At 55.3% G+C, this 55,284-nt stretch carries 65 protein-coding genes and 5 tRNA genes; 67 read left to right on the top strand and 3 right to left on the bottom strand.

What is annotated here, in order from left to right:
• Nucleotides 1-66: 66 nt before the first annotated feature.
• Together lptG and lptF are read right to left on the bottom strand one after the other, a co-directional pair.
• On the bottom strand, nt 67-1,179 hold the full coding sequence (lptG, locus tag EXR70_03290; protein MSP37503.1) for an LPS export ABC transporter permease LptG: 1,113 nt from the start codon (nt 1,177-1,179) through the stop codon (nt 67-69).
• A complete protein-coding gene (gene lptF / locus EXR70_03285) occupies nt 1,176-2,384 on the bottom strand; it encodes an LPS export ABC transporter permease LptF (GenBank protein MSP37502.1) in 1,209 nt (402 codons plus the stop codon). The genes lptG and lptF overlap by 4 nt, the downstream gene beginning before the upstream one ends.
• 58 nt (nt 2,385-2,442) lie before the next feature.
• On the opposite strand from lptF, the gene rlmB reads away from it, so the two are divergent.
• The 67 genes from rlmB to EXR70_02950 all read left to right on the top strand — a co-directional run bounded on the left by rlmB (nt 2,443) and on the right by EXR70_02950 (nt 53,583).
• Nucleotides 2,443-3,228: a 23S rRNA (guanosine(2251)-2'-O)-methyltransferase RlmB gene (gene rlmB, locus EXR70_03280; GenBank protein MSP37501.1), complete on the top strand. Its 786-nt coding sequence runs from the start codon at nt 2,443-2,445 to the stop codon at nt 3,226-3,228.
• Nucleotides 3,229-3,487: 259 nt separating this feature from the next.
• Nucleotides 3,488-3,562 (top strand) — tRNA-Thr (locus EXR70_03275).
• Between the two features lie 66 nt (nt 3,563-3,628).
• A tRNA-Tyr gene (locus tag EXR70_03270) sits at nt 3,629-3,713 on the top strand.
• Nucleotides 3,714-3,718: 5 nt separating this feature from the next.
• Nucleotides 3,719-3,794: transfer RNA gene (locus tag EXR70_03265), tRNA-Gly, on the top strand.
• A gap of 91 nt (nt 3,795-3,885) precedes the next feature.
• A tRNA-Thr gene (locus EXR70_03260) sits at nt 3,886-3,958 on the top strand.
• 77 nt (nt 3,959-4,035) lie between these two features.
• Entirely contained in the window at nt 4,036-5,226 is a 1,191-nt protein-coding gene (tuf, locus tag EXR70_03255) for an elongation factor Tu (GenBank protein MSP37500.1), read from the top strand.
• Between the two features lie 29 nt (nt 5,227-5,255).
• The gene (gene rpmG / locus EXR70_03250) at nt 5,256-5,408 is read left to right on the top strand and encodes a 50S ribosomal protein L33 (protein ID MSP37499.1); all 153 of its coding nucleotides are present in this window, start codon (nt 5,256-5,258) and stop codon (nt 5,406-5,408) included.
• 10 nt (nt 5,409-5,418) lie between these two features.
• Nucleotides 5,419-5,495, top strand: a tRNA-Trp gene (locus EXR70_03245).
• Between the two features lie 21 nt (nt 5,496-5,516).
• Nucleotides 5,517-5,732, top strand: a complete 216-nt coding sequence (gene secE / locus EXR70_03240) for a preprotein translocase subunit SecE (GenBank protein ID MSP37498.1) — start codon at nt 5,517-5,519, stop codon at nt 5,730-5,732.
• A 20-nt stretch (nt 5,733-5,752) separates the two neighbouring features.
• Complete coding sequence (gene nusG, locus EXR70_03235) at nt 5,753-6,283, top strand: transcription termination/antitermination protein NusG (GenBank protein MSP37497.1); 531 nt, start codon at nt 5,753-5,755, stop codon at nt 6,281-6,283.
• Between the two features lie 18 nt (nt 6,284-6,301).
• Complete coding sequence (gene rplK, locus EXR70_03230) at nt 6,302-6,727, top strand: 50S ribosomal protein L11 (protein ID MSP37496.1); 426 nt, start codon at nt 6,302-6,304, stop codon at nt 6,725-6,727.
• A gap of 36 nt (nt 6,728-6,763) precedes the next feature.
• Nucleotides 6,764-7,468 carry a 50S ribosomal protein L1 gene (locus EXR70_03225; protein ID MSP37495.1) on the top strand — a complete coding sequence of 235 codons (705 nt, stop codon included), beginning with the start codon at nt 6,764-6,766 and terminating at the stop codon, nt 7,466-7,468.
• A 52-nt stretch (nt 7,469-7,520) separates the two neighbouring features.
• The gene (locus EXR70_03220) at nt 7,521-8,063 is read left to right on the top strand and encodes a 50S ribosomal protein L10 (GenBank protein ID MSP37494.1); all 543 of its coding nucleotides are present in this window, start codon (nt 7,521-7,523) and stop codon (nt 8,061-8,063) included.
• A gap of 38 nt (nt 8,064-8,101) precedes the next feature.
• A complete protein-coding gene (locus EXR70_03215) occupies nt 8,102-8,479 on the top strand; it encodes a 50S ribosomal protein L7/L12 (GenBank protein ID MSP37493.1) in 378 nt (125 codons plus the stop codon).
• Nucleotides 8,480-8,553: 74 nt separating this feature from the next.
• Nucleotides 8,554-12,657, top strand: coding sequence for a DNA-directed RNA polymerase subunit beta (gene rpoB / locus EXR70_03210; protein MSP37492.1), 4,104 nt, complete (start codon nt 8,554-8,556; stop codon nt 12,655-12,657).
• A 47-nt stretch (nt 12,658-12,704) separates the two neighbouring features.
• Entirely contained in the window at nt 12,705-16,832 is a 4,128-nt protein-coding gene (gene rpoC / locus EXR70_03205) for a DNA-directed RNA polymerase subunit beta' (protein MSP37491.1), read from the top strand.
• Between the two features lie 105 nt (nt 16,833-16,937).
• Nucleotides 16,938-17,309, top strand: a complete 372-nt coding sequence (locus EXR70_03200; GenBank protein ID MSP37490.1) for a 30S ribosomal protein S12 — start codon at nt 16,938-16,940, stop codon at nt 17,307-17,309.
• Nucleotides 17,310-17,315: 6 nt separating this feature from the next.
• Nucleotides 17,316-17,786 (top strand): 30S ribosomal protein S7, encoded by a 471-nt coding sequence (locus tag EXR70_03195; protein ID MSP37489.1) that lies wholly within the window; start codon nt 17,316-17,318, stop codon nt 17,784-17,786.
• Between the two features lie 72 nt (nt 17,787-17,858).
• On the top strand, nt 17,859-19,955 hold the full coding sequence (fusA, locus tag EXR70_03190; GenBank protein MSP37488.1) for an elongation factor G: 2,097 nt from the start codon (nt 17,859-17,861) through the stop codon (nt 19,953-19,955).
• A complete protein-coding gene (locus EXR70_03185) occupies nt 19,952-20,260 on the top strand; it encodes a 30S ribosomal protein S10 (GenBank protein MSP37487.1) in 309 nt (102 codons plus the stop codon). Before fusA ends, EXR70_03185 begins: the two co-directional genes overlap by 4 nt.
• A 42-nt stretch (nt 20,261-20,302) precedes the next feature.
• Complete coding sequence (locus EXR70_03180; protein MSP37486.1) at nt 20,303-20,935, top strand: 50S ribosomal protein L3; 633 nt, start codon at nt 20,303-20,305, stop codon at nt 20,933-20,935.
• A 17-nt stretch (nt 20,936-20,952) separates the two neighbouring features.
• On the top strand, nt 20,953-21,549 hold the full coding sequence (locus EXR70_03175; GenBank protein MSP37485.1) for a 50S ribosomal protein L4: 597 nt from the start codon (nt 20,953-20,955) through the stop codon (nt 21,547-21,549).
• Entirely contained in the window at nt 21,546-21,836 is a 291-nt protein-coding gene (locus tag EXR70_03170) for a 50S ribosomal protein L23 (protein MSP37484.1), read from the top strand. Before EXR70_03175 ends, EXR70_03170 begins: the two co-directional genes overlap by 4 nt.
• A gap of 25 nt (nt 21,837-21,861) precedes the next feature.
• Nucleotides 21,862-22,689, top strand: coding sequence for a 50S ribosomal protein L2 (locus EXR70_03165; GenBank protein MSP37483.1), 828 nt, complete (start codon nt 21,862-21,864; stop codon nt 22,687-22,689).
• A 2-nt stretch (nt 22,690-22,691) separates the two neighbouring features.
• Nucleotides 22,692-23,018 (top strand): 30S ribosomal protein S19, encoded by a 327-nt coding sequence (locus EXR70_03160; GenBank protein ID MSP37482.1) that lies wholly within the window; start codon nt 22,692-22,694, stop codon nt 23,016-23,018.
• Between the two features lie 38 nt (nt 23,019-23,056).
• Complete coding sequence (locus EXR70_03155) at nt 23,057-23,401, top strand: 50S ribosomal protein L22 (protein MSP37481.1); 345 nt, start codon at nt 23,057-23,059, stop codon at nt 23,399-23,401.
• A 6-nt stretch (nt 23,402-23,407) separates the two neighbouring features.
• Nucleotides 23,408-24,070, top strand: coding sequence for a 30S ribosomal protein S3 (locus EXR70_03150; GenBank protein MSP37480.1), 663 nt, complete (start codon nt 23,408-23,410; stop codon nt 24,068-24,070).
• A 45-nt stretch (nt 24,071-24,115) separates the two neighbouring features.
• Nucleotides 24,116-24,541: a 50S ribosomal protein L16 gene (locus EXR70_03145; GenBank protein MSP37479.1), complete on the top strand. Its 426-nt coding sequence runs from the start codon at nt 24,116-24,118 to the stop codon at nt 24,539-24,541.
• The gene (gene rpmC / locus EXR70_03140) at nt 24,531-24,734 is read left to right on the top strand and encodes a 50S ribosomal protein L29 (protein MSP37478.1); all 204 of its coding nucleotides are present in this window, start codon (nt 24,531-24,533) and stop codon (nt 24,732-24,734) included. Before EXR70_03145 ends, rpmC begins: the two co-directional genes overlap by 11 nt.
• 2 nt (nt 24,735-24,736) lie before the next feature.
• Nucleotides 24,737-25,024 carry a 30S ribosomal protein S17 gene (locus tag EXR70_03135; protein ID MSP37477.1) on the top strand — a complete coding sequence of 96 codons (288 nt, stop codon included), beginning with the start codon at nt 24,737-24,739 and terminating at the stop codon, nt 25,022-25,024.
• 31 nt (nt 25,025-25,055) lie between these two features.
• Nucleotides 25,056-25,424 carry a 50S ribosomal protein L14 gene (locus tag EXR70_03130; protein ID MSP37476.1) on the top strand — a complete coding sequence of 123 codons (369 nt, stop codon included), beginning with the start codon at nt 25,056-25,058 and terminating at the stop codon, nt 25,422-25,424.
• 53 nt (nt 25,425-25,477) lie between these two features.
• Nucleotides 25,478-25,762: a 50S ribosomal protein L24 gene (locus EXR70_03125; GenBank protein MSP37475.1), complete on the top strand. Its 285-nt coding sequence runs from the start codon at nt 25,478-25,480 to the stop codon at nt 25,760-25,762.
• 25 nt (nt 25,763-25,787) lie between these two features.
• Entirely contained in the window at nt 25,788-26,330 is a 543-nt protein-coding gene (locus EXR70_03120) for a 50S ribosomal protein L5 (protein ID MSP37474.1), read from the top strand.
• Between the two features lie 15 nt (nt 26,331-26,345).
• Nucleotides 26,346-26,531, top strand: coding sequence for a type Z 30S ribosomal protein S14 (locus EXR70_03115; GenBank protein ID MSP37473.1), 186 nt, complete (start codon nt 26,346-26,348; stop codon nt 26,529-26,531).
• Nucleotides 26,532-26,545: 14 nt separating this feature from the next.
• On the top strand, nt 26,546-26,950 hold the full coding sequence (locus EXR70_03110; protein MSP37472.1) for a 30S ribosomal protein S8: 405 nt from the start codon (nt 26,546-26,548) through the stop codon (nt 26,948-26,950).
• Between the two features lie 18 nt (nt 26,951-26,968).
• Complete coding sequence (locus tag EXR70_03105; protein MSP37471.1) at nt 26,969-27,520, top strand: 50S ribosomal protein L6; 552 nt, start codon at nt 26,969-26,971, stop codon at nt 27,518-27,520.
• Between the two features lie 17 nt (nt 27,521-27,537).
• Nucleotides 27,538-27,903 carry a 50S ribosomal protein L18 gene (locus EXR70_03100; protein MSP37470.1) on the top strand — a complete coding sequence of 122 codons (366 nt, stop codon included), beginning with the start codon at nt 27,538-27,540 and terminating at the stop codon, nt 27,901-27,903.
• A 25-nt stretch (nt 27,904-27,928) separates the two neighbouring features.
• Nucleotides 27,929-28,426 (top strand): 30S ribosomal protein S5, encoded by a 498-nt coding sequence (locus tag EXR70_03095; protein MSP37469.1) that lies wholly within the window; start codon nt 27,929-27,931, stop codon nt 28,424-28,426.
• Nucleotides 28,427-28,428: 2 nt separating this feature from the next.
• Nucleotides 28,429-28,881 carry a 50S ribosomal protein L15 gene (locus EXR70_03090; protein ID MSP37468.1) on the top strand — a complete coding sequence of 151 codons (453 nt, stop codon included), beginning with the start codon at nt 28,429-28,431 and terminating at the stop codon, nt 28,879-28,881.
• Complete coding sequence (gene secY / locus EXR70_03085) at nt 28,874-30,184, top strand: preprotein translocase subunit SecY (protein MSP37467.1); 1,311 nt, start codon at nt 28,874-28,876, stop codon at nt 30,182-30,184. Before EXR70_03090 ends, secY begins: the two co-directional genes overlap by 8 nt.
• A gap of 3 nt (nt 30,185-30,187) precedes the next feature.
• Nucleotides 30,188-30,853: an adenylate kinase gene (locus tag EXR70_03080; protein MSP37466.1), complete on the top strand. Its 666-nt coding sequence runs from the start codon at nt 30,188-30,190 to the stop codon at nt 30,851-30,853.
• The gene (gene map / locus EXR70_03075) at nt 30,850-31,608 is read left to right on the top strand and encodes a type I methionyl aminopeptidase (GenBank protein MSP37465.1); all 759 of its coding nucleotides are present in this window, start codon (nt 30,850-30,852) and stop codon (nt 31,606-31,608) included. Before EXR70_03080 ends, map begins: the two co-directional genes overlap by 4 nt.
• Nucleotides 31,609-31,638: 30 nt before the next feature.
• Nucleotides 31,639-31,857, top strand: coding sequence for a translation initiation factor IF-1 (locus tag EXR70_03070; protein MSP37464.1), 219 nt, complete (start codon nt 31,639-31,641; stop codon nt 31,855-31,857).
• Nucleotides 31,858-31,871: 14 nt separating this feature from the next.
• Complete coding sequence (locus EXR70_03065; protein MSP37463.1) at nt 31,872-31,985, top strand: 50S ribosomal protein L36; 114 nt, start codon at nt 31,872-31,874, stop codon at nt 31,983-31,985.
• 66 nt (nt 31,986-32,051) lie between these two features.
• Nucleotides 32,052-32,432 carry a 30S ribosomal protein S13 gene (locus EXR70_03060; protein ID MSP37462.1) on the top strand — a complete coding sequence of 127 codons (381 nt, stop codon included), beginning with the start codon at nt 32,052-32,054 and terminating at the stop codon, nt 32,430-32,432.
• A gap of 32 nt (nt 32,433-32,464) precedes the next feature.
• A complete protein-coding gene (locus EXR70_03055) occupies nt 32,465-32,893 on the top strand; it encodes a 30S ribosomal protein S11 (GenBank protein ID MSP37461.1) in 429 nt (142 codons plus the stop codon).
• 21 nt (nt 32,894-32,914) lie between these two features.
• Nucleotides 32,915-33,541, top strand: a complete 627-nt coding sequence (locus EXR70_03050) for a 30S ribosomal protein S4 (GenBank protein MSP37460.1) — start codon at nt 32,915-32,917, stop codon at nt 33,539-33,541.
• Between the two features lie 31 nt (nt 33,542-33,572).
• The gene (locus tag EXR70_03045) at nt 33,573-34,586 is read left to right on the top strand and encodes a DNA-directed RNA polymerase subunit alpha (GenBank protein MSP37459.1); all 1,014 of its coding nucleotides are present in this window, start codon (nt 33,573-33,575) and stop codon (nt 34,584-34,586) included.
• 9 nt (nt 34,587-34,595) lie between these two features.
• Nucleotides 34,596-35,045, top strand: coding sequence for a 50S ribosomal protein L17 (locus EXR70_03040; GenBank protein MSP37458.1), 450 nt, complete (start codon nt 34,596-34,598; stop codon nt 35,043-35,045).
• Between the two features lie 366 nt (nt 35,046-35,411).
• Nucleotides 35,412-35,798, top strand: coding sequence for a prepilin-type N-terminal cleavage/methylation domain-containing protein (locus EXR70_03035; GenBank protein MSP37457.1), 387 nt, complete (start codon nt 35,412-35,414; stop codon nt 35,796-35,798).
• A 150-nt stretch (nt 35,799-35,948) separates the two neighbouring features.
• Nucleotides 35,949-36,332 (top strand): hypothetical protein, encoded by a 384-nt coding sequence (locus EXR70_03030; protein ID MSP37456.1) that lies wholly within the window; start codon nt 35,949-35,951, stop codon nt 36,330-36,332.
• Between the two features lie 33 nt (nt 36,333-36,365).
• Nucleotides 36,366-37,244: an NAD(P)-dependent oxidoreductase gene (locus EXR70_03025; GenBank protein ID MSP37455.1), complete on the top strand. Its 879-nt coding sequence runs from the start codon at nt 36,366-36,368 to the stop codon at nt 37,242-37,244.
• Nucleotides 37,245-37,254: 10 nt separating this feature from the next.
• The gene (locus EXR70_03020; protein ID MSP37454.1) at nt 37,255-37,791 is read left to right on the top strand and encodes an RNA 2'-phosphotransferase; all 537 of its coding nucleotides are present in this window, start codon (nt 37,255-37,257) and stop codon (nt 37,789-37,791) included.
• Nucleotides 37,792-37,849: 58 nt separating this feature from the next.
• Nucleotides 37,850-38,584 (top strand): hypothetical protein, encoded by a 735-nt coding sequence (locus EXR70_03015; protein MSP37453.1) that lies wholly within the window; start codon nt 37,850-37,852, stop codon nt 38,582-38,584.
• 137 nt (nt 38,585-38,721) lie between these two features.
• On the top strand, nt 38,722-40,413 hold the full coding sequence (locus EXR70_03010; protein MSP37452.1) for an arginine--tRNA ligase: 1,692 nt from the start codon (nt 38,722-38,724) through the stop codon (nt 40,411-40,413).
• Between the two features lie 24 nt (nt 40,414-40,437).
• Nucleotides 40,438-41,106, top strand: a complete 669-nt coding sequence (locus EXR70_03005; protein ID MSP37451.1) for an SPOR domain-containing protein — start codon at nt 40,438-40,440, stop codon at nt 41,104-41,106.
• Between the two features lie 16 nt (nt 41,107-41,122).
• Nucleotides 41,123-42,139 carry an anthranilate phosphoribosyltransferase gene (gene trpD, locus EXR70_03000; protein ID MSP37450.1) on the top strand — a complete coding sequence of 339 codons (1,017 nt, stop codon included), beginning with the start codon at nt 41,123-41,125 and terminating at the stop codon, nt 42,137-42,139.
• Nucleotides 42,140-42,145: 6 nt separating this feature from the next.
• On the top strand, nt 42,146-42,925 hold the full coding sequence (gene trpC, locus EXR70_02995) for an indole-3-glycerol phosphate synthase TrpC (GenBank protein MSP37449.1): 780 nt from the start codon (nt 42,146-42,148) through the stop codon (nt 42,923-42,925).
• A 177-nt stretch (nt 42,926-43,102) separates the two neighbouring features.
• Nucleotides 43,103-43,735, top strand: coding sequence for a phosphoribosylanthranilate isomerase (locus EXR70_02990; protein MSP37448.1), 633 nt, complete (start codon nt 43,103-43,105; stop codon nt 43,733-43,735).
• Nucleotides 43,692-44,912: a tryptophan synthase subunit beta gene (gene trpB / locus EXR70_02985; GenBank protein MSP37447.1), complete on the top strand. Its 1,221-nt coding sequence runs from the start codon at nt 43,692-43,694 to the stop codon at nt 44,910-44,912. Before EXR70_02990 ends, trpB begins: the two co-directional genes overlap by 44 nt.
• Before the next feature lie 13 nt (nt 44,913-44,925).
• On the top strand, nt 44,926-45,738 hold the full coding sequence (locus EXR70_02980) for a tryptophan synthase subunit alpha (protein MSP37446.1): 813 nt from the start codon (nt 44,926-44,928) through the stop codon (nt 45,736-45,738).
• Between the two features lie 69 nt (nt 45,739-45,807).
• Nucleotides 45,808-47,106: a bifunctional folylpolyglutamate synthase/dihydrofolate synthase gene (locus EXR70_02975; GenBank protein ID MSP37445.1), complete on the top strand. Its 1,299-nt coding sequence runs from the start codon at nt 45,808-45,810 to the stop codon at nt 47,104-47,106.
• A 15-nt stretch (nt 47,107-47,121) separates the two neighbouring features.
• On the top strand, nt 47,122-49,467 hold the full coding sequence (locus tag EXR70_02970; GenBank protein MSP37444.1) for an LPS-assembly protein LptD: 2,346 nt from the start codon (nt 47,122-47,124) through the stop codon (nt 49,465-49,467).
• Between the two features lie 348 nt (nt 49,468-49,815).
• Nucleotides 49,816-50,589: an ABC transporter permease gene (locus tag EXR70_02965; protein ID MSP37443.1), complete on the top strand. Its 774-nt coding sequence runs from the start codon at nt 49,816-49,818 to the stop codon at nt 50,587-50,589.
• Nucleotides 50,586-51,890 carry an ABC transporter ATP-binding protein gene (locus tag EXR70_02960; GenBank protein MSP37442.1) on the top strand — a complete coding sequence of 435 codons (1,305 nt, stop codon included), beginning with the start codon at nt 50,586-50,588 and terminating at the stop codon, nt 51,888-51,890. The genes EXR70_02965 and EXR70_02960 overlap by 4 nt, the downstream gene beginning before the upstream one ends.
• Nucleotides 51,851-52,795 (top strand): hypothetical protein, encoded by a 945-nt coding sequence (locus EXR70_02955; GenBank protein ID MSP37441.1) that lies wholly within the window; start codon nt 51,851-51,853, stop codon nt 52,793-52,795. The genes EXR70_02960 and EXR70_02955 overlap by 40 nt, the downstream gene beginning before the upstream one ends.
• On the top strand, nt 52,792-53,583 hold the full coding sequence (locus tag EXR70_02950) for a class I SAM-dependent methyltransferase (GenBank protein MSP37440.1): 792 nt from the start codon (nt 52,792-52,794) through the stop codon (nt 53,581-53,583). Before EXR70_02955 ends, EXR70_02950 begins: the two co-directional genes overlap by 4 nt.
• Before the next feature lie 348 nt (nt 53,584-53,931).
• On the opposite strand, the gene EXR70_02945 is transcribed toward EXR70_02950, so the two are convergent.
• Nucleotides 53,932-55,053 carry a glycosyltransferase family 1 protein gene (locus EXR70_02945; GenBank protein MSP37439.1) on the bottom strand — a complete coding sequence of 374 codons (1,122 nt, stop codon included), beginning with the start codon at nt 55,051-55,053 and terminating at the stop codon, nt 53,932-53,934.
• Nucleotides 55,054-55,284 lie beyond the last annotated feature (231 nt).

Raw genomic sequence — 55,284 nt, 5'->3', positions numbered from 1 at the left:
TTTTATCTACTGAAATAGTCAGACAGTATTTGTCGGATTCGCAGCCCTCAGCTCGCCGTTCCGCGGCTATTCTTCCGCGGTAAAAAAATACAAACCGATCAGGGCGAAAATCGCATTGGGGATCCAGCCCGCGGCCCAGGCCGGCAAAGCGCCGCCATGGCCCATGGAAATACAGAATGCCGACAATACCCAATAGCCGAATCCGATCAGCATCGCGATGCCGAAGCTGAGCGAGATATTGCCGCTTAACTGACGCTTGAGTGCGAATGGCACGGCGAGCAAAACCATTAAGGGAGAGATCAACGGGAAGGCTAATTTTGTCTGCAAGTCGACTTCATAAAAGGTCGTCTGGATCCCCTTGCTTTTCATGTCAGCGATTTGTTTTTGCAGATCGAAGTAAGTGAACTCTTCGGCGTCGCGTGCGAGTAATTTCAGATCGCTGGGAGTTTCAGTAATTGGCAAGGCGATGTGGGTGTCGCGCGGGTTCATTTTGCCGTCGGCGCGCAACTGCCACTCGACAGCCGGACCCGTTTGCCATCTGTCTCCCGTCCAGCGAGCCCCGGGAATCTCCACGATGGCGCTTAGGCCGAAGTCGCGATTGAGGCGAAACAGTAAGATGTCGTCGAGGGTGCCGTTGCGAGAATCGAACCGGTTGATATTGATAAAGCTGCCTTCGCCGCGTATCCAAATGTCGTCGGTGCCTAACAAGCTCTGTTGCTGTTTCTTTTTAATCTCGCTGCGGTAAATCGTCTGCGCCCGTTGGGCGAAAACCGGCACTAGGGTTTCATTCCAAACAAAGCTGAAGCCGCAGACTAGCATCGCTAACAAAATCAACGGCAGCGCCATGCGTTGCACGCTGATGCCGCTCGATCTAATAGCGGTGGTTTCGTAGGTGCGCGACAGCGTGCCGAGACTGAATAATGTGGCAAACAGTGTCGCGAAACCGATGACGCGAGAAATTAACAGCGGCGCCTTGTAAAAAAAATAGCGCAGCACGGTGAAGATCGGCGCGCCGGATTCGAGCAGCGTCGCGATGCGATCGAAAAAGTCGACGGTGACGTAAAGTGAGGTGATGATCGCCAAGCTGAGCAGAAATATCCGTAGGAATCCCGCCGCCAAGTAACGGTCGAGGATGCAGCCGACGGGCAGAAAAATGATCCGGTTTCTAAGCTCATTCATAGCTGGGGGCTCTTTCCCTTGTGTCTTAGTCGGTCAATCCATTGGGTCGCGCGCGCGATACCTTGGTCGATGATCCCGGGTAGGGCGAGGGGTGATTCACGCACCGCCTTGCGAAAAAAATGCAGTGATGTGGCGCCGACGACTAGATTGGGCAACCAGAGTGCCGGCAGTGGATGCAGAATATTTTTTTCGCCGAGCGCTTTACCGAGGGACAACAGCGCGTAGTAAGCCATCAGCCACAATAGGCAGAGCATGAAACCCCAAGAACGGTTGGCGCGCGATTGGCGTGGCAACAGGGTTAACGAAACACCGAGTAAACAGAAGATCATTGGCACGAAGCCGAACGCGATACGCTGATGCAATTCCATTCGTTCGGCGATGTCTTTGGCGCCCTGTCGCTGTTTTGCCGCGATCGCCGCGAGCAGGATGTTGAGCGGCAACTCTTTCGGTCCAGCTTCTTTTTGCCGCACGGTGCCGACCAACTCGTCGAGGTCAAACTTGAAATCATAGATATTGAAGCGTGTCTGGCTAAAACCTGGACGATTCTTCTCGCGTGTATAGATCGAGCCGTCGAAGAGTCTCAGCCCTAAGGTGTTGGACTCTTCATCGGTGCTAATGATCGCGACTTTACTGAGGATGATGTCTTCGCGTACTTTGTCGCGTTTGTCGACGATCAAGATGCCCTGGCCGGTGATCCCCGGCGGCTTGAGTTCTTCGAGATAAATGAGAATCTTGGGAAAATCGTCGTTGAAGACTTTTTCTTTGAGCGCCGAACTGACGCGGGTCTTGGCGATTGTATAGAGTTCTTTTTTCAGCGCAAAATTCGCCGCCGGCCGGGCGAACAGAGTTAAAAAGAGCGTGATCAACGAAATCGCCAGAGCTAGTATCGAGATCGGCCAAAGGATTTGCATTGGGCTCACTCCCGAGGCTTTCATGGCGAGCAGCTCTTGGTCGTTGGACAAACGGCCCAGCCCCAACAGGATCGCCAGGAGAAATGACATGGGGACCGTCATCTCTAAAAACGTCGGCAAAATAAGTGAGAAAAGTTTGACAACTTGAAAAAACGGTACGCCCCGGGTAACCACCAGCTCAATGAGCTTGAGGATTCGCGCAATCAATAAAATTAGCGTAAAAGCGAAGAGACCCAAGAAAAATGGCGGCAAAACTTCGGCGATGAGATATCGAAACAGTGTCTTTCGCTTCACGGTGCGGGCATGTTAGCTGTTGGTTCATTCATTGTAAAATCAATCGATCAAGTGAGCGATGAATCAGCCCATGGCAACCGACTATAACATTATTTTTGGCATCAATCCGATCTTGGAGAAACTCAGAGCATCGAGCTGCGATATTCTGGAGATTCTCATTGCCGATGGTGCCGGGCGGACACCACCGCGCGAGATTTCCCAGGAAGCGGCTCGGCTTGGCGTGACCTTGGTGCACGTGCATCCTAAATCGCTTGACCGCTTGGTCGGCGGTCAAAGACACCAAGGTGTCGTCGCGCGAGTGGAAGCTTATGCTTACCTACCGTTCGACCAATTGCTGAAGGAGGTTGCCGCATCATCTGCAGCCGGCCGGATCCTGATTCTCGATGGGATCACCGATCCAAGAAACTTCGGCGCGCTCCTACGAACCGCCGAAGCCGTGCAGGTCTCCCATGTCATTATTCCCAAAGATCGCTCCGTCGGTGTTACTCCTGTGGTGACGAAAGCATCGGCAGGGGCGGTGCATCATGTCAAAATCTCCAAGGTGACCAATTTGCGCCGTGCTATCGCAGAACTCAAAGAGCATGGTTTTTGGACCGTCGGCCTTGCCGGCGGCAATACGGAAACGATTTACGACCGGGTTTATCCAGAGCGTTTGGCGATCGTTTTGGGCAGCGAGGGAACGGGGGTCCGTCCGGTGAACTTGCGAGAATGCGACTTCGCGGCCTCGATCCCTATGCTTGGCAAGATCGAATCCCTCAATGTCGCGGTGGCGGGAGCGGTCTTTTTGTATGAACTTTTGCGCCAAGATCGAAGCGTTGACAAGCACTTGCCTAACAGATATTAGATCAGGATCGACGTTGTTACGAAATTTGACGAGTAAGCACCCTAACTGTTGACATGTTCTGCTCAAGGTGGTTTAAGTACCTGTTTACAAAAGGGGTAAGCTGTCCTTGTGCCGCCGTTTGCCTTATACGGTAAAGGCCCAACTTTTTTAATTGGTAAAAAACGTCAGTAGGTTTTCCGGCTGCCGATTCAGTGGCGACTTCGCAGGTTTGGCGCTCGCGCAAGATGCGCTGAGCGTGACAAAAGGTGATGTGGAGTAAGCTGGCGTAGCTCAATGGTAGAGCAGCTGATTTGTAATCAGCAGGTTGTAGGTTCAAGTCCTATCGCCAGCTCCAGTCCTATTAACCTGGAGCATGGCTGTATGGGACTTAGAGCCGTTTATTTTTGGGTGAAGGAGTTTGGGAGAGGTACCCGAGTGGCCAAAGGGAGCAGACTGTAAATCTGCCGGCGATGCCTTCGAAGGTTCGAATCCTTCCCTCTCCACCAATTTTGCGGGAATAGCTCAGTTGGTAGAGCGCAAGCCTTCCAAGCTTGGGGTCGCGGGTTCGAGCCCCGTTTCCCGCTCCATTTTCGCCGAGGGCTGATGGCGTTTAGCAAATGGCCGCTGGGGGGAGTACCGGAATCGGTCAGCCATTTGCTGTCGGTCATCGACTGATGTGCCCAGGTAGCTCAGTCGGTAGAGCACGTCCTTGGTAAGGACGAGGTCAGCGGTTCGATCCCGCTCCTGGGCTTATTCGCAATGGGTTTACGTAAATGGGGATGGCAAGAGTTTCTCAGAAGTGACTGGTAAATCAATTAGGAGGACGAGATGAGCAAACAGAAGTTTGAGCGTAAAAAACCACATCTTAACATCGGTACGATCGGTCACGTCGACCATGGCAAGACTACCTTGACCGCGGCGATCACCAAGGTGTTGGCGAAGACAGGAAAAGCGACGTTCCTGGCCTACGATCAGATCGACAAGGCGCCTGAAGAAAGAGAACGCGGCGTCACGATTAACATCGCTCACGTCGAGTATGAGACCGACAAACGCCATTACGCTCACGTCGACTGTCCCGGCCATGCGGATTACATTAAGAACATGATCACCGGAGCCGCGCAGATGGATGGAGCGATTCTAGTCGTCTCTGCCGCTGACGGACCCATGCCGCAAACGCGGGAGCATATCCTGTTAGCGCGTCAAGTCGGAGTTCCGGCTATCGTTGTTTTTCTCAACAAAGCGGACATGGTCGACGATAAGGAGCTTCTGGAACTTGTCGAGTTGGAGGTGCGGGAGCTGCTATCCAAGTATAAATTTCCAGGCGATGACACGCCGATCGTTATCGGCAGTGCGCTAAAGGCATTGGAGGGCGACACCTCTGAAATGGGCGAAGGCGCTATTCTAAAGCTTTTGGAGGCCGTGGATTCCTATATTCAAGAGCCGACTCGAGATATCGACAGGCCCTTCATTATGCCGGTCGAAGACGTCTTTACGATTAGTGGTCGTGGCACAGTCGTTACCGGGCGTGTTGAGCGGGGAATCGTTAAGGTTGGCGAAGAAATAGAGATTGTCGGTTTCAAGGCAACCCAGAAGACCGTCGCAACAGGTGTTGAGATGTTCCGCAAACTTTTGGATGAAGGGCGGGCCGGCGACAATATCGGTGTTCTGCTCCGAGGAACGAAGCGCGAGGAAGTGGAGCGGGGACAGGTTTTAGCCAAACCGGGAAGCATTACGCCGCACACGAAATTTAATGCTGAGGCCTACGTTCTCACCAAAGAGGAAGGCGGGCGGCACACCCCATTCTTTAACGGTTACCGGCCGCAGTTTTATTTCCGAACCACCGACGTGACTGGCGTCGTGAAACTGCCAGAAGGAACGGAGATGATTATGCCTGGGGACAACATCAACGTGGAAATCGAGCTGATCACGCCGGTTGCCATGGATGACGGGTTAAAGTTCGCTATCCGGGAAGGCGGCCGCACCGTTGGCGCGGGCGTGGTGACGAAGATCGTCCAATAAATTGACTGTGCGCAACGGAGGTTGTTGCCATGCGGGAACTCATCGGATTTGCTTGCGACAAGTGTAAACGCAAGAATTACACGTCGTCTAAAAATCGGAAAACCACCACCGAAAAATTATCGCTCAAGAAGTTTTGCGCTTCGTGCCGAGCCCACACCCTGCATCGTGAGGTAAAAGTCTAGAGAGATTCAGGGGTCAGTAGCTCTAATTGGTAGAGCGCCGGACTCCAAATCCGGATGTTGCAGGTTCGAGTCCTGCCTGACCCGCCATCTCATTGACTTGAAGTATTCATGGGCGACTGGATTCAAAAATTGCAGGATGGGGTTCGGGATTTGACCGAATTCGTTCTGGAATCCTGGCAGGAGTTACAGAAGGTCTACTGGCCGACGCGTAAGGAAACCTACGCAGCGACGGCGGTAGTTATTATCGTCGTAATTTTAATTTCAATTTATTTGGCTGGGGTCGATTTCGTTTTAACCAAAGCCATTCAGGCCATGCTCGGCTAACCCTAAAGGTACCTCTTCTTATGGCGAAACAGTGGTACATCGTTCATACCTTTTCGGGTTATGAACAAAAGGCGAAGGCGGCGCTTGAAGAGCGGATCAAATCACTCGGCAAGCAGGAGTACTTTTCCGAAGTTATGGTGCCGGTGGAAAAGGTCGTCGAGCTGGTCAAGGGCAAGAAGAAGACTTCCACGCGGAAGTTTTTTCCCGGTTACATTCTCGTTCAGATGGAGTTGAACGATGACACTTGGCATGTGGTCAAAGAAACCCCTAAGGTGACCGGTTTCGTCGGTGGCAGTACCAATCCGCCGCCGGTTACCGACGACGAAGTGCGGGCGATCACCCAGCAAATGGAGGAAGGTGCGGTCAAGCCCAAACCGCGGGTTTTGTTTTCGGTGGGCGAGAACGTCAAGGTGGTCGATGGGCCGTTCGCCGATTTCAACGGCGTGGTCGAAGACGTGAAACCGGAAAAGGGCAAGCTGCGCGTGCTGATCAGTATTTTTGGCCGGGCCACGCCCGTCGAGCTGGAGTTCGTCCAGGTCGAACGGAACTAATTACAAGGATCGAGAAAAATGGCTAAGAAAGTAATCGGCGAAATCAAGTTGCAAATTCCCGCGGGTCAAGCGAATCCGAGCCCGCCGGTGGGTCCGGCGCTGGGCCAACGCGGCGTCAACATCATGGAATTTTGCAAGACCTTCAACGCCGCGACGCAAGCCCAGATGGGCATGATTACGCCGGTGATTATCACGGTTTATGCCGACCGCTCGTTTAGTTTCGTCACCAAGACGCCGCCCGCTTCGATCCTATTGAAGAAAGCTGCCGGCTTGGAAAAAGGTTCCAAGGAGCCGGGTAAAATTAAAGCAGGTAAAGTAACCCGTGCCCAGGTGCGTCAGATCGCCGAATTGAAATTTAAAGATTTGACCGCTAAAGATCTCGCTGCCGCAGAAAAGTCTGTGGAAGGCACGGCTCGCAGCCTGGGCTTGGACATCGAAGGCTAGAATTAATATTTTGTCGCTTCGCAGTTGAGGTAAGCCATGAGTGGAAATGGAAAAACGTACCGCGCCGCTTTGGAAAAGATCGACCGCAATCAGCGCTATCTGTTGGAAGATAGCCTAGCCTTGGTGAAGCAAACCGCCAGGGCTAAGTTCGACGAGACCGTTGAATTGGCGATCCGTTTGGGCGTCGATCCACGTCAGGCGGATCAAAACATCCGTGGCACCGTCAGCTTGCCCCACGGCATGGGTAAAACCGTTCGCGTCTTGGCTTTCGCCAAGGGCGATAAAGAAAAAGAGGCCCAAGAAGCGGGCGCCGATTTCGTCGGCAGCGACGATTTGATTAAGAAAATCAGCGAAGGTTGGTTCGACTTCGATAAAGCGGTGGCGACGCCTGACATGATGGCAGCGGTGGGCCGTATCGGTAAAATTCTCGGACCGCGCGGCCTGATGCCCAATCCGAAAACCGGCACAGTCTCACTGGACATCGGCAAAGCGGTTAGAGAAATCAAAGCCGGCAAGTTGGAGTTCCGAGTCGACAAGGCGGGCATCGTTCATGTGCCGGTGGGTAAGGCGTCCTTTGGCGCGGAGCAATTGATCGACAACGCCAAGGCGGTGTTGATGACGATCCTGCGCGCCAAGCCCGCATCGGCCAAGGGCAACTATGTCAAAGGCGTGACGGTTGCTACAACCATGGGTCCCGGCATCAAGATCGATTTGGCCCAGGTTCGCGCCATGGCCGCGTAAGCGATTAATAATTGAAACTAGTAGCAGAGCGGATTTAAGTTTGGGAGATAGCATGTCGGAAACGCAAGCAGCTCGGGCCGGACATAGTGAAAAGGCCGAAACGGTCGCGGCGATTCATCGGGTTTTGCAGAAGGCCAAGATGGCGATCGTCACCGAATATCGTGGTCTGACGTTAGCGCAGATGACCAAGCTACGGCGCGAAATCCGCGAAGCCTCGGGCGAGTATCAAGTCATCAAGAACACCTTGGCCGAGCGCGCCCTCGAAGGCACCACCTTCGGCAACCTGGAGCAACTGCTCCAAGGGCCCAACGGTTGGGCCTTCGCCTATGAAGATCCGGTGATGTTGTCCAAAGCGTTGATCAAGTTTTCCGACGACAACGACAAGCTGCAAATCAAGGGCGGTGTGTTCGAAGGTCAGTTCATGGATCGCGCCGGGGTTAAGGCGCTGTCGCAAATGCCGAGCAAGCCGGAGATTCAAGCGCGCTTGTTGGCGACCATCAATGCGCCGGCGATCCAATTGCTACGCACCCTTCAAGAACCGGGCGCGCAGATGGTGCGTTTGCTCGAATCGTTACGCAAGACTAAAGGCGAATAACCAGCATATTCACGGTATCAATCTAAAGGGGGATAGTTATGGAAGGCGTATCAAAAGAACAGGTTAAAGATTTCATCAAGAACATGACCTTGATGGATGCGGCGGCTCTGGTGAAAGAGCTCGAAGAAGAGTTAGGCGTTAGCGCGGCGGCACCGGTTGCGGCAGCAGCAGCGGCTGGACCGGCGGCGGCAGCGGCGGAAGAAAAGACTGAGTTCAACGTCATTCTCACCGAAGTGGGCGAGAAGAAGATTCAGGTCATTAAGGTTGTCCGTGAGCTCACCGGCCTCGGTTTGAAAGAGGCCAAGGATCTTGTCGATGGCGCGCCCAAGCCGGTTAAAGAAGCGATACCCAAAGCGGAAGCCGAAACGATCAAGAAGAAGCTCGAAGAGCAGGGCGCGAAAGTCGAAATCAAGTAGGTCTCTCGCAGTGGTGCTTCCCGTTGATTTTTCAATGTTGGATTGTCGGCCGCTAGTTCGGGAGAGGAGAACGCATGGCATTTCAAGTTGCCAATAACTTACGATTTCGCCGTAGTTTTGGGAGGATCCGAAAGATCATCGATCTTCCCTATTTGATTGAAATTCAAAAAAACTCTTACGACCTCTTCTTGCAGAAAGATGCCCTGCCGACGGAACGGCAGAACATGGGGCTGCAGGAAGTGTTCAAGTCGGTTTTCCCGATCAAGGACTTTAACGAGACCGCTTCGTTGGAATTCGTCAGCTTCGCCTTGAGCGAGCCCAAGTATGACGTCGAGGAATGCCATCAACGTGGCATGACCTTCGCCGCGCCGTTGAAAGTCACGGTGCAACTAGTGTTGTGGGATGTCGATCAGCAGACCGGCTCGCGCAGCATCAAGAACGTCAAGGAGCAGGAAGTTTACTTTGGCGAGATTCCGCTGATGACCGTCAACGGCACGTTCATGGTCAACGGCACCGAGCGCGTCATCGTTAGCCAGTTGCACCGTTCGCCGGGGGTATTTTTCGAACACGACAAGGGCAAGACGCACGCCAGCGGCAAGCTGCTCTATTCGTCACGGATCATTCCCTATCGCGGCTCCTGGGTCGATCTAGAATTCGATCCCCGCGATATTATCTATGTCCGCATCGATCGGCGCCGGAAATTTCACGCCACCGTATTGCTGCGGGCTTTGGGCATGACGCCGGAAGACTTGCTCAATTATTATTACAAGACCGACACCATCGTGTTCGACGGCCGCAAGCCGGCGCTGGTGTTCAATCCCAATCATTTGTTCGGCGCCAAGGTGAGCGCCGATGTGCGCGATCCCAAGTCCAACGACATCATCGTCAAGGAAGGCAAGAAGTTTACTCGGCCGGTGCTGCGTCAGATGGAAACGGCCAAGCTCAAACATGTGCCCATCGCTTTGGAAGATGTCCTCGGCCGGGTCGCCGCCCATGACATCGTCGAGCCCGGGACAAAGACCGTGCTGCTCGAATGCAATCACGAGATCACCCAAGAGAAGCTCGATCTGATTCGCGACAAAGGCATTCATCAGATCGAAGTGCTGTTCATCGACGATTCCAGCATCGGTCCCTATCTGCGCAACACGTTGCTGCAGGACCGCATCAAATCCCCCCAAGATGCGATTATGGAGATCTACCGGCGCCTTCGTCCGGGCGATCCGCCGACGGTGGATTCTTCAACCAACTTTTTTAATAACTTATTTTTCAACTCGGACCGCTACGATCTGTCGAAGGTCGGCCGCTTGAAGCTCAATCATCGCTTGAAGCTCAACGTGCCGCTGGAACAGGGGACGCTGCGCAAAGAAGACATCCTCGAAGTCGTCCGTTACTTGATGGAACTCAAGAACGGCAACGGTTCGGTGGATGACATCGACCATCTCGGCAACCGCCGGGTGCGCGCGGTGGGCGAGTTGGTGGAGAATCATTTTCGCGTCGGCCTGGTGCGCATGGAGCGGGCGATCAAAGAAAAGATGAGCCTGCAAGACATCGAAACTTTGATGCCGCAGGAATTGATCAACTACAAACCTGTATCGGCAGCGTTAAAAGAGTTTTTCGGCTCCAGTCAGTTGTCGCAGTTCATGGATCAGACCAATCCGCTGTCGGAAATCACCCACAAGCGGCGCCTGTCGGCCCTCGGTCCCGGCGGTTTGACTCGCGAGCGCGCCGGCTTCGAAGTGCGCGACGTGCATCCGACCCATTACGGCCGGGTTTGCCCGATCGAAACGCCGGAAGGTCCGAACATCGGTTTGATCGCGTCGTTGACGACCTATGCTCGGGTCAACGATTTCGGTTTCATCGAAACGCCCTATCGCGAAGTGGAAAATGGCCGGGTCACCGACCGTATTCGTTACCTGTCGGCGCTCGAAGAAGAAGATCACGTGATCGCCCAGGCCAATGCCCCCATCGATAACCGCGGCCATTTCGATATCGATCTGATTTCCTCGCGCAAAGGCGGCGAGTTCATCATGGCGCGGCCCGAAGAAGTCAACTTCATGGACGTGTCGCCGAACCAATTGGTGAGCGTGGCGGCGTCGCTGATTCCGTTTCTCGAAAACGACGACGCTAACCGCGCCTTGATGGGTTCCAACATGCAGCGCCAAGCGGTGCCGCTGTTGCGCACCGAGGCGCCCTTTGTCGGTACCGGCATGGAGAAAGTCGTCGCACGCGACTCCGGCGTCACCGTGGTGGCGCGGCGCGATGGCGTGATCGAAAGCGTCGATTCCACGCGCATCGTCGTCAAGGCGGACAAGACTTCCGGCCCGCGCGATACCGGCGTCGATATTTACAATCTGGTCAAATACCAACGTTCGAATCAAAACACCTGCATCAACCAACGGCCGATCGTCGTCGTTGGCGACCAAGTCAAAGCCGGCGATGTCATCGCCGACGGCCCGTCGACGGAGATGGGCGAGCTCGCCCTGGGCCGCAATGTGGTGGTCGCGCTGATGCCTTGGGGCGGTTACAATTTTGAAGACTCGATTTTGATCAACGAGCGGGTGGTCAAAGAAGATATCTACACTTCGATTCACATCGAAGAGTTCGAGTGCGTGTCGCGCGACACCAAGCTCGGGCCCGAGGAAATCACCCGCGACATTCCCAACGTCGGCGACGAAGCGCTCACCGATCTCGATGAAAGCGGTATCATTCGCATCGGCGCGGAAGTGCGGCCGGGTCACATTCTCGTCGGTAAGATTACCCCTAAAGGCGAGACCCAGCTGTCGCCCGAAGAAAAACTCCTGCGGGCGATCTTCGGCGAAAAAGCCGGCGAAGTGCGCGACACTTCGTTGCGCGTGCCGCCGGGTGTCGAAGGCACGGTCATCAACGTGCGGATTTTCTCGCGCAAAGGTTTGAGCAAGGACGACCGTAGCCGGACTATCGAGGATGAGGAAGTCACGCGGCTGAGAAAAGATCAGCATGACGAAGTGCGCATTCTCCAAGAGGGCGCGCTCAGGCGGCTGAAAAAATTGCTCGCCGGCCGGCGCTTGGCCAATCGCATCAGCGACGACAGCCGCAAGGTGCTGTTCAACAAGGGCCAGGAGTTGACCGAAGAAGATATCGATCAGTTGCCGATGTCTTACTGGAGCGAGATCCGCGTCGACAACGAGTCGGTGGAGAACGAACTCAACCGGATCATCGAAAGCACCACGACGCAGGTCAATCTGATCAAGCGTGCCTTCGATGACAAAATCGAAAAGCTCAAAGGCGGCGACGAACTGCCGCCCGGTGTGATCAAGATGGTCAAAGTCTTCGTCGCCATCAAGCGCAAGCTGCAAGTGGGCGACAAGATGGCCGGCCGTCACGGCAACAAGGGCGTGATCTCGCGCATTTTGCCCGAAGAAGATATGCCTTACTTGGATGACGGTACGCCGGTCGACGTGGTGCTCAACCCACTCGGCGTTCCCTCGCGTATGAACGTCGGGCAAATTCTCGAAGCCCATCTGGGCTGGGCGGCACTCAGTCTCGGTCGTCAGATCGACGAGATGATGCGCAGCCAAAAAGGCGACAACGACGCCCTGCGGCGGCGGCTGAAAGAATATTTAAATACCCGCGAAGCCAACGAGTTGATCGATGGCGCCAAGGATTCGGAGATTCTCAAACTCGCCGAGAAGTACCGCGACGGCGTGCGCTTCGCGTCGCCGGTTTTCGACGGCGCGGCGGAAGAAGAGATTTTCAACTTGCTGCGCAAGGCGGGTCTGCCGGCGAGCGGACAGGTGACGCTCCATGACGGCAGAACCGGCGAACCTTTCGACGGTAAAGTTACCGTTGGCGTCATGTACATCATGAAGCTGCATCATTTGGTCGACGATAAGATTCACGCCCGTTCCACGGGTCCCTACTCTTTAGTCACCCAACAACCGTTGGGGGGCAAGGCGCAGTTCGGCGGCCAGCGTTTGGGCGAGATGGAAGTCTGGGCGCTTGAGGCCTACGGTGCGGCGTATACGTTGCAAGAAATGCTCACCGTGAAGTCGGATGACGTCGTCGGCCGCACGCGCATGTACGAGGCGATTGTCAAAGGCGAACACTTGCTCGAACCTGGGCTTCCTGAGTCGTTCAACGTGATGGTCAAGGAACTGCAAAGTTTGTGTCTTGACGTCGAGCTCGTCGAAGAGAAGTAGGTAACCCCAGAGAGGCTGTGGCGCTCTAACCGGAGGTGATCCTTAGTATGGAAGATCTATTCAATTTATTCGAGAAACCGAAGAACCCCGTTGTTTTCAACGCGATCAAAGTGTCGGTCGCTTCGCCGGACAAGATCCGTTCTTGGTCCCACGGCGAAGTCAAAAAACCCGAGACGATCAATTACCGAACCTTCAAGCCGGAGCGCGACGGTTTGTTCTGCGCGAAGATTTTCGGCCCGACCAAGGATTACGAATGTAACTGCGGCAAGTACAAGCGCATGCGCCATCGCGGCGTGGTCTGCGAGAAGTGCGGCGTCGAAGTCATTCAATCGAAAGTCCGGCGCGAACGCATGGGCCACATCGAGTTGGCTACGCCGGTGGTGCATATTTGGTTTCTCAAGAGTCTGCCGAGCCGTATCGGTGCCTTGCTCGACATGTCGCTCAAGGAAATTGAAAAGGTTCTCTATTTCGAGTCCTACATCGTCATCGATCCCGGCGAAACTCCGTTAGCTTATAAAGAACTGTTGACCGAAACCCGCTACCGCAAGGCGGTGGAAGAGTACGGCCCCAAGTTTATCGCCGAGATGGGTGCCGAAGCGGTGCGCAAACTGCTCAAGGCGATCGACGTGGTCAAACTTTCCGAAGATCTGCGCCAAGATCTGCGCGATGCCAATTCGGAAGTGCGCCGCAAAAAGATGGCCAAGCGCTTGAAAGTTTTGAGCGCCTTTAGAAATTCCGGTAACCGCCCCGAGTGGATGGTTCTGGAAGTCATTCCCGTCATTCCACCCGATCTCCGACCGCTGGTGCCGCTTGACGGCGGTCGTTTTGCGACTTCCGATTTGAACGATCTTTACCGCCGCGTTATCAACCGTAACAACCGGCTCAAGCGGCTGATGGAGTTGAGCGCGCCGGACATGATCATCCGCAACGAGAAGCGCATGCTTCAAGAAGCGGTGGATGCGCTGTTCGACAACGGCCGGCGCGGCCGGGCGATCACCGGACAAAACCGCCGCCCGTTAAAATCCTTGAGCGATATGCTCAAGGGTAAGACCGGCCGATTCCGCCAGAACTTGCTCGGCAAGCGTGTCGATTATTCCGGCCGTTCGGTTATCGTCGTCGGTCCCGAGCTACGGCTGCACCAATGCGGTTTACCGAAGAAGATGGCCATTGAGCTGTTCAAGCCGTTTATTTACAACAAGCTCGAAGAACGCGGCCATGTGACGACGATCAAAAGCGCCAAAAAGATGGTCGAACGCGAGCTGCCGGAAGTTTGGGATATTCTCGACGAAGTGATCCGCGAACATCCGATCCTGCTCAACCGCGCGCCGACTCTGCATCGTCTCGGCATTCAAGCCTTCGAGCCGATTTTGATCGAAGGTAAGGCGATTCAACTTCATCCGTTGGTCTGCGCCGCCTACAACGCCGATTTCGACGGCGATCAAATGGCCGTTCATGTGCCGCTCTCCGTCGAGGCCCAGGTGGAAGCGCGCGCGCTGATGATGTCGACCAACAACATTCTATCACCCGCCAACGGCAAGCCGATCATCGTGCCGACTCAAGACATCGTCTTGGGGCTTTACTACATGACCCGAGATCGGCTCAATGCCAAAGGCAGCGGCCGGATTTTCAGCAGCCCCGTCGAAGTGAACATCGCCTACGATCAGGGCGAAGTCGACTTGCAGGCGCCGGTGACGGTGCGCATCGACGGCGAGCGCATTGAAACCACCGTCGGCCGGGTTCTGCTTTACGATGTGGTTCCCGAAGTCATTCCGTTTAAAGAAGTTAATCGGGTGATGAAGAAAAAAGAATTGGCTAACTTGATCGACGTCAGTTACCGGCTTGCCGGCAATAAGGCGACGGTCATTCTTGCCGACCGTTTGAAAGACATGGGTTATCGCAACGCCACCAAGGCGGGTATTTCGATTTCGATCAAGGACATGTTGATTCCGCCGAGCAAGGAGACCTTGCTCAAGACCGCCCATGACGATGTGCGTGAAATCGAAGAGCAGTACAAGAACGGTCTGATCACCGACGGCGAACGTTATAACAAGGTCGTCGATATCTGGGCCGAAGCGACCGACCGCATCGCCGACGATATGTTGCGCGATCTAGGCACGGAAAAAATCTCCGATGGCAAAGGTCACGAGATTTCGGTGCCGAGCTTCAATCCAATTTTCATGATGGCTGACTCGGGCGCCCGTGGTAGCGCGCAGCAGATTCGCCAGTTGGCCGGCATGCGCGGTCTGATGGCGAAGCCCTCCGGCGAAATCATCGAGACTCCGATCACGGCGAATTTCCGTGAAGGTTTGACGGTGTTGCAATATTTCATCTCCACTCACGGCGCCCGTAAGGGTCTCGCCGACACGGCGCTTAAAACCGCCAATTCCGGTTATTTGACACGCCGCTTGGTCGACGTCGCCCAGGATGCGGTAATCGGCGATCACGATTGCGGCACCATGGACGGCATCGAAATTACCCCGCTCATGGAAGGCGGCGAGATTATCGAGCCGCTGGGCGACCGCGTGCTCGGCCGCGTCGCGCTGGAAGATGTCGTCGATCCGTTTACTGGCGAGGTCATCGTCAAAGCCAACCAGGGCATCGACGAAGAGTTGGTGCAACGCATCGAAGATTCCGGCTTGGAGCGCATCAAGATCCGCTCGGTGTTGACCTGTGCGTCGCGCCGCGGCGTTTGCATCATGTGCTATGGCCGCGATCTCGGCCGCGGTCACATGATCAACATGGGCGAGGCGGTGGGCGTCATCGCCGCTCAATCGATCGGCGAACCGGGCACACAGCTGACCATGCGCACCTTCCACATCGGTGGCACCGCCAGCCGGCGCGCCGAACAGACGACTTTGGAATCGCGCAACGAGGGCTTCATTAAGTTTATCAACGTTAATACCGTCGCCAACAAAGCCGGCGATCAGGTGGTGATGAACCGCAACGGCGAAGTCGCCATCGTCGACTATCCTGAGGGCGAGAAGGGCCGTGTGCGCGAGCGCGAACGGTATCCGGTGGTGTACGGCGCTAAATTCAAAAAGAAAGATGGCGCGCGAATCAAGGCGGGCGACCTGTTGGCGGAATGGGATCCCTACACGATTCCGATTCTCACCGAGGTCAGCGGCGTGGTCCGCTTCGGCGACGTGATCGAAGCGATCACCATGGAAGAACGGGTCGACGAGCGCACCGGCCTCTCGACCAAAGTCATCATCGACTCGAAAGATATCGACAAGCGGCCGAGGATATCGATCAAGGATGTCGGCGGCCAGACCACCCGGTTGGCGAGCCACGCGGAGGCGCGTTATCTGCTGCCGGTGGGCGCCCATATCAACGTTCAAGACGGCCAGTCGGTTTTTGCCGGCGACGCCTTAGCCAAGATGCCTCGCGAAACCACCAAGACCAAGGATATCACCGGCGGTTTGCCGCGCGTGGCCGAGCTGTTCGAAGCGCGCAAGCCCAAGGAGTTCGCCGTCATTAGCGAAATCGACGGCGTGATTTCCTTCGGCAAAGACACCAAGGGCAAACGCAAAGTCTTGGTCACGCCGGAGGTCGGCGAAGTTCGGGAATATTTGATTCCCAAGGGCAAACATATCAGCGTGCACGACGGCGATCGAATTCGCGCCGGTGAAGCGTTGATGGATGGTTCGTCCAATCCCCATGACATTCTCAACATCCTGGGTGAAAAGGCTCTGGCGAAATACTTAGTCGATGAAGTCCAGGAGATTTACCGCCTCCAGGGTGTGCGTATCAACGACAAGCACATCGAAGTGATCGTGCGCCAAATGCTGCGCCGGGTGCGCATCAAAGAGGTCGGCGATACCGAATTTTTGGTCGGCGACCAGGTCGAAAAGTGGCGCTTCGAAGAAGAAAATCAGAAAGCCATCGGCGAGCACGGCAAACCGGCCGTGGCCGAGGCGCTCTTACTCGGTATCACCAAGGCGTCGCTGTCGACGGAAAGCTTTATCTCGGCGGCTTCTTTCCAAGAAACCACCAAGGTGCTTACCGAAGCGGCGATCCACGGCAAGGTCGATATGCTCTGCGGCCTAAAGGAAAACGTCATTATGGGCCGGCTGATTCCCGCAGGCACTGGGGTGGCCCGCTACGCCAAACCGGACATCGAAATCGATGAACCGGAAGGGCCGGGCGGTGATATATCTGAAGCCGTCGGCGCATGAGCTTTGACATAGGATTAATTATTTGTTAGTAAAAGGATTTTCTTGGGAATGTTTTAGTACGTAACTGCTCCCCAGAATCCAAGACAACATCGCGAACGAGAAATTATGCCGACGATAAGCCAATTGGTGCGCGAAAGCCGAGAAAAACAACGCCGCAAAAACACTGCGCCCGCATTGCAGGGTTGTCCGCAAAAACGCGGCGTCTGTACGCGCGTTTATACTTCGACTCCGAAGAAACCGAACTCGGCGCTGCGTAAAGTCGCCCGTGTGCGGTTGACCAACGGCATCGAAGTGACCTCGTACATTCCCGGCGTGGGTCATAACCTGCAAGAGCATTCGGTGGTGTTGATTCGCGGCGGCCGCGTCAAGGATCTGCCTGGTGTGCGATATCACATCGTGCGCGGCACCTTGGATTCGATCGGCGTACAAGAAAGGCGTCAGAGCCGCTCTAAATACGGAGCGAAGCGACCGAAGTAAAAAATTATGCCGCGCAAAGGTGAAGTAAGAAAACGCGAAATATTGCCTGACCCGAAGTACGGGGACAAGGTTGTAGCGAAGTTCGTCAATACGATCATGAGCCATGGCGAGAAGAGCACGGCGGAAGCGATTCTCTATCGCTCGATGGAGATCGTCACGGCGAAGACCAAAGAAGAGTCGTTGGGCGTTTTCAAGCGCGCCATCGAGAACACCCGGCCGACGGTCGAGGTGCGCTCCCGCCGGGTCGGCGGCGCGACCTATCAGGTGCCGGTGGAAGTACGGCCCCAGCGCCGGCTTTCGTTGAGCATGCGCTGGCTCATCGACGCGGCACGGCGGCGTGCCGAGAAATCGATGGAAGAAAAGTTGGCGGCGGAGATTATCGACGCGGCGAACAATCGCGGCACGGCAATCAAGAAAAAGGAAGATACCCATCGAATGGCGGAAGCCAATCGGGCTTTTGCGCATTATCGTTGGTAACATAACAGCTTATTCAAAGCTGGCTCAAAGGAGGCGGTCCGACCGCCTCCTTTTTTTCCAGCGCAGATTAAAATGCCAAGAACATCACCCCTAGATAAGACCCGCAACATCGGGATCATGGCGCATATCGATGCGGGTAAAACCACGACCACGGAGCGCATCCTTTACTACACCGGAATCAACTATAAGATCGGTGAAGTGCATGAGGGGACCGCGACCATGGACTGGATGGTGCAGGAGCAGGAACGCGGCATCACGATTACCTCGGCGGCGACCACCTGTTTTTGGCGCGATCATCGGGTCAACATTATCGATACCCCTGGCCATGTCGATTTTACCATCGAAGTCGAACGGTCCTTGCGCGTGCTCGACGGTGCGGTGGCGGTGTTTTGTTCGGTCGGCGGTGTCGAACCGCAGACTGAAACGGTTTGGCGCCAGGCGGATAAATATGGCGTCCCGCGTTTGGCTTTTGTCAACAAGATGGACCGGCTCGGCGCGGATTTTTTCCGCGTCGTTAAGATGATTCAGGATCGCTTAGGCGCGCGCCCCGTGGTCATGCAGTTGCCAATCGGCGCCGAGGATAAATTCGCCGGTGTGGTCGATCTCGTCACGATGAAAGCGGTTGTCTGGGAAGATGAAAGTCTTGGCGCGAAATTCCATGAAGAGGAAATCCCCGCCGATCTCCAGGATCAAGCCGAAGAATATCGGGAAAAAGTGCTCGAAGCGGCGGCCGATGGCGACGAAGCGATCATGGAGAAGTATCTCGAGGGCAAAGAGATCTCGGAAGCTGAACTGCGCAAGGGTATTCGCGGTGCGACTCTAGCTCTCAAGATAGTGCCGGTGGTTTGCGGAACCGCGTTTCGCAATAAGGGCGTTCAACCAATGCTTGACGCGGTGGTGGACTACTTACCGTCCCCGCTCGACGTTCCGCCGATCAAAGGGGTTGAGCCGGGAACGGATAAGGCCGACGCGCGACCGGCCAGCGATGACGCGCCGTTTTCCGCTTTGGCTTTTAAAATCATGACCGATCCTTTCGTCGGTACGTTGACTTTTTTTCGGGTCTATTCCGGTTCCCTCGCTTCCGGCGCGAGCATTTACAATTCGACCAAGAGCAAACGCGAACGGGTTGGCCGCTTGCTCAAGATGCACGCCAACAAGCGCGAAGAGATTAAAGAGGTTTACGCCGGCGATATCGCCGCCGCGGTGGGTCTAAGAACTGCCACTACGGGCGATACGATATGCGACGAAGATGAGCCGATCGTGCTTGAGTCGATCGATTTTCCCGATCCGGTTATTTCCATCGCTATTGAACCGAAGAGCAAAGCGGACCAAGAGAAACTCGGCTTGTCTTTGCAGAAGCTTGCCACTGAAGATCCGTCTTTTAGGGTTCGGAGCGATGAAGAAACCGGCCAAACGATTATTTCCGGCATGGGCGAGCTGCATCTAGAAATCATCGTCGATCGTTTGTTGCGCGAGTTCAGTGTCGGTGCCAACGTCGGTAAGCCCCAGGTGGCGTACCGCGAGACGGTGCGTAAGCTGGTCGAGCAACAGGGTAAGTTCATTCGTCAAACCGGTGGCCGTGGGCAATACGGCGATGTTTGGATCAAGCTCGAACCGAATAAACCGGGCGGCGGTTTCGAATTCGTCGATGCCGTCAAGGGCGGTGCGATTCCGCGTGAATATATTCCCGCCGTGGAAAAAGGGATTAAGGAAGCCACCGAGAACGGCGTCATTGCTGGTTACCCGATGGTCGATGTTAAAGTTACCTTGTTCGATGGCAGTTATCATGACGTCGACTCTTCTGAAATCGCCTTTAAGATCGCCGGCTCCATGGCCTTCAAGCAAGCTGCGCGCAAGGCCAGTCCAGTGCTGCTCGAACCGATCATGTCGGTCGAGGTGGTCGTGCCGGAAGCTTTTATGGGCGACGTGATCGGCGATTTGAGTTCTCGGCGCGGCAAGGTTTTGGGCATGGACACACGCCCAGCGGCCCAGGCGATCGATGCCCGGGTACCGTTGGCGCAGATGTTTGGTTATTCCACAGATCTACGTTCGATGTCCCAAGGAAGAGCGACATACACGATGCAATTTTCCCATTATGAACCGGTTCCAGCGGCGGTTGCTGAAGGAATTATCGCCAAGTTTGATGGCAAGTCGGACGATGAAGTATGAATGAGAAAATTAGAATTCGGCTCAAGGCCTATGACCACCGCGTGCTCGATCAATCGGTGGGTGAGATTGTTGAAACGGTCAGGCGCACTGGCGGCCGAGTGGCGGGGCCGATCCCGTTGCCGACGCGAATCGAAAGATTCACCGTCAATCGCTCGCCCCACGTTGACAAAAAATCGCGCGATCAGTTTGAGATCCGCACGCATAAACGGTTGCTCGATATTCTCGAACCGACCCAACAGACCATCGACGCGTTGGGCAAACTCGATATCGCCGCGGGAGTGGATGTAGAGATCAAGCTTCAGTAGTGGGTAACTAGCTCAACGACTGACGCAGTTTGGAATTTTACTATGACAGGGCTGATTGGCAAGAAAATAGGCATGATGCAGTACTACAACGCCGAGGGGAATGTGATTCCCGTCACGGTGGTGGAAGCCGGCCCCTGCGTGGTGGTGCAAAAGAAACAGGTCGCCACCGACGGTTACACGGCGCTGCAAATCGGTTTCGGCACCAAGAAGGCGCAGCGGGTGAACAAGGCCGAGCAAGGCCATATGGCCAAGGCCGGCAAGGGCGCGTTTCAGGTGCTGCGCGAGTTTCGCCTCGACGATGTCTCGCAGTACGAAGTCGGCCAGCAGATCAACGCCGGCGATATTTTTAAAGTCGGCGACATGATCGATGTCTCGGGCATTGCCAAAGGCCACGGCTTCACCGGCGTCATCAAGCGTTGGTCGTTTGCCGGATTTCCCGGTTCTCATGGTACCCACGAATATTTCCGTCACGGCGGCTCCATCGGTAACCGTTCCTATCCCGGCCGTGTGCGCAAGGGAAAAAAGATGGCCGGTCATTGGGGCAACGAGCAGATCTCGACGCAGAATCTTCTGGTCGTCGACATTCGTGCCGAACAGAATTTGCTGTTCGTGCGCGGCGCGGTGCCGGGTTCCAAGCAGGGTGTGGTGATATTGCACCCGGCCGTGAAAGGCTAATCGTAAAGGTAATAGTGATGGACGTTCACGTTATACAACCGAAGCTCAATGAAACCATTTTTGGCGCTAGGACGCGGGCGCCCTTGCTGCACCAAATGGTGCTGATGCAGCTGGCCAATCGGCGCTCCGGCAGCGCCGCCACTAAGACCAAGGGGTTCGTGCGCGGCGGCGGCAAGAAGCCGTGGAAGCAAAAGGGCACGGGTCGCGCCCGTTCCGGCAGCATTCGCTCGCCTATATGGGTTGGCGGCGGCACGGTATTCGGCCCGACGCCGCGGGATTATTCCTATCGCATGCCGCGCACCGCGCGGCGCGAAGCTTTGCTGTCGGCGTTGAGCACGAAAAACCGCGACGGCAAACTGATCGTCGTCGATAAGTTCGAGCTCGAAGCGGCCAAGACCAAGATGATGGTGCAGGCGTTGGCCGAGCTGAAAGTTACCAGCGCGGTGATTGTCGTCGCTACCGAGGACGCCAAGATCGAACGCTCGGCGCGCAATTTACCGAAGATCAAAGTGCTGCGCGTAGCGGGTTTGAATGTTTACGATCTATTGCGTTACGAACACTTGATCTTGACCGAAGGCGCGCTCAAGTTGATGGAAGAGAGGTTGGCTGCATGAAGGGGCCGCGAGATATTATTCAAGCGCCGTTGATCTCGGAAAAAGGCACGGCATTGGCCGAGAGCGCCAATCAATTTTTATTCAAAGTTCGGCCCGACGCCAACAAGATCGAAGTCAAGCACGCCGTCGAGACGCTGTTCAAAGTCAAGGTCCTCGATGTGCGCATGGCGCGCTATCTCGGCAAAGTGCGCCGAGTCGGCCGCAGCATGGGCCGCCGTTCCGATTGGAAGAAGGCCTATGTGACGCTCAAAGCGGGCGACAAGATCGATTATTTTGGCGGCGCATAGACGAAGGATTTAGAAAGAACGGATCATGGGAATTAGAACTTACCGTCCGACCTCAGCGGGCATGCGCTTTCGCACCGGGCTGACCTTCGACGAAGTGACCAAGGGTCAGCCGGAAAAAGCTTTGACCGAACCGCTGCACAAAAGTGGCGGGCGCAATAACACCGGCCGGGTCACCAGCGATCATCGCGGCGGCGGTCATAAGCGGGTTTACCGCGTGATCGATTTCAAGCGCAACAAGCTCAACGTGCCGGCCAAGGTTGAGGCGATCGAGTACGATCCCAATCGCTCGGCGCGCATCGCGCTGCTCTGTTACGTCGACGGCGAACGGCGCTATATTCTCGCTCCCGAACGGCTGGTGGTGGGCGCGACGGTGATCGCTGGCGATGACAACATCGATATTCAACCGGGAAACTCACTGCCGCTTAAATTTATTCCCGTCGGCACGACCATTCACAACGTCGAACTTAAGATCGGCAAGGGCGGGCAAATGGTGCGCAGCGCCGGTTTGGGTGCGCAGCTGATGGCCAAAGAAGGATCCTACGCATTGCTCAAGTTGCCTTCCGGCGAGTTACGCCGAGTGTTGGCCGAATGCCGCGCTACGGTTGGCCAGGTTGGCAACGCCGATCAAGAAAATATTTCTTGGGGTAAGGCTGGGCGCATGCGTTGGCTCGGCTTTCGCGGCGCCACCCGCGGTATCGCCAAGAACCCTGTGGATCATCCTCATGGCGGCGGCGAAGGCCGTTCCAAGGGCAATCATCCGATGACTCCTTGGGGCAAGCCGACCAAGGGATATAAGACCAGAAAGAACCATACGTCGGATCAATATATCGTGGCACGAAGGAAGGGCCGCTAACCATGGCACGTTCGGTTAAAAAGGGACCTTTCATAGACGAGCATTTGATTAAAAAAGTCATCGCCATGGCGGAATCGCGCCAGCGCCAAGTGATTCGCACCTGGTCGCGCCGTTCGACGGTGACGCCGGAGATGGTTGGTTTGACCATCGGCGTTCATAACGGCCGCAAGTTCATTCCGGTGTTCGTCAGCGAAAACATGGTCGGCCACAAGCTCGGCGAATTTTCCCCGACGAGAACTTTTTATGCTCATTCGGGGGATCGTAAATCGGACGCCAAAGAGAGTAGCGGTGGGGCGCCACGGGCCGCGCCAGCGGCAGCGAAAAAATAGTTATTAACTCGATTCGATAACACCAAGCTGAATAGATTATGGAAACACGCGCGACTACAAAATACATTCCGGTCTCGCCGCAGAAGGTTCGCTTAGTGGTGGACCAGATTCGCGGTAAGGGCGTCGAGGAAGCGCTGAATATTCTCAAGTTCATCCCCAAGCGCTCGGCGAGCATGGTTGCCAAGACCGTGCGCACGGCGGTGGCCAATGCAGAGAATACCCAAAGCGTCGATGTCGATCGGCTGTACGTCAAGCAGGCCAAGGTAGACGGCGCCGGTATGCTCAAACGTTTCATGCCGCGAGCCCAGGGCCGGGCCACCAGCATTCGCAAACGCTTGAGCCATGTGACGATTGTCGTTGACGAAGCCGAGGATAGGAGCTAAGGGCTGATGGGTCAAAAAATACATCCAAAATTTTTTCGTCTCGGCGTCATCGAAACCTGGGATTCGAAATGGTTCGCGCGCCATGACTACCCTAAGTTGTTGCACGAGGATCTTCGCATCACGGCTTTTCTAAAAAAGCGGCTTTATCACGCCGGCATTTCGCGCATTGAGATCGAGCGGGCGGCCAACAAGGCCAAGATCAACATTCACACCGCGCGCCCCGGCATCGTCATCGGCAAGAAGGGCGCCGAAATCGAAAAGCTCAAAGAAGAGATCACCAAGCTGACGCACCGGGAAACATACATCAACATTCACGAAGTGCGCCGGCCCGATCTCGATGCTCAATTGTCGTCGGAAAATGTCGCCTTGCAGCTCGAACGGCGGGTGGCCTTTCGTCGGGCGATGAAAGAGACCGTGTCGCGGGCCATGCGCATGGGCGCCCAGGGCGTCAAGATTCAATGCGCCGGCCGTCTCGGCGGTTCGGAAATCGCTCGCACCGAATGGTACCGCGAGGGACGCGTACCGCTGCATACATTGCGCGCCGACGTCAATTTCGGTTTTGCCGAAGCGCACACGACTTACGGCATCATCGGCGTCAAGGTTTGGATTTTCCGCGGTGAAGTTTTGACCGCCGAAGAAGAACAGCAGAAAGCGATGATGGGTGGCTGATCGGCAAGTCGCGATCGGCTAACGGCAACATTTGATTGAATTACCATGCTTGAACCGAGAAAAGTAAAATATCGTAAGCTGCAAAAGGGCCGGCGCCGGGGCACGGCGCATCGTGGGTCGACCTTGGCCTTCGGCGACTACGGCTTGAAGGCGTTGGGACGCGGCTGGATGAGCGCCCGAGAGATCGAAGCGGCCCGTGTCGCGCTGACCCGCTATCTCAAACGCGGCGGCAAGGTTTGGATTCGGATTTTCCCCGACAAACCGCTCACCAAGAAGGCGCTCGAAACCCGCATGGGTAAAGGTAAGGGCGCCACGGAGATGTGGGTCGCGGTGGTGCAGCCGGGACGAATCCTGTTCGAAATGGAAGGCGTCGAAGGCGCCCTCGCTAAAGAGGCGTTCCGTTTGGCGGCGCATAAATTATCGATCCCGACGATGATGATCGAGCGACGGGGGTTGGTCCATGGAAGCTAAAAAGCTGCGCGAGCTGAGCGACGATGATTTGGCCGCGAAACGCAATTCATTGCGCGAGGAGATCGGCCACTTGAACCTCAAGCGCGCCACCAACCGTTTGGAAAATCCCATGTCGCTCAAGGCGACCAAGCGGGATTTGGCCCGAGTCGAAACCTTGCTGCGCGAGAAGGCGCTGCGGAGTAAGAAAGGCTAAGCATGGAAAGCAGAGGGCTAAGAAAAGAACGCAGCGGCTTGGTGGTCAGCGACAAAATGGATAAGACCGTGGTGGTCTCCATCGAACGGCGGGTGCTCCATCCGCGCTATAAAAAAGTCTTGAAACGACGCACTAAAGTTAAGGCCCATGACGAGACCAACCAGTGTCATGTCGGCGACCGAGTGGTGATCGTTGAAAGCCGGCCCCTCAGCCGCGACAAGCGTTGGCGGGTTAGCAAAATCGTCGAGCGGGCGAAGGGCGGGACACCGTTGGCGGAGGCCCGCGCTTAGATTTTCAAGTGAAGGCGGGTGAGGTGGATTTATGATTCAAGCGCTGACAAATTTAGATGTCGCCGATAATTCCGGCGCGCGCCGGGTGCAGTGCATCAAAGTGCTTGGGGGCAGCAAACGCAAGTACGCTTCCATCGGCGATATCATCGTCGTGGCGGTGAAAGAGGCGATCCCCAATGCCAAGGTTAAAAAAGGCGATGTCACCAAGGCCGTGGTGGTGCGTACGGCGAAGGAAATCGGCCGGCCGGACGGGACTTATATTCGCTTCGACGTCAATTCGGCGGTCTTGATCGATAATCAAAAGGAACCTATCGGGACGCGTATTTTTGGCCCGGTGGCACGCGAACTCCGGGGCAAGAAGTTTATGAAAATCATTTCGCTGGCGCCGGAAGTTTTATAGCAGAAAAGATTGGGGAGAAGCCGCTCGTGCAGATTCGAAAAAACGACAGCGTGATGGTGATTGCCGGCAAGGAACGGGGCAAAACCGGCAAGATCCTGCGGGTAATGCCGGCAGAGAATGCTGTCATCATCGAGAGAACCAACATGGTCAAGCGCCACACCAAGCCGCGCGGCCCGCAGCAGCCCGGCGGTATCGTCGAGAAGGAAGCGAGCATCGATGCTTCCAACATCATGATCATGTGCGGCAAGTGTAACGCGCCGGTGCGAATCGGCCACAAAACTTTGACCGATGGAAAAAAAATTCGCATTTGCCGGCGCTGCAGCGAAGCGTTGGACTAAATGAACTGGGACGATTGAAACGACCATGGCACGATTAAAAACCAAATATGACAGCGACGTGGTGCCAGCCATGATGAAGGAGTTCGGTTACAAGAACTCCATGCAGGTGCCTCGGCTGGAGAAAATCACGCTCAACGTCGGCGTCGGCGAAGCCACGCAAAATGCCAAAGCGATCGACGCGACGGTGGTCGAGGTGACCGCCATCGCGGGCCAAAAGCCGGTGGTGACCAAAGCCAAGAAGGCGATCGCCAACTTCAAGCTGCGCGAGGGCGTACCGATCGGCGTCATGGTGACCCTGCGGCGGTCGCGTATGTATGAGTTCATGGATCGGTTGATTCATGTGGCGCTTCCCCGGGTGCGCGATTTCAAGGGCATCTCGGATAAGTCCTTTGACGGCCGGGGCAACTATTCGCTCGGCTTGCGCGAGCAAATTATTTTTCCTGAGATCCACGCCGACAAGGTGGAAAAGGCTCGGGGCATGACGATAACGTTAACGACGACGGCTAAGACGGACCAGGAAGGGCGGCTGCTGCTCAAACTGATGGGGATGCCGTTCATCAGTCGGTAGATAGGGAGAACTCCATTGGCCAAAACATGCTTGCGAATCAAGGCAGCGTTGCCGAACAAGTTCAAAGTGCGGGAATACAACCGTTGTCCGCTTTGCGGCCGGGCTCGAGCCTTTTACCGGCGCTTTCGCATGTGCCGGCTTTGCCTGCGCGATCACGCGCGCAAAGGGCATATCCCCGGACTGATCAAGGCTAGTTGGTAGGCGGAGAAAATATCATGGGAATGACCGATCCAATCGCGGACATGTTGACTCGAATTCGTAACGCCTCGAGCGCGCGCCATCAAAAGGTCGCCGTGCCGTGGTCGCGTTTGAAGGAAAGCATCGTCAAGGTATTAATCGACGAAGGTTACTTGAAGGACCAGAAAAAAGTGAAAGCGGCGTTGGGCTTTGGCGACGAGTTGATCATTCAACTCAAGTTCGACCGCGAGAACAAGCCGATTATCGGCGGCATCAAGCGAATGAGCACGCCGGGACGGCGGGTTTACGTCGGCGCCGACACGGTGACGCCGATTCGTAAAGGTTTGGGCATCAATATTTTGTCGACACCCAAGGGAATTCTCGTCGACCGTAACGCACAGAAAGCGAACGTCGGCGGCGAGCTGATTTGCTCGGTCTGGTAGTCGGCATCGAGGTGTAATTTGTCACGTATCGGAAAACTACCCGTAACCATCCCGGCCGGCGTTAAGGTTGCAGTCGACGCCGGCGCAGTGCGCTTCGAAGGGCCCAAGGGAAAACTCCAAGCACCAATTCCCGCCGGCGTGCAGGTCAAGGTGGACGGCAATACGCTTCACGTTCAACGCGACAACGAGCAGCGCAAGGTGCGCGCGCTCCATGGCTTGACCCGTAAGCTGATCGCCAACATGGCGCAGGGCGTGAGTGTCGGCTTTAGCCGGGTGCTCGATATCAACGGCGTCGGTTACCGCGCCGAAGTGAAGGGCCAGGAAATTCACATGACATTGGGCTACTCCCATCCAGTGGTATTTCCTCTGCCCCAGGGCGTGGCCGCGGCGGTGGAACGGCAGATCATCATTACTCTGAGCGGCGCCGATCGCCAATTACTCGGTGAGATGGCGGCGAAGCTTCGCAGCCTGCGGCCGCCGGAACCGTATAAGGGCAAAGGCATTAAGTATCGCGAAGAGTTTATCAAGCGCAAAGCCGGTAAGGCGGTCGGCTCGGCGGGCGCAAAGTAGATCATTGAGGTCGACAGATGGCGAATAAACGAGTGGATATTGCGAGGCGGCGGCGTCAGGAGCGCGTCCGCAAAAAAGTTGTCGGCAGCGATGCGCGGCCGCGGATTTGTGTGTTTCGCAGCAATAAGCATATTTACGCGCAAGTCATTTCCGACAATCAAGGCAAGACACTGGCAGCGGTCTCGACCCTCACGGGTGAGCTCGCCGAGGCGGTCAAGCAGAGCAAGGGCGTCGGCACCGCCAAACAAGTCGGCTTAGCGCTGGCCAAGGCCTGTAAAGAAAAAAATATTACCCAAGTAGTTTTCGACCGTAACGGTTTTCTCTACCACGGCCGGGTAAAGGCAGTGGCGGACGGCGCCCGCGAGGGCGGGTTGGAATTTTAGTCCAGTATTGAAACGAGAGGTCACTTTGGAACGAATCGATCCCCAGGGATTAGAGCTAAAAGAAAAGGTCGTTAACATCGCCCGGGTGGCCAAGGTGGTTAAGGGCGGGCGCCGGTTTAGCTTTAGCGCGTTGATCGTCGTTGGCGATAGCCACTCGGTGGTCGGCTACGGCATGGGCAAGGCGAAGGAAGTGCCGGAAGCGATTCGCAAAGGACTCGAACAGGCTAAGAAGAGTTTGATTCGGGTGCCGGTGATCAATGGCACGATTCCCTTCGAAGTGATCGGCCGCTACGGCGCCGGTTACGTCATTCTCAAGCCGGCCTCGGACGGTACCGGCGTAATCGCCGGCGGCGGCGTGCGCGCGGTGGTGGAAGCTTCGGGCATTCAAAACGTTTTAACCAAATGTCTCGGTTCCAATAATCCCCATAACATGGTCAAGGCGACCATCGAGGCGTTGCGCGAACTGCGTTCTCCCGAAGAGATCGCCGATCGGCGCGGTAAAACCCTCGCGGAGATTCGTTAATCATGAGACTCGATGAATTAAAACCGGCCCCCGGTGCAAGTAAAAAGCGTAAGCGAGTCGGTCGAGGCCCAGGCTCCGGCCATGGCAAGACTTCGTGCCGCGGCCATAAGGGTCAAGGCGCGCGCTCTGGCGGCAATGTTCAACCGGGCTTCGAAGGCGGCCAGATGCCGTTGCAACGGCGTTTACCCAAGCGCGGGTTTTTCAATATTTTTCGCGACGAGATGGCGGTGGTCAATCTGTCCCAGCTTGAAGAGCTTGCGGCGGGCAGCGAAGCGACTCCTGAGTCGTTGACCCAGCGCGGTTTTGTCAGCGGCAGAAATCGCCGGGTAAAAATCCTCGGTGAAGGCTCGCTGTCGAAGGCTTTGACGGTACGAGCCCATGGATTTTCCGCCAAGGCGAAAGAGAAGATCGAAGCGGCCGGCGGTAAGGCGGAGTTGATCGCACTTCATGCTTAGCGGTTTTCAAAACGCGTCGCGCATTCCCGAGCTGCGCCGTCGAGGCATTTTTGCTTTGGCGATGTTGGCGGTTTATCGCCTCGGCATTCATGTGCCGACGCCGGGAATCGACCGGCTCGCGATGGCGGCGTTTTTCGATCAGCAGAAAAATACTTTGTTCGGCTTTCTCAATTTATTTTCCGGCGGCGCCCTGGAGCAGTTTTCGGTTTTCTCTCTGGGCATCATGCCCTACATTAGCGCGTCGATCATTTTGCAATTGCTCACGGTGGTGTTTCCTTATTTGGAAAGACTGTCGAAAGAAGGCGAGCTTGGCCGGCGCAAGATTACTCAATACACGCGCTACGGCACCGTGGTGCTGTCGATCGTACAAGGGATCATGATCAGTATCGGTCTTGAAGGAACCCAGGGCCCGGGCGGCCATAGTTTGGTTTTAACCCCCGGCTGGAGCTTTCGCTTCATGACCGTGATCACGCTTACTTCCGGCACCGCGTTTATCATGTGGCTCGGCGAGCAGATCACCGAGCGCGGCATCGGCAACGGTATTTCGCTGATTATATTCGCCGGTATCGTCGCCCGTTTGCCGTCGGCGGTTTCCACTACCTTCGAGTTCATGCGCAACGGCGAAATCGGTCCGATTGTCGCACTGGTTATTCTGGTCTTGAGTGTGCTGGTGGTGGGGGCGATTATTTTTGTCGAACGCGGTCAAAGGCGTATTCCCGTTCAATACGCCAAGCGCGTCGTCGGGCGCAAAATGTACGGCGGCATGACTTCTCATCTGCCGCTCAAAATCAATACCGCTAACGTGATCCCGCCGATCTTCGCGTCGTCGATATTGATTTTTCCCGCGACCTTGGCGCAGTTCGCCAATCACCCTTGGGTGTCGGCGGTTTCCGGCGCTCTAGCGCCGGGCGCGCTGCTGCATGATTTTGTTTTCGTGCTGCTGATTATTTTCTTCGCGTTCTTTTATACGGCTGTAGTCTTCAACCCCAGCGACGTGGCGGAGAATATGAAAAAAGCCGGCGGCTATATTCCGGGCATTCGCCCCGGTCAAAAAACCGCCGAATATGTCGAGCGGGTGTTGGCGCGTATTACCTTGAGTGGCGCGATTTATCTTTGTGTCGTGTCGTTGCTGCCGACAATTTTGGTGCGGCAGTTGAACGTGCCTTTTTATTTTGGCGGTACCGCCTTGCTGATCGTGGTCGGCGTGGCGTTGGATACCGTGGCGCAAATGGAAACCCATTTGATCTCTCGCAACTATGAGGGGTTCATGAAGCGCGGGCGGTTGCGCGGCAGAAAGGGCTAAATTTTGGCCGGTGCTGTACGTGTCGTATTGCTGGGTCCTCCAGGGGCGGGCAAGGGTACTCAAGCTAAGCTGCTTCAAGATGAATTCGGAGCGGTGCAGATTTCTACCGGCGGCATTCTGAGGAAGGCCGTCGCGGACCAGACGGCGCTTGGAAAAGAAGCTTCAGGATTTATTAAGAGCGGCGCTTTAGTGCCGGATGGTTTGATCGTCAATCTAGTCGCCGAGCGCTTGCAGCAGAAAGACTGTGAAAAGGGTTTTCTCTTCGACGGCTTTCCGAGAACGATCTCCCAGGCCGAGAGTCTCGATGAGATTTTTAAAAAGATGAGGCTAGATCTGAATTGCGTGTTGTCGGTTCAGGTACCTCAGGAGATTATTGTCAAAAGACTGGCGGGGCGGCGCACCTGTCGTAAATGCGGCGCGATGTTTCATGTGTCGTTCAACGCGCCCAAGCAGGTCGGAGTTTGCGATAGTTGCGCCGGAGAGCTTTATCAGCGCGACGACGATAAAGAGCAGACCATCGCCCATCGGTTGCAAGTTTACGACACGCAAACCGCGCCGTTGGCGAACTATTATCGCAGCCGCGGTTTGTTGCGGGAGATTGATGGAGTCGGCGAAATCGAGCAGATTCGCACCCGGGTGATCGCAGCTTTGGGAGATGTCGTGTTGTGATTTCGCTCAAATCGGACCGCGAAATCGAGATCATGAGGCGAGCGAATGTGGTGGTTGCCGAGGTTCTTCAAGAGCTGAGACAGCGGATCGCGCCAGGGATAACGACCTTGGACTTGGACGCGGTGGCCGAGGAACAGACGCTCAAGCGCAAGGCGATTCCGGCCTTCAAGGGTTACAACGTGGCTGGCCGGGTTTACCGCCACTGCCTTTGTGCCTCGGTCAACGACGAGATTGTCCATGGCATCCCTTCCACCCGGGTGCTTCATGAGGGGGATATCATCGGTCTCGATTATGGCGTGATCTTTGACGGTTATTACGGCGACTCGGCGATTACCGTCGGTGTTGGCAAAGTGAGCGCCGAGGCGCAGCGTTTGATGGAGATCACCGAGCAGTCGCTTTACAAGGGTATCGAACAGCTGCATGACGGCAAGCGGCTTGGCGATCTCGGTTCGGTGGTGCAAAAAATCGCCGAGGATGCCGGTTATTCAGTGGTGCGGGCGTTTGTCGGCCATGGTATCGGCAAGAAGCTGCATGAGGAGCCGCCGGTACCGAACTACGGTGAACCGGACCGCGGTTTGCGCTTGAAAGAAGGTATGGTGCTAGCGATCGAGCCGATGGTGAACGTGGGTACCTTCGAAGTCGAGATAAAGGACGACGGCTGGACGGCCGTAACTAAAGATGGTAGTTTAGCCGCCCACTTCGAACATTCGGTGGCGATCACTAAAAACGGGCCTTATATTTTGAGTCAGTTGTAATTACCGGGGACGCGCGCGGCAAGACAAGCTATGTCAAAAGAAGATGCCATTGAAGTCCTGGGGAAGGTGTTAGAGACCCTACCCAATGCGATGTTTCGGGTGGAACTGGAAAATGGCCATAAGGTCTTGGCGCATATTTCGGGTAAGATGCGCATGCATTACATCAAAATTCTTCCCGGCGACAAAGTCAAAATTGAATTGTCGCCATATGATTTGGCGCGGGGACGGATAATTTTCCGAGAGCGTTAAACAGAGGAGTCGTCGTGAAGGTTAGAGCTTCGGTAAAAAAGATTTGTAACAAGTGTATTGTTATCCGCCGCAAGCGCGTCGTGCGGGTGCTGTGCGAAAACACCAAACATAAACAGCGCCAAGGCTAATTTTTTTTGCAAATTTGAATCTGCAATCTGAGATTTGAAATTTGAGATTTCGAACGGAGTGAGAACATGGCACGTATCGCAGGAGTCGACCTTCCGAGAGCCAAGCGCATGGAAATTGCGCTGACTTATATATACGGCATCGGGCGCAATTCGTCACGGGATATTTTGCGTCAATCCGGCGTTTCGCTCGATCTCAAGACCGACGATTTGAGCGACGAGGATATCGCCAAGATTCGTGGGATTCTCGATCAGGGCATCAAGGTTGAAGGAGATTTACGGCGCGACGTGACGGCAAATATTAAGCGCCACTTGGACATGGGCTCCTATCGCGGCAATCGCCACCGGAGAAATCTGCCGGTGCGCGGCCAACGAACCCACACCAACGCGCGCACGCGCAAGGGACCGCGCAAGACCGTGGCCGGCAAAAAAGTCGCGCCGACGAAGTAAAAACGGATTAACGGGATTATTAGGAGCGCAGAATGGCAGACGCTACGGACGATAAACAAACAGCCGAACAAAAAGCCGCCGAACGGGCGGCGCGCAAGAAACGCGGACGCAAGAACGTCGCTGAAGGCGTGGTGCATATCCACTCGACTTTCAACAATACGATCGTCACGATCAGCGACTATCAGGGCAACGTGATCTCTTGGTCGAGCGCCGGCGCCATGGGTTTCAAAGGCTCGCGCAAGGGCACTCCGTTCGCGGCTCAGCAGGCCGCCGATAGCGCCGCCAAGAAGGCCATGGATCATGGGCTGCGCAGCGTGCAAATTTTCGTGCGCGGGCCGGGTGCGGGCCGCGAGTCGGCGCTCCGGGCGCTGCAGTCCGCGGGAATTAACATCAGTTTGATTAAGGACGTGACGCCGATCCCGCACAACGGCTGCCGTCCGCCGAAACGCCGACGCGTTTGATCGCTAGAGGAGGAAAGTAGGTTGGCTAGATACACAGATTCCGTGTGCCGGCTTTGCAGGCGCGAAAACCTCAAGCTCTTTCTTAAGGGAGAGCGTTGTTACACCGACAAGTGCGCCATCGAGCGGCGCAATTATCCTCCCGGACAACATGGCCAGGGGCGGCCGAAATTTTCCGAGTACAGCTTGCAGCTGCGCGAGAAGCAGAAGGTCAAGCGCATGTACGGCTTGATGGAAAATCAGTTTCGCCGCACCTTCGCCGAAGCGGCGCGTACCAAAGGCATCACCGGCGAGACCTTGCTGGTATTGCTCGAGCGGCGTCTCGACAACGTGACCTATCGTCTCGGCTTCGCCAGCTCCCGCGCCGAAGCGCGCACGCTGGTGCGCCACGGCCATATTTTGGTGAACGGCAGAAAAGTCAACATTCCGTCCTTTACCGTCAAAGTCGGCGACGTCGTGACGGTAAAAGAATCGAGTCGGCAGATTACCCGAGTGCTTTCCGCCATGGAGGGCTCACAACGGCGCGGCGTGCCGGACTGGGCCGACATCGATCGCGACGCTTGCAGCGGCCGGATCAAAATCCTGCCGTCGCGCAACGACATTACGATGCCGATCAACGAAAAGCTGATCGTCGAATTGTATTCGAAGTAAGATTCGAATCTGGGGAGAGACTATGTCCACAGTGTACAGGCATTGGACCGATTTGATTAAACCAAAGCAGTTGGAGGTGGATGAGAAATCTTTGACCTCGACCTTCGGCCGGTTTTACGCCGAGCCGTTCGAGCGCGGCTTTGGCCAAACCCTCGGCAATTCGCTCAGGCGCCTTTTGCTGTCTTCACTCATGGGCGCGTCAATCGTCGCCGTGCGGATCAAGAATATCTTGCATGAGTTTTCCACCGTGCCGGGCGTCACTGAAGACGTTGCGGACATCATTCTAAACCTCAAAGAGGTGCGGCTCCGTCTCAACGAATCCGAGCAACAGACTCTCAAGATCGACGCCAAGGGGCCGGGCATTGTCCACGCCAAGGACATCATCGGGCCGGCGGCGGTGGATATTCTCAATCCCGATCACAAAATCGCCACCCTGTCGCGGGACGCCAAGCTGGAAATGGAAATGACGGTCAAGCTCGGACGCGGCTATGTGCCGGCGGAACGCAATCGCGAAGAAGGGGTGCCGGTGGACACCATCTTCATCGACGCGGTGTTTTCACCGGTGTTGAAAGCTAACTTCACGGTCGGCAACGCGCGGGTCGGTCAACGCACGGACTATGAGCGGTTGGTTTTCGATGTTCATACCGACGGCAGCGTCAAACCGGACGACGCCATGGCCTACGCCGCCAAGATTTTGCAAGACCAGGTGAGCATCTACGTCAATTTTCTAGAAGAGCCGCGGCCGGAAAAGAACGACAACGGCCCGGCGATTCCGCTCAACGATAATTTATTTCGCAGTGTCGACGAGCTCGAGTTTTCGGTGCGCTCGCAAAATTGTTTGCAGAACGCCGATATCAAATACATCGGCGAGCTGGTGCAAAAGAGCGAACAAGAGATGCTCCAGACCAAAAACTTCGGTCATAAGTCGCTCAATGAGATTAAAGAGATTCTGCGGGAAATGGGCCTAGAACTGGGCATGAAGGTCGATCATTTTCCGACACGTGAAGAAATCGACGCGCGCAAGCGCGATGCCGAAAAGGAATAGGGATTCATCATGCGTCATCTCAAGTCGGGCAGACAGCTCAGCCGTAACTCCAGCCATCGCTGGGCGCTGATGCGCAACCTCATCACCGCGCTGCTGCGCGAGGAGAAGATTCAAACCACCGACCCCAAGTGCAAGGAGTTGCGCCGTTGGGTCGAGCGGGTGATCACGCTCGGTAAGCGCGGCGATTTGCACGCGCGCCGCCAAGCGTTGAGCATCGTTTTTGACAAAACCGTGGTGAAAAAGCTTTTCGATACCATCGGCCCGCGCTTCAAAGATCGCCCAGGTGGCTATACACGGATCATCAAGCTCGGTCTCCGCCATGGCGACGCCGCCCAGATGGCGCAGATCGAGCTGGTAGGTTCGGAAGCGGTGGCGGAAAGCGCCAGTGGCGGTGCTAAGAAAGGCCGCAGAGCACGCCGTCGCGAACGCGAGCAAAAGGAGCAGGTGGCTGCGGCCTAGGCTCTTTCAATATAGAGAACTCATCATAACAGCCCGTCGCGACCCTTGGTCCGGCGGGCTGTTTTCGTTTTTGGTAGTCTTCATAGTGGTGACGGTTTTTTGGCTATCGATGGGCAAATTTTGTCACCGCGGTCGAATGGCGAGTTCCACAAATTAGTGGATTTTTTGAGCCTCAGCTCGATTTCGCTATTCGTCAAATTCTTGTCACTTTGAACAAGTCGCCGATAAACTGGACTTTCCGCGACGGCTCTTGATAAAGTCCAGATCAAAATTGCCGCCCGAGACCGCTGAGTCATAGATTCGAGATTCTGGCCCCCATCTTGCCTTTAACCTCATTCAAGTTTGACTGAGAAATAAGGAGGGCGAATGAAAAAGCTACGTTTGCAGAGCGATTCAGGTTTTACCCTGATCGAGTTATTGGTTGTCGTCGCGATCATCGGAATTTTGGCCGCCATCGCGATCCCGCAGTTTGCCGCCTACCGTAAGCGCGGTAACGAGGCTCAGGTTAAGTCGGATCTGCGAAACGCCGCCGTCGCCCAGGAAGCTTACTTCGCGGCGAATTCGACCTATTTCAACGGCACGCTTGTGAGGGGTACCCCTCCTGGCTTCAACGTCACTAACGGAGTCAGCATCGGTGCTACCGTTGCTGGTAACGGTACCTATACGATCTCTGCGTCGCATACCAATTGTACCGGTGTGACCTGGACGTTTAGCAGCGTCAACGGTTCGATTGGCGGCCCGGCATGTCCGTAACGCTTAAACTCTAAAGATTTTTACATAGGGGTTGGCACAAGAGGGAGAATGAAAATTCTCCCTCTTTTTTTACCCGCAGTTTTTTTCGAAAGACTAGGTCAGTCCAGTCGTTTGCTTTTGTTTGCCCTACGCTCGTGATATCTAACCCCGGTGGATTCAACTGAATTCAGCGCGCTGCGCCGAAATTTGAATGATTTTGTTAGCGTCGAACTCGACGAAGCCGCGCTCGATCGGTTTCAGTGGCGCGACTTCGGCAACGGCCTATCGATGGCCCGTCTGGCGCGCGCCGACAAGCGCGAGTTGGTGCTCTATCGCATCGCCGCCGACGCGTCGCCCGATGCCTTCTTAAAACACCAACATATCGGCGGCGAGTTTTACCTCGTGCTCAAAGGCAAGATCGCCGACGAGACCGGCGAGTATGTGAAGGGCGATCTGGTGTTCTTGGACCCGCAATCGGTGCATACGCCGCTGGCTGTAGGCGAGACGGTGGTGTTGGTTTTTTGGCCGGCGGGTGTGCGGATTGTCGATTCGTAGCAAGTCACTTCAATCAAATATTTCGGAGGTATTATGGCAACCCTAGGATTCATAGGCACTGGCGGCATGGGCAGCGGCATGGCGGCCAACTTGCTCAAGGCGGGCAATAAATTAATCATCACCGATCTGCGCCGCGAGCAATGCCAAGGATTGGAAGCCCAAGGCGCGGTATTCAAAGATTCGCCCAAGGCGATCGCGGAGTCCTGCGACGTGGTCTGCTCGATGTTGCCTTATAATCAAGCGGTGCAAGCGGTTGGCTTGGGCAAGGGTGGACTGCATGAAGCGGCCAGCGGCGCGAAAACCTGGATCGACTTCAGCAGCATCGACAAAAAAACCATCGTCAGCGTCGATGCCGAACTTTCTAAAAAAGGTTGGACGATTCTCGATGGCTCGGCGGGCGGCGTCGAAGAGGCGGCCGCGGCCGGCACCTTGTCGCTTTGGCTGTCAGGGTCTAAGTCCACGTTCGACAAGCATCAGGACATCTTCAAGGCGATGGGCAATAAGATTATTTACGTCGGCGAGCTGGGCAACGCAAAGCTGGTGAAAAACGCTATGGCGATGTTCGCTGCGGTGATCCACTTGAGTCTGGCGGAGACTTGCGCCTGGTTGAAAAAGGGCGGTCTCAGCGAAGACACCTTTCGCACGATCCTAAAAAATTCCCAGCAGGATTCGGTCGCCATCGACCGGATCATGGAGATCATCGTCAGCAAAAAATACAAACCGCGCAAATCTTGGATGCCCAAGGACGTCGGCTTCGGCCTCGACATGGCGCGCGAAATGGAAGTGCCGATGCCGTTCGTCGCTTTGGCCTATCAAATGTTTTCCATCGCCCAGGCCACCGGCCAGGACGGCTACGAAGCCACCGGCATCGCCTGCAACGTCTACGACCTCATCACCGGCGCGAAAAAATAGCGGGGCATCAATGGCGCTCGCACCCGAACGGCTGTCGCGCTTTCTGACTTTTCTCCTGCGCCACAAGCCGAAGGATTATCCGCTGACCTTCGACCACGAGGGCTTCGCGCCATGGCAAGAAGTCGTCGACATGGTGCAGGAGCGTTTCTACGACGTCACCGAAGAGCAGATTCGTGAGCTGATCGACGGGGCGGAGAAAAAGCGCTTCGAGATCCGCGGCGACAAAGTGCGCGCCACTTACGGTCATTCTTTTCCTGTCGATCTTGGCAACGCCGACACGGCGCCGCCGGCGCAGCTTTACGTAGGCGCAACGCGGGATTTGGCTGACGCGATGCTCCGTAACGGCCTCGCGCCGCGCGACCGCCAATATGTTCACTTGAGCGTGACCGCTGAAGAGGCTGAGTCGGTGGCCAAACGGCACGACCCCGCTCCGGCGATTCTGATTGTCGACGCTCAAGCGGCCCACGCCGCAGGCGTTCGCTTCCACGAGTCCGGGCCGCTGTTCTTAGTCGAGAGCGTTCCCGCGAAGTTTTTGTCGCTGCGCTAGTGCTTGCTGCGCCTCCTCTTGCCACCAACTCTCGCGGCTAACCAACACTAAGGGCATTGTGAAACGCATTCAATCCGACATACCTGAAGCAGCGGAAGAAAAAGTCACAAGCTCTTATCGTGAAGAACTGAGTGGCCATGGCGGTATGATGTACCCAGAGACTCGCGAGTACCGTATCGCCGGAAATGTTGTCGGTTTCCGCTACCACGGTGCCCGCGGTGTTCTCATAAAAGAAACGCCGATGAAGAATGGCAAGAAACATGGCCGCGAATATTCCTGGGACGATGATGGCTTTCTTGTGTCGATGGAGCCATATAGGGAAGGGTTGTGTCACGGAACGGCCAAACAATTTGATCGGTCGGGTCAAGTCATTGGCACCTATCGGATGGTGCACGGCACTGGCTACGATCTGTGGCGTTGCAAAAGCTTCGACGGTCCATCCTATTTTGTCTGGGATATACAGTCTAACCGAAACGGTTTCTTGCATGGCTTCGAATGGTGGCTGAACGAAGACCAGAAATCCGTCTACCAAGAAAGGCACTGGGATCAAGGGAAACAGCATGGCATTGAGCGCGACTGGAAATTTAAGGGCAAGCTTCGCCGTGGCTATCCCAAATATTGGGTCCACGACAAAGCCGTAACCAAGCGCCAGTATCTCGCCGCCGCGCGCAAAGATCCGACGCTGGCGCCGTTTCGCTTGAAAGACAACTCGCCCAAGCGCGAGTTTCCGCCGGAGATTCGGCGGCTGTTGACCATTCCGAAAAGGAAGCGACAGCGGCGCGCGAAGAATTGAATCGCTCGGTTTGCACCGCACAAATCATTACGTTAGATTGTCTCCATTGTCGTTCGAATTTCCCCGTTACTTTGCGATTTAGCTTCTCGTTATCCGGCGCTGGTGCTAGGAGCGGAAGAGAATTTTTCTAGAAACCGATGCGAAGTCATCTTACCGCGCTTTTGGCCGACGCCGTTGAGAAAACGGCGCAAGGTCTGGAGCTGAATGCGACGGCGCTGCCGCCGGTGTTGCTGGAGCCGCCCAAGCAGCGCGAGTTTGGCGATCTGTCGTCCAACGTCGCCATGCTTTGGGCCAAGAGCGCCAAGAAGCCGCCGCGGGCGCTGGCCGAAGCGATTCTCAAGAACATCGACGATCGCGACGGGATTCTCGCGCGCCAGGAGATCGCCGGGCCGGGGTTTCTCAACTTTACTTTCGCGCCGAAATTCTACTTTGAGCAGCTGCGCGACATCGACGCCGGGAAGAATTCGCAGCTCAATATCGGCCACGGCCAAAAGGTTCAAGTGGAGTTTGCCAGTGTCAATCCGACCGGGCCGCTGCACGTCGGCCACGGTCGGGTGGCGGTGATCGGCGATGTCCTGGCGCGCTTGTATGAAGCGACTGGCTTTGTCGTCGAACGAGAATATTACGTCAACGACGCCGGCAACCAGATGGAAAATCTTGGCCTGTCTCTGTACGCGCGCTATCGCGAAGCGTTCGGCGAGGTTGCGGAATTTCCCGAGGGCGGCTACCCGGGCGAGTACGTCAACGAGCTTGCCGGCGAAGTCAAAGCGCGGGATGGCGATAAATATTTGCATGGCGACAAAGCGAGCGCGGTGAGCTTTTTTCGCCAGTACGGCGGCGATTCCTTGTTGAAGACCATCCGCGGCCAGCTCGGCGAGTTCAGCATCCGTTTCGATTGCTATTTCAGCGAGAAGGCGATGCGCGAGCGCGGCGAAGTGAACGATTCGATGACCCGCCTGCGCGAGCTCGGTTTGCTTTATTCCCAAGACGGTGCCGAGTGGTATCGCTCGACGCAGTTTGGCGACGACAAGGACCGCACGGTGATCAAGAGCGACGGCGAGTTGACTTACTTCGCCGCCGACATCGCCTATCACCGCAATAAGTTCGAGCGCCAGTTCACCAAGCTGATCAATGTCTGGGGCGCGGACCATCATGGCTACGTGGCGCGCTTGAAGGCGGCAATGCAGGGGCTGGGCTACGATGCCAAGCAATTGCAAGTTGTCCTAGTCCAGATGGTCCAGTTGACCCGCGGCGGCGAGCCGGTGCGGATGGGCAAGCGCACCGGCGATTTTGTCGCCTTGGAAGAGGTTCTCGAAGAAGTTGGCCGGGACGCGGCGCGTTTTTTCTTTTTGATGCGCAAGTCGGACAGCCATCTCGACTTCGATTTGGAATTGGCGAAAAAACAGTCGAGCGACAATCCGGTGTTCTACGTTCAATACGCCCACGCCCGGGTGGCGAGCATTTTCGAGCAGGCGGCTAAGCAAGGCGTTGCGCTAGGCGACCACGCGAGCGTTCAAATCGAGCGTTTGGAATTGGCCGAAGAGTTGGAGCTGGTGCGCCGGATGATCGAGTTCAACGAGGTCTTGGAAGAGTCGGTGCGCGAGCTTGAACCGCACAAGATGGTTTTCTATTTACTCGAATTCGCCGGCGAGTTTCATCGTTACTACAACCGCCATCGGGTGGTTTCGGAAGATTTGGAGCTCAGCCGGGCGCGCTTGTTGTTATTAGAAAATGTCCAGAAGACGATGCGCCGCGGCTTGGAGATATTGGGTGTGACCGCGCCGTATAAAATGGCCAACCGCGGCGAAGTTGAGGCGGCGCCGTCCTGAACGCAGGTGGCGGGGGAAATTGTCATGGCGGAAAATCGCAGGGGCAAAGAAAACCGATTTTACTTTAGCCGCGGCCAAATGGTGCTGCTGGGCGGCGCCTTCACTTTGGCGTCGTTGGTGATTTTTTTCATTGGCATGTTTGTCGGCAAGGGGATTGAGGAAAGAAAGATCGCCAAGCGCGAAGAGCCGCTGGTAAAAATCCCGCTGAAGCCGGAAGCCGGCGCAACCACCGGCAACGTGGACGCGAAGAAAGACGAAATCACTTTTAACGTCCCAGCGCCTAAGGAGCCGGCGCTGCCGTTGGCGGAAGAAAAGGCCAAGCCAGAGAAGCCGCCTGAAAAGGTCGCCAAGGCTAAGGCCGAGGCGCCAACGCCCAGGGCGGAGAAGAAAAGCGAAACCGTCAAAGCTGAAGCAGCCGCGAAAACAACTGAAGCCAATGGCGAAGCTGCTGACGCCGGCAAAGTTTGGCGCGCCCAGGTCAACGCTTTTCCCGACGAGAGGTCGGCGAAACTGTTGGTTGATCGGCTAAAAAATAAAGGCTACAACGCCTATGTGAGCGAGACCCAGAACCGCGGCAAAACTTGGTATCGGGTGAGCGTCGGCCGCTATAACTCCCGCGACGAGGCGGAAAAAATCGTCGAAGCGCTGCGCACCAAAGAGAATCATCCGCAGGCCTTCGCCGCGTCCAAATGAGACGACCGACATGAGCATGAACATTCGCGAAGCAATCGACAAGCTGGTCAATCGCGTCAATCTTTCCGAGGCCGACACTGTGGACGTGATGAATCAGATCATGACCGGCGAGGCGACGCCTTTGCAGGTGGCGGCGTTTCTGACCGCGCTACGCATGAAGGGCGAGACCGTCGAGGAGATCACCGGCGCGGCGCGGGTGATGCGAGAGAAAGCTCATCGGGTCAACGTCGGCGGCAAAACCGTTCTCGATACTTGCGGCACCGGCGGCGATCAGAAGGGTACGTTTAATATCTCCACCACTGCGGCATTCGTTGTCGCCGGCGCCGGCGTCGATGTCGCCAAGCATGGCAACCGTTCGGTGTCGAGCCAATCCGGCAGCGCCGATGTCTTGGGCGCTTTGGGCGTCAAAGTCGACGCGCCCAAAGAGCGCGTCGAGCAGTGCATCGCCAAGATCGGCATCGGGTTTCTGTTCGCGCCGCTGCTCCATGAAGCGATGAAATATGCCGTCGGACCGCGCCGCGATATCGGCATCCGGACGATCTTCAATATTCTCGGACCGCTGACCAATCCGGCGATGGCGAGTCATCAATTAATCGGTATTTACAGCGGCGAACTGGTCGGCGCCATTGCCAACGTGCTAAAAAATCTCGGCAGCGCCCGCGCCATGGTCGTGCATGGCTTGGAAGGTCTGGACGAAATCTCTCTGTGCGGTCCGACCAATGTCGCTGAATTGCGTGACGGCCAAGTCAAAGAATATATTTTGGAACCCGAACAGGTCGGCCTCACGCGCTGCAAGTTGGAAGATCTGCACGGCGGCAGCGCCGAGCAAAGCGCGCAGATCGTCAAAGCGATTCTCGCCGGCGAAAAAGGGCCGGCGCGCGATGTCGTTTTGCTCAACAGCGGCGCGGCGCTTTATGTCAGCGGCAAGGCGGATTCGGTTAAAGCCGGCATCGCCTTGGCGGCGGCGTCCATCGATTCCGGCAAGGCGCGGCAAAAACTGGAGCAATTGGTCGAGCTTACCAATGCCGCGTGAAATTCCATGGCCGAAATCCTCACCACTATTGCCGCTCATGTGCGCGGCGTCGTCGAACGTCGCCGCCGCGACACACCTTTATCAGTGTTGCGTGAGCGGCCGTTGTTCGACGCGCCGACACGAGGCTTCGCTCGGGCGCTGACCGGCGCGACGCGCCGGATCGTCGCCGAAGTCAAAAAAGCTTCACCGTCCAAAGGTCTGATTCGCGCCGACTTCGATCCGGTGGCGATCGCCAAGGATTATGCTAGTCATGGCGCCAGCGCGATTTCGGTTTTGACCGAGGACAAATTTTTTCAAGGCGAGTTGGTCTATCTCGAACAAATTCACGCCGCGGTCAACGTGCCACTGCTGCGCAAAGATTTCATGCTCGATCCCTATCAGATCGACGAGGCCAAAAGTTTTGGCGCCGATGCCGTGCTGTTCATCGCGGCGATGATCGAGCCGAGCTTAATGCGAGAGTTGCGCCAGCAGGCGAGTGAGTTGAAACTAGATTGCTTAGTCGAAGTGCATTCGGAAAAGGAACTGGCGACGGCCATCGACTGCGGCGCTGAATTGATCGGCATCAACAATCGCGATCTGAAAACCTTCGATGTCAATTTGGCGACCACCGAGCGGCTGGCGCCGCTTGTTCCCGTCGGCAAGCCCGCGGTGTGCGAGAGCGGCATCGACAGTATTGAGCAGATTCGCCGGGTCGAGAAGTTGGGTATTCACGCCTTTTTGATCGGCGAATCGCTCATGCGTGCGCCCGCGCCGGGGAAAAAGCTGGCCGAGTTGCTAAATGGTTGAAAACATAAATTCCGTCATTCCGGCGCAGGCCGGAATCCAGGTTGGGTTGGGCTTGCCGACATCACGGCACTGGATTCCCGCCTTCGCGGGAATGACGCAACGGGGCGGAGTTGTCTTTGCGGCGAAATTTTTTATCGCGGCAGCAAGGGCGTCGCGTTGCTTCGGATAGTAATCGTCATGGCGTCGGTTAAAATCAAAGTCTGCGGGATCACGTCATTGCTTGATGCCGAAAAGGCGATCGAGTTCGGCGCGGATATGCTCGGTTTTAACTTCTACCCGCCCAGTCCGCGCTGCATCACGCCGGAGCAGGCGCGCGACATGCTCGGGCAATTGCCGCGGGATTGTTTCAACATCGCGCTGTTCGTCAACGAGCCGCGTGAGAAGGTCGCTCAGACCATCGCCCAAGGCGTGTTGGCGGACGGACGGCAGGCTTACGCTGGCTTGCAATTTCACGGCGAAGAAAGCGCCGACTATTGTCGCGGCTGGGATCTGAAAGTGATCAAGGCGATTCGCGTAAAAGAGCGCGCTTCGCTCGATGTCATGCAAAGTTATGGCGCCGATTTTTATTTGCTCGATTCCTTTTCCGCGGGCTACGGCGGATCGGGAGCGCAGTTTCCCTGGGAGTGGCTCGACGGTATCGACGCGAGCAAGCTGATTCTTTCCGGCGGGCTGCGGGTCGACAATGTCGCCGAGGCGATCCGCCGGATTCATCCCTACGGTGTTGACGTGTGTAGCGGCGTGGAAGCGCGCCCAGGTATTAAGGATCATGGGAAACTCAAAGAATTTATCACTGCCGCCAAAGCTGCCTGACCGGCGCGGCCACTTCGGCCCCTACGGCGGCCGCTACGTCGCCGAAACATTGATGCCGGCGTTGGCCGAGTTGGAGCAAAGCTACGCGAAGGTGCGCCGTAATGCGGCGTTTCGTAAAGAGCTGCAATATTATCTGCGCGAGTACGTTGGCCGCGCGACGCCGCTGTACTTTGCCGAGCGGTTAACCCAAAAATTGGGCGGCGCGAAAATTTATCTCAAGCGCGAAGATCTCTGCCACACAGGCGCGCACAAGATCAACAACACCATGGGGCAAATCCTCCTGGCGCGGCGCATGGGCAAAAAGCGCATCACCGCCGAGACCGGCGCCGGCCAGCATGGCGTGGCGACGGCGACGGTGGCGGCGCGCTTCGGTTTGGAGTGCGAAATCTTCATGGGCGCGGAAGATGTTCAGCGCCAGTCGTTGAATGTTTTTCGCATGAAGCTCCTGGGCGCCAAGGTGCGCGTTGTTACTTCCGGCAGCCGGACCCTCAAAGACGCCATGAACGAAGCGTTGCGCGATTGGGTGACCCACGTGCGCACGACGTATTATCTCATCGGCTCGGTGGCCGGGCCTCATCCCTATCCGATGATGGTGCGCGATTTTCAATCGGTGATCGGCAAGGAGGCGCGCCGGCAAATTCTCAAAAAAGAAGGCCGGCTGCCCGATTACTTGATCGCCTGCGTCGGCGGTGGCAGCAATTCCATGGGATTGTTTTTCCCTTTTGTCGGCGATCGCAAAGTCAAAATGATCGGCGTCGAAGCCGGCGGCTTTGGGCTTAATTCCGGCAAACATTCGGCGACCATCCAGCGTGGCGCCGTCGGCGTGCTGCATGGTAGCAAGAGCTATGTCTTGCAAGACGACAAAGGGCAGATCACCGAGACCCATTCGATCGCCGCCGGCTTGGATTATCCCGGCGTCGGCCCGGAGTTAAGTTATTTGCGCGATCAGGGCCGGGTGCAGTTCGATTCCGCCACCGACGCCGAAGCGATCGATTCGATCAAATTTCTCGCCGAGGTCGAAGGTATTATCCCGGCTTTGGAAAGCGCCCACGCCATCGCCGTGGTGCGCCGTCTGGCGCCGCGGCTGTCCAAGCGCCAGACGATCATCGTCAATCTGTCCGGGCGCGGCGACAAGGATATGATCACCGTCGGCGCTTATTTGGGCGCGAAACTTTAGAAAAAATATTTTCATGAGCCGTATTGAAAAAACTTTTGCTGAACTGAAAAAACACCGCGAGGCGGCGCTGATCCCTTTCATCACCGCCGGCGATCCCGATCTGCCGACGACGCTGAAGATCATGCGCGCCCTTGAAGCGGGCGGCGCGGATTGCATCGAGCTGGGCATTCCATTTTCCGATCCGAGCGCCGATGGGCCGACGATTCAACGTTCCTCCGAGCGCGCCTTGCAACGGCCGGTGCCGCTGGCGGCGATCTTCCGCTTAGTCCGGGAGTTTCGCCGCGGTTCGCAAGTGCCGGTGATTCTGTTCGGCTACTTCAATCCATTTTTCCGCTTCGGTCTGGAAAAATTCGCACGCGAGGCGGCTGGCGCCGGCGCCGACGGCGTGCTCTGCGTCGACTTGCCGCCGGAGGAAAGCGGCGAGCTCAAACTTTGGACCGACCTAGTCGGCATCGATTTGATTTTTCTCCTGTCGCCGACCAGCGGGCCGGACCGGCTGAAATTGGTGGCGCGCCATGGGCGCGGTTTTATTTATTACGTTTCGGTCACCGGCGTCACCGGCGTGCGCCGGACCTTTGACGACAGCTTGAAAACTCAAGTGGCGCGGGTGCGTAAGGCCGGGGCGCTGCCGGTGGGGGTCGGTTTCGGCATTTCGACACCCAAGCAGGCCGCTTGGATCGCCGGCTTTGCCGATGCCGCAGTCGTCGGCAGCGCCTTGGTGGAAAAAATCGAACATGCCAAGGGTAATAACCAAAAGGCCAAGCAGGCCGGCGCGTTTGTCGCCCGACTCAAACGGGCCATGGTTCAAGCGCGCCGGCGTAAGTAGCTTTGGGAGCCCGTTTCCGCGCTAGAGCAACGCGGCTACGGAAATCCTTTTACCAGCGAGCCGTCGTCGATGGATAGCTATTCCGAAACCCTCGAACGCATCTACCAGCTGCGCGAAAGCGTCATCGATCTGCGTTTGGACCGCATGGAAAAAGCGCTGGCGCGGTTCGATCATCCCGAGAAAAAAATTCCGTCGATTCACATCGCCGGCACCAACGGCAAGGGTTCCACCGCAGCCATGGTGCAACGCATACTTTCGGTCGCCGGTTATCGCGCCGCGCTTTACACTTCGCCGCATCTGGTTTCCTTCACTGAGCGCATGCGCATCGGCGAGCGCGAGATTAGCGAAGCCGAGGTGGTCGCGCTTGCCGAAGAAGTGCACCGGTACTGCGATGACATGGAGCCGCCGCTGACCTTCTTCGAGTTCGTCACGGTGATGGCGTTGGTCTATTTCGCGCGCCAAGAAGTCGACATCGCAGTCATCGAAGTCGGTCTCGGCGGCCGGCTCGACGCGACTAATGTGATCACGCCGTTGGTCAGCGCGATCACGACCATTGCCCTGGATCACCAGGCCTATCTTGGTTCGGACGAACTCTCCATCGCGCGGGAAAAAGGCGGCATCATCAAGCCCGGGGTGCCGGTGGTTTGCGGCACGGTTTCCGGCGCGGTGGCGGCGCTGCTCAAGAGCATCGCGATCGAGCGCGCTGCGCCAGCCTATTTTCTCGGCGTAGATTATGGATTTTCCTTGAAAAATGACGGGCTTTTCGACTATACAGGTATAAAACAATATTACTCAAATATTGAGTTAACATTGCGTGGCCGACATCAGCGGGCCAATGCTTCTTTGGCGCTGGCGATTTTGGAGCTGCTTGAGGGCCGTTTCCACGTCACCGAAGAGAATCTACGCATAGGACTGGCAACGGTGCACTGGCCAGGACGGCTTGAAGTCATGCTGGAGCGGCCGACGGTGTTGTTGGACGGCGCGCACAATTGCCAAGGGGTTAACGCGCTGGTCGACGAATTAACCTCGCTGCGCCAGGGACGGAAGATCAAATTGCTGTTCGCCACCATGGCGGATAAAGAATGGGAACTGATGCTCGACGTGTTGGCCCAAGCGGTGGATGAAGTGATTTTCACGCGAGTCGATGTCGAGCGAAGCGCCGATCCACGACAATTGGCCGATAAGCTGAAAATTGATATTCCCCATCGCGTGGTCGACGACTCTCGCCGCGGACTGCAAATGCTGCTCGACGAGTCCCAAACCGACGATCTGGTGGTGGTGGCGGGCTCACTGTATTTGCTCGGCGAAGTGCGGCCGATGCTCCAACGGCTGGCGGCACAGGCGGCCGCTCCGCGGGGCGGGCATTAATATTTCATCAACCGAATGAACCGCAAAAACTTATTTTTTATTCTCATGCTCGGCGCCATGGTTTTGTCATCTACCTGGCGGGCCAACGGCGCTCAGCTGGCGGTCAAAGGAGGCACTGAGGCCGACAACGCAATGAACATCGTCGCTGACAAACTGTCGACGTCCAACGGCATCAGCGAGATCGAAGCCAGCGGCAACGTCGAGCTCAAGCGCCAGGACATGACGCTCAAGGGCGAGTACGTGCATTTCAATCGCTTGACCCAAGAAATTACCGCCAAAGGCAACATCCGCGTCGACGATCCCGAGTGGAAGATCAAATCGGCCAGCTCCATGCGCTTGAACATGGAGAGTGAAAAGGGCGAGATCGAAGACGGCGATATTTTCCTCGAGCAGGGAAACCTCAGCGTGACCGGCCGGCGCTTTGAGAAGTTCGGCGGCCAGACCTACCACATCGATGACGGCTTTTTTACCACTTGTTTGTGCGATTCCGGCGCGCCGTCGTGGAAGTTTTACGCCGAACAAATGGATTTGACACTCGAAGGCACTGGAACTATCAAGAACGCCTATTTCTATATTCTCGATACCCCGGTCATGTATATTCCGTATGCGATTTTTCCGCTGCGCACAGAACGGCAGAGCGGATTGCTGTTTCCCAAGTTCGGCCGCTCGACCACCGAAGGGATTCGTTTCCAACAGCCATTTTTCTGGGCGCTGTCTAAAAGTTCCGACGCAACGGTGGCGATCGACGTCGAAACCAAAGCGCGGGTCGGCTTGCTCGGCGAGTTTCGCACCGTGCTGTCGCGGGACGCCGACTTTAGCATCGAGTCTTCCTACTTCAATGAAAGCTTGCGCAAAAATCCCCAGGCCGATGTCATCGACAAGACCATCGCCGATCCGACCATCCCGCAAAATCGTTGGAGCCTGATTGGCACCCACCGCTACACGACCAGTTCGGATTGGCAGACCTATAGCGATTTCGCGCGCTACCGCGATAATCTGTTCGTCCGTGAGTTGGTCGAACGCTTCGACTTGCCCGGCACCCGGGAACTCAATCTCCGGCGCAGCCGCTATGGCGATTCGCGTCTCGGCGTGTTTCGCGATTGGAACGATACGTTCTTCAAAGGCGAATTTAATTTTTACCAGGACTTCATCCAGCCCGACAAAGGAACCTTGCAGCGCACGCCTCAACTGGCGCTCTGGGGCCGGCGCTTTCTCGCCGATTTCCCGCTAGAATTTCGCTGGCGGACGGAAGCGATCAATTACGTGCGGCGGCAAGGCGGCGATGGTGTGCGCTTGGACTTGCGGCCGGAATTGCTCCTACCGTTTCGCGCCGGCCAGTATGCGTTTGGCTCTGTGAGCGTGGCGCCGCGCGAAACGCTTTATCATCTCTACACTTCAGTGCAGCCATCCGAGCACAATGTTTCCCGCGAGTTGGTCGAGCTGCGCGGCAATATCGGCACCTCGCTCAGCCGCGTTTATAGTTTCGACCGGCCCGATTTGGTCGGCTTGAAACATGTCCTCGAACCAGAAGTGAGTTATCTGTTCGTCCCCAAAGTCGATCAGCGCCGCATCCCGATCATGGACGAGGTCGATCGCGTCGGCCGGCGCAACATCACGACATTCTCCCTGGCGAACCGCTTCTGGGCAAAATCCCAGGGCCGCTTCGGGACGACTTCGACCGACACGGAAGAGGTTTTGAACCCGGTGGATTTTGGCAGCGTCCGCGATCTCGGGATTTTGAAACTCGCGCTAAGCTACGATCTCGATGCCGCCCGGAGAAATACCACAAGACTGTCCGACATGGATATTAAGCTGCGCACCAATCCGATCAACTATCTTAACTTGGGATTGGAAACCACGGTTCATCCGGGACCCTGGCAGGTAACGTCGATGCAAACCTATTTAACCGTCTCGGATCCCCGACCGCTGCCGCGCCGGATCGCCGACCCCGATTTTGTCCTGCCGAACTACGTCGGCTTCAATTATGCTTTCGTGCGCCAGAACCCCAACGCGTTTTACGCTGAGGATGCCAATATCGATCTCGATGCGCCGCCGAACTGCGCCGTGCACACCGCTGATCCCCGTTGCGTGACCGCAGATCCGAATAAAAACGTCGCGTCCAACGTAGGTGCCAGCGCGCTTTATCACCTCACGGATAACATCTTGTTGTTTGGCAGTTCGAGTGTCGATGCCCGTCAAGGCCGCTTCCTCGGTTTTACCGCCTCGACCAAGTTTCTATCTTTTTGCGAATGCTGGAGCGTCACCCTCGGCCTCGCGCACAATATCAATCCCGCCAAGACTACCTTTAATTTCAATTTCAATCTCGCAGGTCTTGGGAATAAGAAGAGTAGTTTGAGATAGTGACTTTTGATTGGTGGGGATAGTCAATCGGTGCGTGATTGCAGTATTCCACCATTTTGCCGGATTGACCCAGCTTTGTAGCGACCTTAACTAGTCGCATTCCATGTCTTGCGACAGCTTCCACTCTATTGATTGTCTAGTTCTATGTGGCTCACTAGTTTTCTCTACGAGCATGGCTAAGGTAGAATTCAGCGTACAAAACAAATGACCAGGTGCTGAGTTGAGGTCGACAACGCGCGCTCCAGACGGTGCGCTCTAGAAACTTGCAAACGGTGTGGTTGCTTCTATTATGATACAATCATTTCTTCGTCGGTTGCATGGACTTATGAATTGCGAGGTAAGTAACAATTGGAACGTTTACAACGGCTCTACCATCATCGTGCTCTGCTGCAGGTCCTCGTATCGCGGGAGTTGAAAGGTCGTTATCGGGGGACGGTCTTGGGGTTTATATGGACTCTCGTGAACCCCTTGGTTCTGATGGCGATATATGTTTTGATATTTTCGATTTATCTGCGTGTCGAGATGAGACATTATCCCGCCTTTCTTTTGTGCGGTATATTTTCATGGACATGGTTTTCGGTTGGCATTAGTGACGCGACCACTTCAATCATTGTTAATGGCGGACTGATCAAGAAGGTTTATCTTCCTTCGGAGATCATTCCTTTAGTGTATATCACTTCGAATATGGTTCACTATCTCTTAACCTTGCCGATCCAGCTGCTGTTTCTGATTCTGTTTCATGACGGCTTGGCATGGGTGATTGTATATCTCCCGCTTGTTTTGCTAATTCAGTTCGTGTTTATGTACGCACTCGCGCTTATTTTATCGTCCCTCGCGGTGCGCTTTCGCGATCTGCTGCAGATTGTCCCTAACCTACTCATGGTCTGGTTTTTTATAACACCCGTCTTCTATCCTTCCACAACCGTACCTCCAGAGTATCATGTCTTAGTGGATTTCAATCCGATGGCTCACATAATCCGGTGTTTTCAGGATATTCTATATTATGGCAGGAGCCCGTCATTCGCGAGCGTTGCGCTGGCCGCGGGATTGGCTAGTTTATTGTTAATAGCCGGGTTTTCACTGTTTGAATCACAGAGAGATATCTTCGCTGAGGAAGTATGAACGGAAAGCCAGCGATAGAGTTACAGGGAGTTTCGAAGAAGTACCGAAGGCATACCACGGGGCCGCGGGCGACCACGCTTAAGTCCTATTTGCTTCACGATCTATGGCGTCACCAGAACGGCGGCGAAAAATTGAAATGGGCGCTTAGGGATTTGGATTTGCGCATAGCCAAAGGTACGAGTTTAGGGATCATTGGCAGGAATGGATCAGGAAAAAGCACGCTCCTTAAGCTGCTCACTGGGATTATCAAACCTGATGCGGGGACTTTGACTGTGAACGGCAGAGTGTCGGCACTTTTGGAATTGGGGGCAGGGTTCCATCCTGAGTTAACTGGGAGAGAGAATGTCAAGATTCACGGCGTCATCATGGGGCTGAGCCAAAGTGAGATTAAATCCCAGTTAGAAGCGATTATTGAATTTGCCGAGTTGCGCGACTATATCGACGATCCCGTTCGTACCTATTCGAGCGGCATGTATATGCGTCTGGCATTTTCCGCGGCCATTCACATTGATCCGGAAATTTTGCTAGTCGACGAAGTTCTTGCAGTTGGTGACGGCGCCTTTGTTGAGAAATGTTTGGAATGTATGGATCGTTTTAAGAGCGCCGGCAAGACGATCATTCTGGTAACGCACAATCTTCAACTCGTGCGCACCTGGTGCCATGAAGCCATTTGGCTGGATGATGGTCAACTGCAGATGAACGGTGATCCGGGAGATGTGGTGGCAGCGTATCGTAGCCGACTGTTCGATCAGCAAGCTCGTGGCACTGCCACCTTACCCGTGGAAGTAACCGGTGAGGGGACGCGGAGTTTGCGCTATGGTGACGGCACATCGACTCTCCTTGAATATGGGATTCTCGACAGCTCCGGAAAAATGACCGACTTCCTAGAGTCGGGCGCGGCCTGCACGCTATTCATGCGTGTTCGGATCGACAAGGCATTTTCGGGGATGACCGGTGGTTTTGCGATCAAGGATCGCATGGGCACGATTTTATACGGCGTAACCAACCGGTCGCAGAAAATGTTGCCGCGACAAGTTCATGCAGGCGAGGTGATAACATTCACGGCCAAACTGCGAATGTGGCTAGCAGCGGGGGAATACTATATTACGTTGGGGTTGGCAAACATTGAAACGGATCAAAAATCTGATTTTATCGAGGACGCTCTGCATTTCACGGTGATTGGTCCCGCAGGATTATTTACTGAGTCCGTTGTCAATCTTGAAACTGAGTTCACAATCAATTCCGATGAAGGTGGGGACGCGTGCAAGCCGGAACAACTTGGGTTCAGCGAAATCTCATAGCGCAATTGAAGCGTCTGGCCCAGGCCCTGGGTATTGTCTCCGGTAGTATCGGGTCAATCAACGGCGTCCCGCCACAAGGGAAAGATCTGTCATTTGCGCAAGATTTAGAGTTGCAACGCACCCTGAACGAATTTCTCATGAAGGAGCCTGACACTAGACGTCAGCTTCTGAGTATGCTCGCTCTTGGGGTGCACGATACCACGCCGGAGGATGAAAAATATCGAATTGCCGAGCAGTTGTCGGCTGCGATATATCCCAAGTATAAGTTCAGTGAATTTGGGCGGTTGTTTCTAGAGGATCAGAGCTTCTTGTCTGTATACAAGCGCTTTATGGATCCGGACAATTGGCATTCGCTAGATCGGAAGTACACGCTCGATCAGTTACTTCGGCTAACCCTGCACATTGACGGTGACGTCGCGGAATGTGGTGTCTACCAAGGGGCAACGGCCTACTTGATCTGTCGTGCTATTGAATCGTCGAAAAAGCGCAATTATCTTTTTGATTCATTTGAGGGCTTGTCCGCACCTCTGGCGAGTGACGGAAATTATTGGTTTCGTGGCGCATTGCGTGCCGATGATTCAGAAGTCCGAGAGAATCTCCGCGAGTTCAAAAATTTCACCATTTGCCGCGGATGGATACCCGAAAGATTTCCAGAGGTGGCTGATAAACAATTCTCATTCGTACACATTGATGTGGACCTTTATGAACCTACACGAGACTCTATAAACTTTTTCTATGATCGCCTCAGTCCCGGTGGAGTCATTTTGTTTGATGATTACGGTTTTAAGTCCTGCCCCGGCGCGAAGCTTGCCACAGATGAATTCTTTACCCATAAACGAGAAAGGATCATTATGCTTCCCACGGGCCAGGCTTTCATCATTCGACGCAATGACGTGAGCCCATGAGCGCTAACGACGCAAATCCTAAAACACCGATGGTCGGTCAACCCGTTCAGCGGCTTGTCTGGACCCCGGAGCTGGTCTCGCGATTTTGGGCTGGAGTGGCTCAGACTCGGTTGACCGAATATGACTTTGCCAAGCAAGGCGGTAAGAGCGTGATCATCGCGGTCGAGCACCATCTGCCAAAATCCGGTAAAATTCTCGACTTTGGCGCTGGTAATGGGGAACTCGTCGAATTGCTGTTGGAGCGTGGATACTTTGCCGCAGCTTACGAACCTTCGACGGAACGGATCGGCGAGTGGACTACCCGACTGCGAGACCGAAAAGGTTTTCTTGGAGTTGTCGGATCCCACAGTGACGAGAAGTTCGATGTGATTCTTATGACTGAAGTCATTGAACACATACTTGAGGATGAGTTCGATCGGACACTTCGGCGGGTGCAGGCACTACTCAAAAAACGTGGAATACTTATCGTTACCACGCCCAATAATGAAGACTTGGAACTTGATATGGCTTACTGTCCAGTGAGTAATTTGCTCTACCACCGATGGCAGCATGTGCGTTCTTTTACCACTGAGTCATTGACTTCATGTCTACGTCAGTACGAAATCGATCCGATTGCCGTCCATCGCGTGAATTTTCAGGCTGATTATTATGTTCCTTTTGACCGAAATTGGGCTGGCCACCGTTTCGTGCCCGAGATGCCTGAGTATCTAGTGGCAATGCGTAAAGATATTTCCACCTGTGTTGGAAATGAAGCGCGGTTGCTCTACATCGGTCAAAAAATTAGCTAGATCGCTTTAGTTCACGTGCTCGCGAACGATCTGACGGCAATTTACGAACCGTATGAGGGTGGTCTCGATCCTTCCCCGGAGCACCAACCACGCGAAGAGCCCCCAATATATAAGTGTCCAATAGTCCGGCACGCTGAGTTTCGTGCAACGCCAATTTCCCTCGATTGCTCGGAGCCAAGTCTTAGCCTTGCGGATTGGAGCGAGGGTCAATTGTTTGACTCGGTTGAGAATGAAAGACCTCGAAGGGTTGGGGAGCTTTGGCATATTGTTCGTCGCGATATTCGTTGACCGACGCGCTATCTGAAGGTTCAAGGTCAGATCAATTACTTTGCATAGCACAGTTACGCTTTAACTCAGCGACAGCTCTTCGTATAGCTCAGAATATTGTTTCGCCACACTATCAAGGGAAAATTTTTGAATGACTTTTAATCTGGCGTTTTGGCCCATTGTCAGGGCGAGTTCTGGGTTGTGAATCACCAATGACATAGCGTGTGCAACTGCCTCAGCGGAATTCGGTGAAACGAGCAGGCCCTCACGTTCATGCTCCACGACATCAACGGTACCACTAACTTGAGTGGCTATGACGGCGAGCTCCATTGCCATTGCTTCCAGGAGTGAGTTGGCTAGACCTTCGCCCCGGCTCGGAAGCACCAAGCAATGTGCCGAGTGGTAGATCTGTAACATTGACTCTGAGTGTGGGCAAAATTTTACCCATCCCTGTACGCCTAGGTCCTCAGCCATCAGGCAGTAATCATAATCCGGGAAATCCCTACCGAACAACTGGAGATCGAAACAATGCCCCAAGCCTTGTTTCAGTAATATTTGGACCGCCTTTAGTATGATATCAATTCCCTTTTGCGGGTGTCGTCGTCCGATCAAAACGAAATGTACTATTTTGCGATCGGGAAATGGCTGTCGACGCTTGAAATAGTCAGTATCTACTCCGTTTGGAATATACGCGATTTGACGCGGCGAAAATCCCCAGGTGATCAATTCTGCCTCAATTTCGCGACTTATCGCGATCATCCGATCCGCCTGGTGCAGTATTCGTAGAGCCCATCTGAACCCATCGAACTGTGAGAAAACGTTTAAATCGCCAAATGACCCAGCGCAGGCGATCTTTATAATACATTTTTTTTTGAAACAGCGTGCCACTACGACCGCAACGACGGCATGGCCAAACGCATGCTGGACATGCATAATGTCGTAGCTCTGCCGGCGCCCTACAAGATAACGAAATGTATCCACGACGCCATGTTTGATCCAGTAGGTGAGGAGAAACTTCACTCGATGGACTTCTAAGCCTTGGAGGTTTTCTTCCAGTGGGGAATCTGGCGTGCGCCATTGCGTCAATATCTGCATGTGATGACCAAGGCCGATTAACTTTCTTGCTAATCGCTCGGCTTGTAGTTCGGCGCCGCCGGTAATTGGGCGGAATTGATGGATGATAATTAGTCCGCTTGGTGTCATGTATTCATAAACTTGGCTAGAGCCATACAATCTGGTTGATTAATGCACGATTCGATGACTCTACACAATAATAAATTGAGAATTGTTGTAGCAAAGTGATTATGTCAGGGGTTAACGGCAACGTAATTATGTCAGGGTGGAAGGATGACAACCCTGACAATGAAAGACGAGAAACGACTAGACGTAATTCAACGAGTATATCGCAGCGAGATCACCGTGGTTGAGGCCGCA

This window comes from Deltaproteobacteria bacterium, assembly GCA_009692615.1.
Lineage (GTDB): Bacteria > Desulfobacterota > Binatia > UBA9968 > UBA9968 > DP-20.
Note: the sequence above shows the minus strand (reverse complement) of the source record. Positions and strands in the feature narration are given on the sequence as shown.

What these genes read in the sequence shown, in the direction of transcription:
- EXR70_02960 (MSP37442.1), top strand. Translation starts at nt 50,586, where the DNA reads ATGAACGGAAAGCCAGCGATAGAGTTACAGGGAGTTTCGAAGAAGTAC.
- secE (MSP37498.1), top strand. Translation starts at nt 5,517, where the DNA reads ATGGGCGACTGGATTCAAAAATTGCAGGATGGGGTTCGGGATTTGACC.
- EXR70_03130 (MSP37476.1), top strand. Translation starts at nt 25,056, where the DNA reads ATGATTCAAGCGCTGACAAATTTAGATGTCGCCGATAATTCCGGCGCG.
- EXR70_03125 (MSP37475.1), top strand. Translation starts at nt 25,478, where the DNA reads ATGGTGATTGCCGGCAAGGAACGGGGCAAAACCGGCAAGATCCTGCGG.
- trpB (MSP37447.1), top strand. Translation starts at nt 43,692, where the DNA reads ATGGGAAACTCAAAGAATTTATCACTGCCGCCAAAGCTGCCTGACCGG.
- EXR70_03100 (MSP37470.1), top strand. Translation starts at nt 27,538, where the DNA reads ATGGCGAATAAACGAGTGGATATTGCGAGGCGGCGGCGTCAGGAGCGC.
- rplK (MSP37496.1), top strand. Translation starts at nt 6,302, where the DNA reads ATGGCTAAGAAAGTAATCGGCGAAATCAAGTTGCAAATTCCCGCGGGT.
- EXR70_03155 (MSP37481.1), top strand. Translation starts at nt 23,057, where the DNA reads ATGGAAACACGCGCGACTACAAAATACATTCCGGTCTCGCCGCAGAAG.
- EXR70_03145 (MSP37479.1), top strand. Translation starts at nt 24,116, where the DNA reads ATGCTTGAACCGAGAAAAGTAAAATATCGTAAGCTGCAAAAGGGCCGG.
- EXR70_03010 (MSP37452.1), top strand. Translation starts at nt 38,722, where the DNA reads ATGCGAAGTCATCTTACCGCGCTTTTGGCCGACGCCGTTGAGAAAACG.
- EXR70_03035 (MSP37457.1), top strand. Translation starts at nt 35,412, where the DNA reads ATGAAAAAGCTACGTTTGCAGAGCGATTCAGGTTTTACCCTGATCGAG.
- rpoB (MSP37492.1), top strand. Translation starts at nt 8,554, where the DNA reads ATGGCATTTCAAGTTGCCAATAACTTACGATTTCGCCGTAGTTTTGGG.
- EXR70_03185 (MSP37487.1), top strand. Translation starts at nt 19,952, where the DNA reads ATGAATGAGAAAATTAGAATTCGGCTCAAGGCCTATGACCACCGCGTG.
- EXR70_03110 (MSP37472.1), top strand. Translation starts at nt 26,546, where the DNA reads ATGGGAATGACCGATCCAATCGCGGACATGTTGACTCGAATTCGTAAC.
- trpC (MSP37449.1), top strand. Translation starts at nt 42,146, where the DNA reads ATGGCCGAAATCCTCACCACTATTGCCGCTCATGTGCGCGGCGTCGTC.
- EXR70_03175 (MSP37485.1), top strand. Translation starts at nt 20,953, where the DNA reads ATGGACGTTCACGTTATACAACCGAAGCTCAATGAAACCATTTTTGGC.
- EXR70_02980 (MSP37446.1), top strand. Translation starts at nt 44,926, where the DNA reads ATGAGCCGTATTGAAAAAACTTTTGCTGAACTGAAAAAACACCGCGAG.
- EXR70_03055 (MSP37461.1), top strand. Translation starts at nt 32,465, where the DNA reads ATGGCAGACGCTACGGACGATAAACAAACAGCCGAACAAAAAGCCGCC.
- tuf (MSP37500.1), top strand. Translation starts at nt 4,036, where the DNA reads ATGAGCAAACAGAAGTTTGAGCGTAAAAAACCACATCTTAACATCGGT.
- EXR70_03160 (MSP37482.1), top strand. Translation starts at nt 22,692, where the DNA reads ATGGCACGTTCGGTTAAAAAGGGACCTTTCATAGACGAGCATTTGATT.
- EXR70_03060 (MSP37462.1), top strand. Translation starts at nt 32,052, where the DNA reads ATGGCACGTATCGCAGGAGTCGACCTTCCGAGAGCCAAGCGCATGGAA.
- EXR70_03215 (MSP37493.1), top strand. Translation starts at nt 8,102, where the DNA reads ATGGAAGGCGTATCAAAAGAACAGGTTAAAGATTTCATCAAGAACATG.
- EXR70_03020 (MSP37454.1), top strand. Translation starts at nt 37,255, where the DNA reads ATGGCGCTCGCACCCGAACGGCTGTCGCGCTTTCTGACTTTTCTCCTG.
- EXR70_02975 (MSP37445.1), top strand. Translation starts at nt 45,808, where the DNA reads ATGGATAGCTATTCCGAAACCCTCGAACGCATCTACCAGCTGCGCGAA.
- EXR70_03165 (MSP37483.1), top strand. Translation starts at nt 21,862, where the DNA reads ATGGGAATTAGAACTTACCGTCCGACCTCAGCGGGCATGCGCTTTCGC.
- rpmG (MSP37499.1), top strand. Translation starts at nt 5,256, where the DNA reads ATGCGGGAACTCATCGGATTTGCTTGCGACAAGTGTAAACGCAAGAAT.
- EXR70_03025 (MSP37455.1), top strand. Translation starts at nt 36,366, where the DNA reads ATGGCAACCCTAGGATTCATAGGCACTGGCGGCATGGGCAGCGGCATG.
- EXR70_03170 (MSP37484.1), top strand. Translation starts at nt 21,546, where the DNA reads ATGAAGGGGCCGCGAGATATTATTCAAGCGCCGTTGATCTCGGAAAAA.
- EXR70_03150 (MSP37480.1), top strand. Translation starts at nt 23,408, where the DNA reads ATGGGTCAAAAAATACATCCAAAATTTTTTCGTCTCGGCGTCATCGAA.
- EXR70_03135 (MSP37477.1), top strand. Translation starts at nt 24,737, where the DNA reads ATGGAAAGCAGAGGGCTAAGAAAAGAACGCAGCGGCTTGGTGGTCAGC.
- EXR70_03090 (MSP37468.1), top strand. Translation starts at nt 28,429, where the DNA reads ATGAGACTCGATGAATTAAAACCGGCCCCCGGTGCAAGTAAAAAGCGT.
- EXR70_03070 (MSP37464.1), top strand. Translation starts at nt 31,639, where the DNA reads ATGTCAAAAGAAGATGCCATTGAAGTCCTGGGGAAGGTGTTAGAGACC.
- fusA (MSP37488.1), top strand. Translation starts at nt 17,859, where the DNA reads ATGCCAAGAACATCACCCCTAGATAAGACCCGCAACATCGGGATCATG.
- EXR70_03195 (MSP37489.1), top strand. Translation starts at nt 17,316, where the DNA reads ATGCCGCGCAAAGGTGAAGTAAGAAAACGCGAAATATTGCCTGACCCG.
- lptG (MSP37503.1), bottom strand. Translation starts at nt 1,179, where the DNA reads ATGAATGAGCTTAGAAACCGGATCATTTTTCTGCCCGTCGGCTGCATC.
- EXR70_03220 (MSP37494.1), top strand. Translation starts at nt 7,521, where the DNA reads ATGTCGGAAACGCAAGCAGCTCGGGCCGGACATAGTGAAAAGGCCGAA.
- nusG (MSP37497.1), top strand. Translation starts at nt 5,753, where the DNA reads ATGGCGAAACAGTGGTACATCGTTCATACCTTTTCGGGTTATGAACAA.
- EXR70_03200 (MSP37490.1), top strand. Translation starts at nt 16,938, where the DNA reads ATGCCGACGATAAGCCAATTGGTGCGCGAAAGCCGAGAAAAACAACGC.
- EXR70_02970 (MSP37444.1), top strand. Translation starts at nt 47,122, where the DNA reads ATGAACCGCAAAAACTTATTTTTTATTCTCATGCTCGGCGCCATGGTT.
- rpmC (MSP37478.1), top strand. Translation starts at nt 24,531, where the DNA reads ATGGAAGCTAAAAAGCTGCGCGAGCTGAGCGACGATGATTTGGCCGCG.
- EXR70_02990 (MSP37448.1), top strand. Translation starts at nt 43,103, where the DNA reads ATGGCGTCGGTTAAAATCAAAGTCTGCGGGATCACGTCATTGCTTGAT.
- EXR70_03120 (MSP37474.1), top strand. Translation starts at nt 25,788, where the DNA reads ATGGCACGATTAAAAACCAAATATGACAGCGACGTGGTGCCAGCCATG.
- rpoC (MSP37491.1), top strand. Translation starts at nt 12,705, where the DNA reads ATGGAAGATCTATTCAATTTATTCGAGAAACCGAAGAACCCCGTTGTT.
- EXR70_03180 (MSP37486.1), top strand. Translation starts at nt 20,303, where the DNA reads ATGACAGGGCTGATTGGCAAGAAAATAGGCATGATGCAGTACTACAAC.
- EXR70_03040 (MSP37458.1), top strand. Translation starts at nt 34,596, where the DNA reads ATGCGTCATCTCAAGTCGGGCAGACAGCTCAGCCGTAACTCCAGCCAT.
- EXR70_02945 (MSP37439.1), bottom strand. Translation starts at nt 55,053, where the DNA reads ATGACACCAAGCGGACTAATTATCATCCATCAATTCCGCCCAATTACC.
- trpD (MSP37450.1), top strand. Translation starts at nt 41,123, where the DNA reads ATGAACATTCGCGAAGCAATCGACAAGCTGGTCAATCGCGTCAATCTT.
- rlmB (MSP37501.1), top strand. Translation starts at nt 2,443, where the DNA reads ATGAATCAGCCCATGGCAACCGACTATAACATTATTTTTGGCATCAAT.
- secY (MSP37467.1), top strand. Translation starts at nt 28,874, where the DNA reads ATGCTTAGCGGTTTTCAAAACGCGTCGCGCATTCCCGAGCTGCGCCGT.
- EXR70_02950 (MSP37440.1), top strand. Translation starts at nt 52,792, where the DNA reads ATGAGCGCTAACGACGCAAATCCTAAAACACCGATGGTCGGTCAACCC.
- EXR70_03225 (MSP37495.1), top strand. Translation starts at nt 6,764, where the DNA reads ATGAGTGGAAATGGAAAAACGTACCGCGCCGCTTTGGAAAAGATCGAC.
- EXR70_03005 (MSP37451.1), top strand. Translation starts at nt 40,438, where the DNA reads ATGGCGGAAAATCGCAGGGGCAAAGAAAACCGATTTTACTTTAGCCGC.